This is a genomic window from Rhodococcus gannanensis (genome assembly GCF_042681175.1).
Taxonomy (GTDB): Bacteria; Actinomycetota; Actinomycetes; order Mycobacteriales; family Mycobacteriaceae; genus Rhodococcus_G; species Rhodococcus_G gannanensis.
Genome location: NZ_JBHUFB010000020.1, coordinates 827345 through 885015, shown reverse-complemented (window position 1 = coordinate 885015; position 57671 = coordinate 827345). Strand labels below are relative to the sequence as shown.

At 70.5% G+C, this 57671-nt stretch carries 30 protein-coding genes (1 of these 30 cut by a window edge); 14 read left to right on the top strand and 16 right to left on the bottom strand.

Features of this window, described 5'->3' with window-relative positions; all coding sequences use genetic code 11:
• Positions 1-2922 carry the 5' portion of a (Fe-S)-binding protein gene (locus ACFSJG_RS24790; protein WP_378487876.1) on the bottom strand. 324 nt of this gene lie to the left of the window's left edge, so the window shows 2922 of its 3246 coding nt (coding positions 1-2922); it begins with the start codon at positions 2920-2922; its stop codon lies off the left edge, out of view.
• 333 nt (positions 2923-3255) lie between these two features.
• On the opposite strand from ACFSJG_RS24790, the gene ACFSJG_RS24785 reads away from it, so the two are divergent.
• On the top strand, positions 3256-3933 hold the full coding sequence (locus ACFSJG_RS24785; RefSeq protein ID WP_378487875.1) for a DUF8020 domain-containing protein: 678 nt from the start codon (positions 3256-3258) through the stop codon (positions 3931-3933).
• A gap of 448 nt (positions 3934-4381) precedes the next feature.
• Here the strand turns inward: ACFSJG_RS24785 and ACFSJG_RS24780 are convergent, their stop codons facing one another.
• The 3 genes from ACFSJG_RS24780 to ACFSJG_RS24770 form a co-directional block, all read right to left on the bottom strand.
• Positions 4382-5680 carry a S1 family peptidase gene (locus ACFSJG_RS24780; protein WP_378487874.1) on the bottom strand — a complete coding sequence of 433 codons (1299 nt, stop codon included), beginning with the start codon at positions 5678-5680 and terminating at the stop codon, positions 4382-4384.
• 244 nt (positions 5681-5924) lie between these two features.
• Entirely contained in the window at positions 5925-7268 is a 1344-nt protein-coding gene (locus tag ACFSJG_RS24775) for a S1 family peptidase (RefSeq protein ID WP_378487873.1), read from the bottom strand.
• A 67-nt stretch (positions 7269-7335) separates the two neighbouring features.
• Positions 7336-9039, bottom strand: coding sequence for a hypothetical protein (locus tag ACFSJG_RS24770; protein ID WP_378487872.1), 1704 nt, complete (start codon positions 9037-9039; stop codon positions 7336-7338).
• A 210-nt stretch (positions 9040-9249) separates the two neighbouring features.
• Here ACFSJG_RS24770 and ACFSJG_RS24765 point away from each other — a divergent pair, with 210 nt between their 5' ends.
• On the top strand, positions 9250-10278 hold the full coding sequence (locus ACFSJG_RS24765) for a Dyp-type peroxidase (RefSeq protein WP_378487871.1): 1029 nt from the start codon (positions 9250-9252) through the stop codon (positions 10276-10278).
• Complete coding sequence (locus tag ACFSJG_RS24760) at positions 10275-11078, top strand: family 1 encapsulin nanocompartment shell protein (protein WP_378487870.1); 804 nt, start codon at positions 10275-10277, stop codon at positions 11076-11078. The genes ACFSJG_RS24765 and ACFSJG_RS24760 overlap by 4 nt, the downstream gene beginning before the upstream one ends.
• 16 nt (positions 11079-11094) lie before the next feature.
• On the opposite strand, the gene ACFSJG_RS24755 is transcribed toward ACFSJG_RS24760, so the two are convergent.
• A complete protein-coding gene (locus ACFSJG_RS24755) occupies positions 11095-13557 on the bottom strand; it encodes a LuxR C-terminal-related transcriptional regulator (RefSeq protein WP_378487869.1) in 2463 nt (820 codons plus the stop codon).
• A 32-nt stretch (positions 13558-13589) separates the two neighbouring features.
• Entirely contained in the window at positions 13590-15386 is a 1797-nt protein-coding gene (locus ACFSJG_RS24750) for an Hsp70 family protein (protein ID WP_378487868.1), read from the bottom strand.
• A gap of 377 nt (positions 15387-15763) precedes the next feature.
• Here ACFSJG_RS24750 and ACFSJG_RS24745 point away from each other — a divergent pair, with 377 nt between their 5' ends.
• The 3 genes from ACFSJG_RS24745 (at position 15764) to ACFSJG_RS24735 (ending at position 21440) form a co-directional block, all read left to right on the top strand.
• Positions 15764-18070 carry an IniB N-terminal domain-containing protein gene (locus tag ACFSJG_RS24745; RefSeq protein ID WP_378487867.1) on the top strand — a complete coding sequence of 769 codons (2307 nt, stop codon included), beginning with the start codon at positions 15764-15766 and terminating at the stop codon, positions 18068-18070.
• Positions 18071-18153: 83 nt separating this feature from the next.
• Positions 18154-19983, top strand: coding sequence for a dynamin family protein (locus ACFSJG_RS24740; protein WP_378487866.1), 1830 nt, complete (start codon positions 18154-18156; stop codon positions 19981-19983).
• Positions 19980-21440, top strand: coding sequence for a dynamin family protein (locus ACFSJG_RS24735; protein WP_378487865.1), 1461 nt, complete (start codon positions 19980-19982; stop codon positions 21438-21440). Before ACFSJG_RS24740 ends, ACFSJG_RS24735 begins: the two co-directional genes overlap by 4 nt.
• Before the next feature lie 42 nt (positions 21441-21482).
• Here ACFSJG_RS24735 and ACFSJG_RS24730 read toward each other — a convergent pair whose 3' ends face one another.
• The gene (locus ACFSJG_RS24730) at positions 21483-22031 is read right to left on the bottom strand and encodes a TetR/AcrR family transcriptional regulator (protein ID WP_378487864.1); all 549 of its coding nucleotides are present in this window, start codon (positions 22029-22031) and stop codon (positions 21483-21485) included.
• 217 nt (positions 22032-22248) lie between these two features.
• On the opposite strand from ACFSJG_RS24730, the gene ACFSJG_RS24725 reads away from it, so the two are divergent.
• Positions 22249-23463 carry a cytochrome P450 gene (locus ACFSJG_RS24725; protein WP_378487863.1) on the top strand — a complete coding sequence of 405 codons (1215 nt, stop codon included), beginning with the start codon at positions 22249-22251 and terminating at the stop codon, positions 23461-23463.
• Between the two features lie 51 nt (positions 23464-23514).
• Here the strand turns inward: ACFSJG_RS24725 and ACFSJG_RS24720 are convergent, their stop codons facing one another.
• Positions 23515-24687, bottom strand: a complete 1173-nt coding sequence (locus ACFSJG_RS24720; protein ID WP_378487862.1) for an isochorismate synthase — start codon at positions 24685-24687, stop codon at positions 23515-23517.
• Positions 24688-24937: 250 nt separating this feature from the next.
• On the opposite strand from ACFSJG_RS24720, the gene ACFSJG_RS24715 reads away from it, so the two are divergent.
• Complete coding sequence (locus ACFSJG_RS24715) at positions 24938-25717, top strand: siderophore-interacting protein (RefSeq protein ID WP_378487861.1); 780 nt, start codon at positions 24938-24940, stop codon at positions 25715-25717.
• 33 nt (positions 25718-25750) lie between these two features.
• Here ACFSJG_RS24715 and entS read toward each other — a convergent pair whose 3' ends face one another.
• The 8 genes from entS to ACFSJG_RS24675 form a co-directional block, all read right to left on the bottom strand.
• A complete protein-coding gene (gene entS, locus ACFSJG_RS24710) occupies positions 25751-27001 on the bottom strand; it encodes an enterobactin transporter EntS (RefSeq protein WP_378487860.1) in 1251 nt (416 codons plus the stop codon).
• Positions 26998-27252 (bottom strand): phosphopantetheine-binding protein, encoded by a 255-nt coding sequence (locus tag ACFSJG_RS24705; RefSeq protein WP_378487859.1) that lies wholly within the window; start codon positions 27250-27252, stop codon positions 26998-27000. The genes entS and ACFSJG_RS24705 overlap by 4 nt, the downstream gene beginning before the upstream one ends.
• Positions 27249-31787 (bottom strand): amino acid adenylation domain-containing protein, encoded by a 4539-nt coding sequence (locus tag ACFSJG_RS24700; RefSeq protein ID WP_378487858.1) that lies wholly within the window; start codon positions 31785-31787, stop codon positions 27249-27251. The genes ACFSJG_RS24705 and ACFSJG_RS24700 overlap by 4 nt, the downstream gene beginning before the upstream one ends.
• Positions 31784-39574 (bottom strand): amino acid adenylation domain-containing protein, encoded by a 7791-nt coding sequence (locus tag ACFSJG_RS24695; RefSeq protein WP_378487857.1) that lies wholly within the window; start codon positions 39572-39574, stop codon positions 31784-31786. Before ACFSJG_RS24695 ends, ACFSJG_RS24700 begins: the two co-directional genes overlap by 4 nt.
• A gap of 80 nt (positions 39575-39654) precedes the next feature.
• Complete coding sequence (locus ACFSJG_RS24690) at positions 39655-40689, bottom strand: ABC transporter substrate-binding protein (RefSeq protein WP_378487856.1); 1035 nt, start codon at positions 40687-40689, stop codon at positions 39655-39657.
• 68 nt (positions 40690-40757) lie between these two features.
• Positions 40758-48539 carry an amino acid adenylation domain-containing protein gene (locus ACFSJG_RS24685; RefSeq protein WP_378487855.1) on the bottom strand — a complete coding sequence of 2594 codons (7782 nt, stop codon included), beginning with the start codon at positions 48537-48539 and terminating at the stop codon, positions 40758-40760.
• Between the two features lie 117 nt (positions 48540-48656).
• On the bottom strand, positions 48657-48869 hold the full coding sequence (locus ACFSJG_RS24680) for an MbtH family protein (RefSeq protein ID WP_378487854.1): 213 nt from the start codon (positions 48867-48869) through the stop codon (positions 48657-48659).
• Positions 48866-50173, bottom strand: coding sequence for a lysine N(6)-hydroxylase/L-ornithine N(5)-oxygenase family protein (locus ACFSJG_RS24675; RefSeq protein WP_378487853.1), 1308 nt, complete (start codon positions 50171-50173; stop codon positions 48866-48868). The genes ACFSJG_RS24680 and ACFSJG_RS24675 overlap by 4 nt, the downstream gene beginning before the upstream one ends.
• Positions 50174-50904: 731 nt before the next feature.
• Between ACFSJG_RS24675 and dnaK the strand changes: the two genes are divergently transcribed.
• The 6 genes from dnaK to ACFSJG_RS24645 all read left to right on the top strand — a co-directional run.
• Entirely contained in the window at positions 50905-52743 is a 1839-nt protein-coding gene (gene dnaK / locus ACFSJG_RS24670) for a molecular chaperone DnaK (RefSeq protein ID WP_378487852.1), read from the top strand.
• Complete coding sequence (gene grpE, locus ACFSJG_RS24665) at positions 52740-53303, top strand: nucleotide exchange factor GrpE (RefSeq protein ID WP_378487851.1); 564 nt, start codon at positions 52740-52742, stop codon at positions 53301-53303. Before dnaK ends, grpE begins: the two co-directional genes overlap by 4 nt.
• 34 nt (positions 53304-53337) lie before the next feature.
• Entirely contained in the window at positions 53338-54525 is a 1188-nt protein-coding gene (dnaJ, locus tag ACFSJG_RS24660) for a molecular chaperone DnaJ (protein ID WP_378487850.1), read from the top strand.
• Between the two features lie 44 nt (positions 54526-54569).
• Complete coding sequence (locus ACFSJG_RS24655) at positions 54570-54968, top strand: heat shock protein transcriptional repressor HspR (RefSeq protein ID WP_378487849.1); 399 nt, start codon at positions 54570-54572, stop codon at positions 54966-54968.
• A gap of 204 nt (positions 54969-55172) precedes the next feature.
• Positions 55173-56336: a globin domain-containing protein gene (locus tag ACFSJG_RS24650; protein WP_378487848.1), complete on the top strand. Its 1164-nt coding sequence runs from the start codon at positions 55173-55175 to the stop codon at positions 56334-56336.
• A gap of 182 nt (positions 56337-56518) precedes the next feature.
• Positions 56519-57671 (top strand): ABC transporter substrate-binding protein (locus ACFSJG_RS24645; protein WP_378487847.1); only part of this gene is annotated, 1153 nt, incomplete at its 3' end.

Here is a 57671-nt window from a genome sequence, read left to right as displayed (position 1 = left end):
GGCGGGAGCCTCGGCAGCCGGCGCGGCAGCGGTCGGAGCCGCGGACTTCTTCGCGCCGGGAGCCTTGAGGCCGCCCTTCATCGCCAGTCCGCCGGGCTTGGCCTTCGGCGGCTCGGGTGCCGCCGCGGGTGCCTCGGCGGCCGGTGCCTCCGCAGCTGCGGGAGCGGTCGGAGCGGCGGGCTTCTTGGCGCCGGGGGCCTTGAGGCCGCCCTTCATCGCCAGTCCGCCCGGCTTCGCCGTCGGGGCAGCAGGCTCGGCGGGAGCCTCGGCTGCCGGAGCGGCCGGCTTCGCGCCGCCCGGTGCCTTCGGTCCGCCGGGAGCCTTGAGGCCACCCTTCATCTGCAGTCCGCCGGGCTTCGCTGCGGGTGCCGCCGGAGCCTCGGCCTCGGCAGCCGGAGCCGCACCGCCGGGTGCCTTCGGTCCGCCAGGTGTCTTGAGGCCGCCCTTCATCTGCAGTCCGCCGGCCTTGGCCGCGGGAGCTGCGCCACCCGGTGCCTTCGGTCCGCCGGGGGCCTTGGGTCCGCCGGGAGCCTTGAGGCCGCCCTTCATCTGCAGACCGCCCGCCTTCGGCGCGACCGTGGCCGCGGCCTGCGCGACCTCTTCGACCCGCTCGGCTTCCTCGACCTCGGCGACCTCTTCGGTGACGACGTCGGCCTCGACCTTGGTGCGCGGTGTCTGGACGACAACGAGGTTCTCGGTCAGCTTCGCCGGCTCGAGGCGAGTGATCGACTCGAGCATCATCTGCGCGACGTCGACGACCTCGACGCCCTCGCCCTGGCCCGACTCCTGGCGCGCGGTGACGCCGTCGGTGAGCATGACGCGGCAGAACGGGCAGCCGGTCGCGATCTTCTTCGGATCGGTCGAGAGGGCCTCGTCGACACGGTCGATGTTGATGCGCTTGCCGAGCTGCTCCTCCATCCACATGCGGGCACCACCGGCGCCACAGCACATGGACCGCTCGCCGTGACGCGGCATTTCCTTGAGGGTGGAGCCGGTCGCGGCCATCAGTTCACGCGGCGCGTCGTACACCTTGTTGTGGCGACCCAGGAAGCACGGGTCGTGGTAGGTGACGTCCTCCTGCACGGAGGCGACGGGGATCAGCTTCTTCGCGCGCACGAGGCGGTTGAGCAGCTGGGTGTGGTGGATGACCTCGTAGCGGCCACCGACCTCCGGGTACTCGTTGCCGAGGGCGTTGAAGCAGTGCGCACAGGTGACGACGATCTTGCGCTTCGACTCGTCGATGCCGTCGAAGACGTTGTTCAGCACCTCGATGTTCTGCATCGCGAGCTGCTGGAACAGGAACTCGTTGCCCGCGCGGCGTGCGGAGTCGCCGGTGCACGTCTCCTCGGCGCCCAGGACCATGAACTTCGTGCCCGCGGTCGCGAGCAGCTCGGCGACGGCCTTGGTGGTCTTCTTGGCGCGGTCCTCGTAGGCACCGGCGCAGCCGACCCAGAACAGGTATTCGTAGTCGTCGAACGTCTCCGCGTCCTTGCCGAAGACCGGGATCTCGAAGTCCATCTCGGAGATCCAGTTGAGGCGGTCCTTGGCGTTCTGACCCCAGGGGTTGCCCTTGTTCTCCAGGTTCTTGAACAGACCGGCGAGCTCCGTCGGGAACTCCGACTCGATGAGCACCTGGTAGCGGCGCATGTCGATGATGTGGTCGACGTGCTCGATGTCGACGGGGCACTGCTCGACGCAGGCACCACAGTTGGTGCAGGACCACAGCGTCTCGAGGTCGATGACCGGGGCCTGCTCGCCCGCGGCGACCAGCTCGGCGGTCTCGCCGACCAGCTTGCGCTCGGCCTCGAGGCGCGCGGCCTCGGGGATCTTCGCGAGCGCGGCCTCGTTCACGTTGCCGTCGGCGTCGACGAGGCCGACCTCGTCGCCGCCCATGTCCTTGCTGCCACCGGCCAGCAGGTAGGGAGCCTTGGCGTAGCCGTGGTCGCGCAGCGACATGATGAGCAGCTTCGGCGACAGCGGCTTGCCGGTGTTCCAGGCGGGGCACTGGGACTGGCAACGACCGCACTCGGTGCAGGTCGTGAAGTCCAGCCAGCCCTTCCAGGAGAAGTCCTCGATCCGGCCGGCGCCGAGGGTGTCGGTGTCCGGGTCGACGTTGTCCATGGTGAGGGCCTTGCCCTTGGACATCATCGGCTTCGCGGCACCGAGGGCGACGCCGCCGTCGGCCTCACGCTTGAAGTAGATGTTCGGGAACGCGGAGAAGCGGTGCCACGCGACGCCCCAGGTGATGTTGCGGCCGACGACGAACAGCCAGACCATGCCGGACATCAGCTTGACGAAGGCGAAGATCGAGACCAGCGTGACGTTCGCCGGGATCACGTTGGCGATCAGGCCGGTGACCGGGTCGGTCCAGCTGGAGTGGCCGTGCAGCGACAGCACGCCGGCCTTCACCAGCACCATGCCGATGCCCTCGGTGAGCACGACCCATTCGACGAAGTAGGCGGGGCCGAACTTCGATCCGCTGAAGCGCGAGAGGCGCTCGGGGAGGCGCGGGTGGTTGAGCTGGCGGATCACCATCAGCGTGACGATGCCGACGACCGTGCCGACGCCGAGGATCTCGTCGCCGAGGTGGAACCACCACGTCTCGCCGATGATCGGCCACGACCAGGTCGGGTCGAAGGTCTGGCCGTACGCCATGAACCAGAACTGCGCGCCGACGAGGAAGCCGATCATCACGAGCCAGTGCGCCCAGCCCACGGTGCGGAACTTCTGCATCCGGGTGTGCGCAATGAACTCGATGATCATCTGCTTGAAGCGTGGGAAGAACGGGCGCCACCGGTCGGGCGCGGGCTGACCGATCGTCACTGTCTTGCCCATGCTGCAGGCCCCGCTGAGGAACGAGGCCCAGCACACGAGGCTGAGCAGTACGCCGATCGTGCCCAACGTGATCGTCAGGGCATTCATGTCTCGGCCTTTCCTTCTCCGTCGGCTACGGCAGCTGTGTGGTCACCGTAAGTTACCCGCCGGTAGCTATTGATTCAACTCATGTCGACGCTGCGTGGGTCGGGTTTTCGGCCCGATGTACGCAGATGTTCGCACTCACGGTAAAGGCACGTGTAGCGGGCGTTAAGCGCAGGTGAGCCTAACTTAGACAACTGACCAGTAACTTTGCTAGGTTCTGAGGGTCTCCTAACTTAGGCTGCGTAGTCGTTGTTTCGAGCGGGAATCACGTTTAGTGTTCCCATGTTGCTGTGTCTTTTCTCGCGCATGCGAGGCCATCCGGAGGGGATCGAGCGTATGAAGATGACGAAGCTGACTGTCGGGTCGCTGCTCGCGATCGCCGCGCTGGGAGTCGGGGCTGGAACCTCGCACGCGAATCCCGCGCCCGAGACGATCGACTGGAGCTCGAACATCGACGGCAACTCCGTCGTCACCACCATCGACGCGGGCGCCTTCAAGGTGTCCGGCGACGGCCACAGCATCGAGTTGCAGGACGGTAACGGCAACGCCGTCGTCAGCCTCCCGCTCGCCTTCCAGCTCAACACCCTCCAGTTCCCCGTCGAGCAGGAGATCAGCGCCGACGGCAAGACCGTCACCCTGACGCCCGTCTTCGACCTCGGCAAAGCCGAGCCCGTCAGCGGTGACGTCACCGCCCAGCCGATCAACGGCGCCGGCCTCGCGGTCAAGGACATTGCGTCCCCCGACGAGAACCTCAAGGCGCAGCAGACCTTCAGCTCGCAGCTCGCGATCGCCACGGCCTCGGGCGGACTCATCGGCACCGTCGTCGGTGCCGTCCTCGGCGGCCTCGGTTTCCTCGGTGGTCCGGCCGGCCTCGTGTCGGTCCCTGCCGGTGCGGGAATCGGTGGCGTCATCGGCACCATCGTCGTCGGCGGACCCACGCTGATCGCGGCGGGCATCGGCCTCGGCCAGACCCTGCTCGCCGAGCCCGGAACCACGGTTTACGCCGCCAAGTAGCCCGTCCCGACACAGACAACCGAGCTGCCCGTCACCTCGCGGAGGTGACGGGCAGCTCGCGTCTCGGTGGCGTTCCCGCATTGCAGACGAGGCCGGAACGCGGGTGCGCTCCGGCCTCGTCGCGGTGGTGCTCAGGACAGTCCGGCACCGCCCACGTTCGTCGCGATCGTGAAGATGTAACCCAGGATGTCCATGAGGACGGGGAGCAGCGCTTCCATTGCACTTCCTTGTCTCTGTGCCGACGCCGACGCGGGCGGCCGGCGAACTGCCGGCTGCGTTCCAGCCGGTTCGTCCAGGTTGTTGTTGGTACGAAAGAGATTTGGCAGCAACAACTTCGGCGCATTCTACCGTCACGGACCGCTGCGTGGTGTCGTCACCTGCGGCGGGACCGGAAACGACGGTGCGCGGGTCTCCCGGTGGGAGACCCGCGCACAGAGGTGCAACGTCTCTAGCTGGTGCGAACCTTCAGGCCCGGATTGGCGGCGAGGATCGAGTTGATCGGCGACGCGAACAGCTGCGGGCTCTCTCCGACGATCGTCGTCACGACCGCTGCGACCTCGCAGAACTGCATGTCGGCGACGTTCGACGCGCTGGAGATGCCGAGGGCGCGGTCGCCGGTGACGATGGTGCCGCCGCTGTCGCCCTGGAGGGCGCAGATGTTGGCGGAGAAGCCGCCACGCAGAACCCGCGGCCCGACGGCGACGGACTGGTTGACCGCGTTGATGGTGCCGCAGGTGAACCCGGTGGTCAGTCCCGACTTGCAGACCGGCGCACCGACGACGGGATCCGCGGTGCCGGTGATCCGGAGCGGAGACTTGCCGGGGACACGGACCAGGTTGTTCTGGAACCGGTAGGCCACCGCATCGTCGATGTCGATGATCGAGAAGTCCAGGCCGTCGAGGCTGGACTTGGCGAAGGTGCCGATGTGCGGACCGAACACGCCGTTGGACGGCATCTGGAACACGTCGGTGACGCCGGGTGCGCCGTGGTTGGGGTCGCAGTGGCCGGCCGAGATGTTCACCGTGGAACCCGAGCCGTCGGTGCCGTTGAAGCCGAGCGAGCAGCGGAACGCGCCTTCGGCGTTCTCGGCTGCGTAGGAATCGCCACCGAACATGGCGTCGGCGGGGGCGCCGCCGTTGTCGACGACCGGGGGCGCCACGGATCCGAGTGCGGGCTGCAGTGCCACGACCGCACCCTGCAGGAAGTCAGGCACCTGGAATCCGCCGAGCTCGACGGTGTCGGAGACGCGGAGCACGAGGTGGTTGTTGACGACGTCGACCGCGGCACCGCCGACGAGCCCGGACAGCGGCTGCGGGAGCGCGGCGATCCAGTCCTCCGCCTTCGCGAGCTGGTGCTCGAGGGTCCGCTCGCTGCGCGGCAGATCCTTGACGGTGTAGCCGGCGTCGCGAGCGGCCTCACGGGCGGCATCGGCGTCCTGGCCCGGGGCCACGCCGACCAATGGCTTTCCGGACTGGTCGAGCCAGGCGCCGGCGAAGACGTCCGGGAACCGGTCGCGCATGTCGCGGGCGAACGCCACCAGCTTCTGTCCCGCCTCGGCCTTGGCGAGGTACTCGTCCGCGGTGAGACCGAGGTCGCGCTGCACCGCGGCGACGAGGTCTTCCGGCAGTGCGCTCGCCGGGCTGTCGGCCGGTGCAGTCGCGGGCTCGGCATGGGCGAATGCGGGAGCGAGCAGGAGCAGGGCGGCCGAACCGATCATCGCGGCGCGGCGCGCGCGAGTGCTGCGCATGGGGACCTTCCCGTTCGGGGACCAGCGGGCGGTGGGAGTCGCAGGACATGCGAAGACCACCGGGCGCCGCGGGTCCGGGTCGAGTTCACATGACTATATGGCCTGACGCGGCGAGAAGACACCGACTCCCGCATTCGACCAGGGCAGCGTCGGGATATTGCCGGGGATGTCCCGTTCGGTCGGTGCGCCAGACGACGACGGCCGCACCGGTGTGCCCGGTGCGGCCGTCGTCAGGACCGTGCGATCAGGCGGGTGCGGCCTGGGTGCGAACCCGGAGATCGTGACCGAGCGTGGCGTTCGCGCGGTCGACGATGCTCTCGACGGGGATGCCGATGCTGGCGGTGCCGCCGTCCAGGGCGAGGACCATGTTCGCCTCGTTGCAGTTCGGGGCGCCGCTCGCGTTGGACCCGGAGGAGATGCCGAGTGCGCGCGTGCCGGTGAGGATCGCGCCGCCACTGTCGCCGCTGAGCGTGCAGGTGGACCCGGCGAAGCCGCGCACGAGGCGGGTGGTGCCGTTCGCCATGTCCAGGGGCACGTCGACGGCGTCGGCGAGCACGACCCCGCAGGTGAAGGCGGAGGTCTGACCGGACTTGCAGATCGGGGCCCCCACGACCGGGCGTGCGGTGCCCGTGACGGTGACGGTGGTGCCGTTCGCGCCGCGGACGGTCGGCTGGTCGAGGCCGGCGTCGACGCCCGCCTTGTTCAGCCGGATCACCGAGTAGTCCAGGCCGCCCGCGTCCTCACCCATCTCGGAGTGCTCGAAGGCGCCGATCTGGGTGCTGCGACCGATGTCGACGGGGTTGGGCAGGTAGACGGGGGAGTCGCTGGGGACACCTGCCCCGTCCTGGGCGGGGTCGCAGTGACCGGCACTGAGGTTGTACGCGTCGCCGTCGGCGCCGACCGCGTTGAAGCCGAACGAGCACAGGCCGATCGTCTCGGCGGGAGTCTCGGGGCTCAGCGGCGTCGCAGTGGTGACGTAGGTGTCGCCGCCCTGGGGCCTCGGGTCGACGGGACCGCCGCCTCCGGGGGAGACGATCACCTTGAGCTGCGCGAGCAGCGTCGGGAGATTCAGTGCGCGGCCGACCGGGCTGTTGACGACGTCGATGACGACCTGGTTGTTCAGGACGTCGATCGAGGTCGAGTTGACCTGAGACGACACGTCCTTGGGAAGTGCGCCGATCCACTGGTTGAGCTGGCCGCGAGCCGTCTCGAGCTGTCGCTCGGACACCGCGGCCATGTGGGTGCCGTAACCGGCCGCCGAAACGCGCTGGGCCGCCTCGGTGGTGGTGACGGCGACGATCGGTCGTCCGTCGGTGGCGATCCACGAACCCGCGAAGGTCTCGGGCTCGGACTCACGCAGTTCGTCGGCGTAGGAGCCGAGGCGCTGCGCGAGTTCGGCACGCTCCAGATACTGCTGCGGGGTCATCTTCAGATCGCGTGCAATCGCTTCCACGAGCTCGGCGGGGAGCTGCGTCACCTGCTTCTCGGTCACCAGGGGTTCACGCGGTGCGGCCTGCGCGAGTGCGCCGGCCGTGAGGAAGGTGGCAGAGGCCAGGATGGCGGCGCGAAGCGCCAGCGGCAGACGCATGAAAACCCTTCTGGAGGCATTCGAACGGATGACGACGCCCCACCATAGGGGAAAGTTCGATGTGGCGTCAGTAACTCCTGGTGGCAGTATTCCTTGTCAGGAATTCCGTGCTTGTTGCGCCCCAACCGGCGGGTACCTCGCCGGCCTCGGACGGTTCCGGCTCCGACTGCGCCGGCGGCTCCGGCTGGGGCGCGGACTCGACCGGCGTCTCCAACTCGGGCTCGGTGGTCGCGGTCGCGGTTTCCGTGTCGGCGGGACGCTCGGTCGTCGTCTCCTCCGGTGTGGTCTCCGGCGGTGTGGTCTCTTCCGGTGTGGTCTCTTCCGGTGTGGTCTCGGTCGGCGTGGTCGTCTCGCCCCCCGGGTCCTGTTCGTGAGTGGTCTCGTGGGGCTGCGTGGTCACCGTCGTGGTGGCCACGGCAGGCGGACGGGTCGCCACGACGGGTGGCGGCGCGACCGCGGTGGTCGCGGGCGGGCGGCCGGTGGTGGTGGGTCGCGGTGGCGCCGAGTCGGCCGGCCGGGAGGGCGTGGGAGCGGCGGCGGTACCAGGTGCGGGCGCCGTGGCCGCCGGTGGCGCGGGGGTGGCAGTGGTGCTGTCCGGGGGCGAAGTGTCGGTGTCGTGGTCGCCGCGGGTCGCCGCGGCGGCGCCTGCGATCGTCACGACGAGCAGGAAGAGGGCGATTCCGGCGGCGACGAGAGCGCGGCGACTGGGGGTCGAGGCGTCACGCGGAGGTGCGGCGGGTACCGCGGTGGCCGGGCCGCCTGCCGCGGCCGAGACCGGGTTCCCGAACATCGACTCCGTGAACGCCAGGGGCCGGCGCGGCGGCTCGATCACCGGAAGCCGGTCCGTCAGGGTGCCGTCCAGGCCGACGACCACGACGGGGGTGGCTGCGGCAGCCGTACCTCCGACGGTGCCTGCGGCGAGGATCGCGGCGCCGTGGACCGCGGTTCGCGCCGGATCCGGAGCCACGACAACGGGCGCGGGCAGCGTCGCTGCGGCCCGTTCCGCCAGTGCCGGGATCGCGGCACCGCCGCCGGTGAGCAGGATCCCGCGCAGGGTCACCTGCTCGTCGACGTCGGCGAGCAGTGTCTCCTTGGCCAGCGTCACGGCACTGTCGAGAAAGTCCCCTGCGCCCGCGGGTTCGGTGGCGTCCTCACCGGTGACGGCAGGGGCGCCGCGGTCGTCACCGGAGAACGAGGAGAAAGTGGAGGACAGGAGGCGCGGTTCGTCACCGTCCGCGTCGACCAACGACACGGTCAGGCCGGTCGCACCGAAGTCGCACACCGCGACGGTGCCCTCGCCTGCCGCCGGGTGCGTGGCCTCGAGCCACGCGGCCGACGCGACCGCATCGGGCACCAGTCGCACCGCCGACAGACCGCCGCGGTCGAGTGCGCCGCGCAGCGCAGCGACCCGGTCGTCGTTCCAGCGGGCGGGGTGGACCGTGACGAGTTCGGGGGTGTCGGGGAACCCGGGGAACTGCCGAGCGGCGGTGGCGATCAGGCTTGAGGTGGCCGTCGCGACGAGGTCCTCGGCGAGGTAGGTGGTGCCGTCCGCGTCGGTGATGCCGTCGGGGTCGCCGACGGCGCCGAGGAACCCGCTGATCACGCCCGGTTCGTTGCGCGGTGCCCCGAGCCGGGCCCCGGTCGCGGAGATCTGCAGGGTTGCGGGCCGGATGAGTACGGGCCGGTCGGTCAGCGGCGCGTCGGACGACTGCAGGATCGCGATCGCGTCGGTGTCGCCGACGCCCAGTCCGATCCCGTGACCGACCGTCATTCCGCACACCCCTGTCTGTGTTCTTCGTTGCTGTCGCGGCGGTCGACGAGCGCACGTCGTCGCGTTCCGGCGCCGACGGGCCACACTAATCGGCCGCCCGGACGGGTGCGTGTCGAGATCGCCGGAGGCGGTCCGGCGAGTGGGTGTCGGTCGTCGCGCCTGGGTAGGCTCGTCCCGTACGCCTGCGCCGTCCGACACGTCTGGAGTGCCATGAGTAGACCTGCAGCCCAAGAGCTCCTGGAGCCGCTCACCGTCTCGGCGCTGTTCCTCGTGGTCACGGCGGGTCCCGAACAGGCCGATGCCACGACCGTGGCGGAGGTCGCGGCGGATGTCGGAAGCCTCGTCCGGGCCGTGGGTTTCCGGGAGCTCGCCGCGTCCCTGAGCTGTGTGGTCGGTGTCGGCTCGGACTTCTGGGATCGGCTCGGCAAGTCGACCAGGCCCGCCGACCTGCATCCGTTCGTCCCGCTGGACGGGCCGGTTCACAGTGCGCCCGCGACACCCGGCGATGTGCTGTTCCACATCAAGGCATCGCGCGCTGACCTGTGTTTCGAACTGGGACGGCAGATCCGTGTCGCCCTCGGCGACGCCGGGACGGTGGTCGACGCGGTGACGGGCTTCCGCTACTTCGACGCCCGCGACCTGCTGGGTTTCGTCGACGGAACGGAGAACCCCACCGGGACGGGCGCACAGGACGCCGCGGTGATCGGCGACGAGGACCCGGAGTTCGCCGGCGGCAGCTACGTGATCGTGCAGAAGTACCTGCACGACATGGATTCCTGGGGTGCCTTGAAGACGGAGGACCAGGAGCGTGTGGTCGGCCGGACGAAGCTCGAGAACGTGGAGCTGGAGTCACTGCCGTCGAATTCGCACGTCGCGCTGAACACGCTCGTCGACGAGAACGGCGAGGAACGCGAAATTCTGCGCGGCAACATGGCTTTCGGTGACATCGAGGTAGGCGAGTTCGGCACCTACTTCATCGGGTACGCGAAGACGCCGGACGTCACGGAGGAGATGCTGCGGCACATGTTCCTCGGCGACCCGCCCGGCAACCACGACCGCATCCTCGACTTCTCGACGGCGGTGACCGGCACCCTGTTCTTCGTGCCGAGCGTCGACGTCCTCGAGTCCCTCGCCGATCCCGGACCGGACACCGACGAAGCCGTGCCCGAGTCCGAGGACCTGACATCGCAGTACGGAACGTCACTGAACATCGGCAACCTCAAAGGAGTAGCTCAATGACCCAGTCCAGCAATCTGCACCGTCAGCTCGCGCCGGTCACGGACGCGGCATGGGAGCAGATCGGAGAGGAGGCGACGCGTACCTTCAAGCGGCATGTCGCGGGCCGCCGCGTCGTCGATGTCGACGGACCGCACGGCTATGCCTACTCGGCGCACAACGTGGGGCGCGTGAAGCCGATCACGTCGTCCGACAGCAGGATTCGCGCGCAGCTCCGTGAGGTCCACCCGCTGGTGGAACTGCGCTTCCCGTTCACGCTGAGCCGCGCCGAGATCGACGACGTCGCTCGCGGATCGCTCGACTCGGACTGGCAGCCGGTGAAGGACGCCGCCAAGGCGATCGCGTTCGCGGAGGACCGTGCGGTGTTCGCCGGTTACCAGGAGGCGGGGATCCTCGGGCTCGGACCGTCGTCGAGCAACCCCGTGCTGCAGCTGCCGGAGGATCCGCTGGCCGTGCCCGACGCGGTGGTGTCGGCGCTGTCGGCGCTGCGGCTCGCCGGTGTCGAGGGACCGTACGCGCTGGTCCTCGACGCGGACGCGTACACCGCGGTCAGCGAGACCCGCGACGAGGGGCATCCGGTGTTCGACCACCTGAAGAACCTGGTCAGCGAGATCGTGTGGGCGCCTGCGGTGCGCGGCGGCTTCGTGCTGTCGACCCGCGGCGGCGACAACCAGCTGACCCTCGGCGTCGACCTGTCGATCGGCTACGACAGCCACACCGCCACCGAGGTCACGCTGTTCCTCGAAGAGACGCTGACCTTCTCGGCGCTGACGTCGGAGGCGTCGGTGGTGCTCGCACGCTGAGCGCCGCAGGCGTCTTTCAGGCGCCCGGACTCATCGCGCGCAGCATCGACAGCATCTCCGCCCGGGACTGCGCGCCGAGCCGGCGGCGGATCCGGGCGACGTGGTGCTCGACGGTCTTCGCCGAGATGAACAGCCGCGATCCGATGTCGCGGTAGGTCAGACCGGTCACCAGCAGTCGCGCCACGTCGGATTCGCGTTCGGTCAGCGTGGCGCCGACCGTGGGGGTGGGGGCGCCGTCACGGTCGGTGGGGGTGGGACGCAGTGCGCGCGCCACCTGGAGCAGTGCGGTGGCGGTCGCGGTGTCCCCGACGCGCAGCGCTGCCTCGCTCGCCAGCCGTGCGCCGTCCCACGGCAGTCCGATCGCGCCGAGGCCCGTGGCGGCCTGCTGCACTTCTGCGGCATCGGTGTCGCCCTGCAGTACCCGGAGCCAGGCGCGTCCCGCTCGGGCGAGACCGGCGGCGTACGAGCTGCTCTCGGCGGCGACGCCGAGAGCGTGGGCGTGGGGGACGAGGTCGGCGGGCGACTCGGTGGCGATCGCGACCTGCACCCCGTACCAGTGCAACGGCGTGCCCCACAGGATTGGCTCCCCGAGCCGCGCGAGCAGCTCGCGGGCCTGGTCGACCAGGTGCGCGACGCGGTGGGTCGCGTCCAGACGCGCTGCGCCGAGCCACAGTTCACCGAGCGGCAGTAGGCTGAGCAGGTCCACCGAGTGTTCTGCGACGACGGAACCGGCCGCGTCCCATGCCTGGTGCAGCGCGCCGATCTCACCGCCGCGCCGCGCCACACCCACCCGCAGCGCCGCGGCGAACAGCGCGTCCCGGGGACGTGCCGCGACGGAGGGCAGCGCGTCGACGGTACGGGTCGCCGCGTCGAGGTCGCCGTGCAGCATCGACACCCATGCCCCCAGGAGGCGATGCCTGTTGTGCGCGACTCCGGAGTCCGGGTCGGTGTCGGTCGCCTTCGCCAGGACGGTGGCGGCGCGGTCCAGCTCCCCGCAGTGCATCGCGGTCAGCGCCGCGACGGCGGCTCCGGTGTCGGGGAGCAGCCGAGGGCGCGCGGCGGTGGCGGACAGGGAGACCGCGCGGGTCATCGAGTTGAGCGCCACCGCGGTTTGACCGTCGACGGATTGGCGCAACCCCTGTGCGAGAAGCGCTTCGGCGGCCGTCGTCGACGTCGGAGGCGCGTCCGTCCCACCTGCCGCCGCCGCGTCCGCGGCGTCGGCGCGGCCCGCCGCGAGGAGGATCGACTCGGCGATCGGCCGGTCGCTGCCGAGCCGGTCCGGTCCCAGCCACTCGTACAGGTCCGCACTGCGGACCAGCATTCCCTGGTGCGCCGCGATGCTGGCGGCGATGCGCACGGCGGCGGCAAGTTCGGGACCGGGTGTGGTCGACGCACGTTCCAACAGGGTGTCGGCAATCCGGGCGGCGGTTGCCAGGTCTCCGGCGAGGCCGGCAGCTTCGGCACGCCGCAGGGCGAGGGCGTCGGCGTCGGCGCCCGCCCACACCGCTTCCTCGTACAGTGCGGTCGCCAGTTGCGGGGCCGCGAGAGCAGCTTGGGCGCAGAGGTATTCGGCCAGGTCGGTGTCGGTTACCCCGACTGCCGCGAACGCGCGGGCGGAGGTGACGTCGAGCGTGCCGAGTTCGAGCTTCACGCGCAGCGTGTCGAGGTGCAGCCCCGCCACCCGCTGCGTCCCGACAGCGAAACGCAGCGGTTCGCATGCCGACGCGACCAGGTCGTCCCCGGGTAGCAGCAACCCGCTGCCCCGGACCCGGTCCACCAGATCGCGGCCCTCGTCCTCGCCCAGGGTGAGGACACGGGAGAGTTCGCCCGCGTCGAGTCCGCTCCCCACCATCGCGATCGACAACGCGCACAGCATGTTCGGGTCCATCGCCGCAATTACCTCGGCGTGGCAGGCCGCGACCGACGACGCGACGGCGCGATCCGCAACCGCAGGCGACGGGATGTCCTTGAGTCCGGTCAAGGCGGCGTCGACGCAGCGGGGCACGCCTGCCGAGAGCCGGTGGACGAGTGCGACAAGCCCGGGCGGAAGCGATGCTCCCAGAATCGTTTCCGCGCGCCGAGCGACCTCCCGTGACGTCAGGTTCGTCAACGTCAGAGTGCCGTCGAGTGCGGAGGCCAGTGCCAGCAGACCCGGGTTGCCGGGACGCGGTTCCGTGGCGACCACGACGGTCGTGTCGGAGCGCCTCGCGAGTTCGGTGAGGGCGTCGAGCGCCGACGCCGACAACAGCTGCGCGTCGTCCACCACGACGGCTGCGCCAGGAGCCGTGACCGCGGTCGGGTCGGAGGTGACCGCGCCCGGAATACGTTCGCGCACCAGCGCCAACAGTGCCGACTTACCGGATCCCGACGCGCCGCGGATCAGCACGTGAGGGTGACCGGACCGGACGCCGTCGAGCAGGGCCCGCGCCGCGGGCGAGGATGCCACGGCGGGCGCCGGGCGCGCGAGCTGTGTGGGCATGACGGTCTCCCTCCCGATGTCGGTGGACGGATTCACTGGCCGAGGATTCCGCCGACGACGCCGCCTACGCCGCCGACGACACCGCCGAGGCCCTGGCCGACCCCGCCGACCACGCCGCCGAGACCCTGGCCCACGCCGCCGACGACATTGCCGAGGCCCTCGCCGGCGCCCGCGGCGGCGTCGCCGACGCCCTGGCCGACGCCGGTTCCGCCGCCCCCGGGAGCGGGGGCAGGCGCGGGGGCGGTGTAGACGGGTGCCTCCGGGGCGGGTCCGGGGGCGACCGTCGCCGCCTGGGTCGGAGCCGACCCGGCCTGGGCTGCTGCCGGATCGGCGGGTGTCGCGCCCGTGGTTCCGGCGACCGCAGCCGCTTTCGTCGTCGCGGACGACCCCGACCGTGTCCCGGCGGGAACGTTCGCCGCGCCGGTCGGGGTACCGGCACTGCCGGTGGTGGCCGCGTCGCCGGGGGCGCCCGCCGTGGTCGGCGCCGCCGTCCCCGGACCGGCAACTCCCGCCGTGGCAGGGGAGGTCGTGGTCGCAGCGCCGGACTTCGATCCGGACGCGGGCCCGAAGGCGCCGGTTCCGAGTGACAGGCCACCCGCCGCGAGCACCGCGATCGCCGCGGCTGCGGCGGAGATCAGGGCCGCCTTCTTCGGCGTTGTCAGGCCGGCGCCTCGGCGTCCGTTGCCGGTGGTCGCGGCGATGCCCGTGGTGGTGGCGTCGGGTGCGGCCGGTGCGCCGATCGTGGCACCGAGTGCGGTGAGCGCGGCCGTGTCGGTGTCCGCCGTCGCCGTCGCGACGGCCGAGGCAGCCGACAGCGCGGCGCCCGCCGCGGCAGTGGACGCCGGATCGACGTCCGCGAACACCGGAAGCCGCAGCTGGGACGAAAGCAGTTCGGCGACAAGGGGAACGGCGGAGCTTCCGCCGACGAGGAGAACGGACCCGATGTCGGACAGCTCCAGTCCGGCGCTGCGAACCGCCTCGTGCACCAGGTTCACCGAATCGGCCAGCGGTTCCCGGATCAGGTCCTCGAGTTCCTCCCGCACCAGCCGGACGTCGCTGCGGACTCCGGGCAGGTCCACACCCACCACCGTTGCGGTGTCCGCGGACAGCGCCTCCTTCGCGATCCGGCAGAGCGTGCGCAGCTCCGTCAACGCGGCTGCCGTCTCGGGCTCGAACGGATCGATCCCCCTCGCGTCGTCCGGCAGGGCACCCAGAACGTGCTGCAGGACCATGTGATCGAACGCGGAACCCGAGTACTCCTCCGACCGCAGCGGCGTGCCGAGGACCTCCGGACTCTCGGCCGGGCGGACCACGGTCACGTCCAGCGAGCCTGCCCCGAGGTCGTAGACGACGACAGGGGAGTCGTCCGCCGACGGGTGCGCGTGCCGCATCCACGAGGCGGCGGCCTGCGGTTCGGTGAGGAGAACGGCGTCCGCGAGTCCGGCGCGTTCGAGCGCGGCGGACAGCACATCCGACTGGTAGCCCGTCCACGTCGCCGGATGGGCAACCGCCACCGCGTCCGCGGGCGGTGCCTCGTCGACCAGGCACCGCACCGTTGCGGCCACCAGGTCCGCACCGGTGTGCGAGCTGCCGTCGTCGGCGATCAGTGCGACCGGGTCACCGACCCGGTGTGCGAAACCCGAGACCACGACGGCCGGTGCCTCGCCCTCGTGCAGCAGCGACACACTCGACCCGTCCAGGGCGAGGGCCGTTCGCACCGTGTGTGTCTGCACGCCGGGCGCCGTGCCGGCCGCGCTCGCGGTCGGATCGGCGGCGAGCGCCGCGGTCGACTGCATCGAGCCGACGGTCAGTCCGAGCCCTGTCGCCATCCTGCTTCTCCCGTCTCCGGGGCGTCGACCTCCTGTGCGCGACGTGCGTGTCAGGGGTCCACACCCGTGTCAGTGCGGTGGGCGTCAGCCCGGTGTCCCCGGGGCCGCAGAGGGGCCCCGTCGGGCGGCCCCAGGGACCGCGCCATTGCCACAAGTGTCGTGCCCGACAGCGATTCCGTTACCGGTTGCGCGCCCATAACCGCAGTTGAGGGGCATTTCCCCCATATCCCCTGGATCCCCTATGTCCCCGGCCCCCGGGTCGGCGTTCCAGATGGGGGAGTCGACCCCGTTGGGCGGGAGGGCAGCGCTGCCTAGTTTCGGAAGGGTCCTTTTCCTGTGGAGCAACGCCGCACCACACGACACGTCAGGAGTCCGAGATGGCCACCAACGCGCTGCTCGATTTCATCCTCAGCCTGCTGCGCGACGACGAGGCGCGGGCCGCGTACTGCGCCAGCCCCGACACCGTCCTCGCGGCCGCCGGACTCGGCGACGTCACGCACGCCGACATCGCCGCAGTCGCCCCGCTCGTTGCCGAATCCGGCCTGTTCGCGGGTGCGGGCACCGCCCTCACCGGAATCCTCGGCGCGGGTGCGGGTGCAGGCGGCTCCCTCGGTGGGGCCCTCGGCGGTGGGCTGGGCGGTGGGCTCGGTGCCGGGTTGGGCGGTGGCATCGGGTTGGGCGCGGGAGCGGGCCTCGGGCTCGGTGCGGCGGCAGGCGGAAGCGTCGGCGGCGGCATCGAGGGTGGGCTCGATCTCGGTGCCGAACTCGCCGCGGCGCTGGGCGCCGCCCTGCAGATCGGTGGGCAGATCGGGGCGGAACTCGGCGCCGCGCTGGGCGCCGCTCTGAACGTCGGCGGCGGACTCGACCTCGGTGGCGCGCTGGATCTCGGTGGCGCGCTGGACCTCGACGCCGCCCTCGATCTCGGCACCACCGTCGCGGCGACGCTCGGCGGTGCCCTCGGCGTCGGTGGTGACCTCACGGCCGACCTCGGAGCTGCACTCGGGGCCGCGCTCGGCGCCGTCACCAGCGTCGATCTCGGAGGCATCGTCGGCGTCGGTGGCGGACTCGACCTCGGTGCGATTCTCGGTGCCGCGTTCGGTGTCGGCGGCGACCTCGGTGCCACGCTCGGAACGTCCCTCGGTGGCGTCCTCGGCGGTGCGGTCGACATCGCAGGCGGGATCGGTGGCGACCTCGCCGCCGCGCTCGGCGGCGGACTCGACCTCGCAGGCGGCCTCGGTGCGGCGCTCGGTGGCGCGCTCGGCGTCGGCGGCGACCTGTCGGCGGCGCTCGGCGGTGCACTCGACGCCGCGCTCGGCGTCGGGGGTGGACTGGGCGGTGCCCTCGACCTCGCCGGCGGTCTCGGCGGTGACCTCACGGCTGCGCTGAGCACCGCACTCGGTGGCGCGCTCGGAGCGGGCGGCACCGTCGGAGCCGACCTGGGTGGTGCCCTCGGCGGGGTCCTCGACACCCTGGTGAGCGCAGGCGGAGCCCTGGATCTGGGCGGCGAACTCGGTGGTGCACTCGGGCTCGGCGGCGGCCTCGCCACTGCACTCGGTGGCGCCCTCGGCGTCGGCGGTGACCTCACCGCGGAGCTCGGAACGGCGCTCGACGCCGCGCTGGGTGCGGGCGGTCTCCTCGACCTGGCAGGCGGCGTCGGTGGCGGCGTCGACCTCGGAGCGGTCCTTGGCACCGCGCTCGGTGCCGGTGGGTCGGTCGGATCGGACCTCGGTGCCGCGCTCGGAGGGGTCCTCGGCGGAGCGCTCGGGGCAGGCGGCGAGCTCGGCGGCACCGTGGACTCCGCACTGTCCGGCGGACTGGATCTCGGCGGCGCCCTCGGCGCGGCGCTCGGCGGCTCCCTCGGACTCGACACCGCCCTGACCACCGATCTCGGCGCTGCGCTCGGCGGCGCACTCGGCGCAGGCGGACTCACCGAACTCGACCTGTCCGGGCTGCTCGGTGCAGGCGTAGAGGCCGACTCGTCACTCGACGCCGTGCTCGGCGGCGGAGTCGAGGGTGCGCTCGGCGGCGGCATCGGCGGTGCCCTCGGCGCCGGACTCGACGCGGGTGGCCTGCTGGGATCCGCAGGCGAGGCAGCCGGCAGCGTCGGTGGGCTCGTCGACGCGGGCGCCGGACTCACCGGTGGCCTCGGTGCGGCGCTCGGCGGTGCTGTCGACGCAGGCGGGGGCGCCGCGGCCGACCTGAACGCCGCGCTCACAGGCGCCGCGAGCGGCGGCATCGACACGGCGGCCACGCTGGGGAGCGACCTGACGGCCGGACTCGGGGCGGGTGTCGGCGGGGCGCTCGACGCCGGAACCGACCTCGGCGGCACCCTCGCGGGAACCGTCGGTGCCGCTGCGGATGCGGGCGCCGGACTCGGTGGCGCGGTGACCGACGCGGGTGCCGCGATCGGCTCCGGACTGGACGCGACCGCAGGTCTCGGTACCCAGTTCGACGCGGGGCTGGGCGGTGACCTGACCGCCGGACTCCAGGGTGTCGCGACGGGTGTCGGCAACGCGTGGAGCTCGCTGGACGCATCGAGCACCTTCGGCACGGAAACCCACGCCGACCTCGGCGAGGGCGCGGCCGGGTCCGGTGGACTCTTCTCCACAGGCGACGGTCTGTTCGCCCAGGAACCGGCCGTCGCCGACACCGATCTCGGCGAGACCGCGATGCACGTCGAGTAGCGAGCGCTGTAACGAATCCGGCCCCGCACGCGGTGACACACGTGCGGGGCCGGTCCTCGCGGAGGGAAGTGTGGGTCGGGTTCATGGACAACGCATCCGGTACGGCCACGCCGATCGGCGGGGCACGATCGACGACACTGACCGGTCTCGTCGACGACGTCGCAGCGGTCGCGGCCGGTGCCGGCCGCACCGATCTGGTCGCTCGTCTGGACGGTGCCCGCACCAGGCTCGTCGACCCCAGGATGCGCATCGTCGTCGTCGGCCCGCTCAAGCAGGGCAAGAGCCAGCTGGTGAACTCGCTGCTGAACCTGAACGTCTGCTCGGTGGGAGACGACGAGACCACCGCGGTCGTGACGGTTGTGCAGAACGCGGACCCCGCCGCTGCGGAACTCGTTCTCGTCGAGCCCGGGTTGGACCCGGTGCGTGTTCCCCTACCGCTCACCGAACTCGCGGCGCTCACCCCGACGACTCCCGCGGCCGGTGGCCGCGAGGTGCTGCGGGTCGAGATCGGAGTTCCCAGCGCGCTGCTGGCGGAAGGTGTGGTCCTCGTGGACACCCCCGGCGTCGGAGGTCACGGGAACCCGCATGCCGCAGCCACTCTCGGCCTCGTCACCTCGGCTGACGCGGTGCTCGTGCTCTCTGACGCGAGCCAGGAGTTCACCGAGCCGGAGATCGCGTTCCTCCACCAGGTCGTCGGCCTGTGCCCCGCGGTGGCCTGCCTGATCAGCAAGACCGACCTGTACCCGCACTGGCGGGAGATCGTCGCCGCCGACCGCGAGCACCTGACGCGGGAGGGACTGCAACTGCCGCTGATTCCCTTGTCCTCCGCCCTGCGGACACACGCCCTGCGACTGGGCGATGCCGAGCTCGACGCCGAGTCCGGGTTCGCCGGGCTCTACGACTTCCTCCGCGAACAGGTGCGCACCCGCACCGTGGAGGCGATCCACCAGGCCGTCTCGCTCGACATCCGTTCCGTCGCAGAACATCTGTCGCTGTCGCTCGGCAGCGAGCTGGCGGCCCTGCGGGACCCGGCGAAGGGCGCCGCCGCGGTCGCCGAACTGCAGAAGGCGAAGGCGGTGGCCGAGGAGTTGCAGAAGAAGTCGTCGAAGTGGCAGCAGATACTCGGCGACGGCATCGCCGATCTCGCCGCCGACATCGACCACGACCTGCGGGACCGGCTGCGGCGGGTCACCCGGGAGGCCGAGGAGGTCGTGGACGAGGGCGACCCGGGCAAGGACTGGCAGCAACACGGGGAGTGGCTCGAACAGCAGGTGGCGATGGCCATCGGCGACAACTTCGTGTGGGCGCACGACCGCTCCGTGTGGCTGGCCGAAGTGGTCGCGGGCACCTTCTCCGAATCGGGCGCCGTGGCACTGCCACACCTGGACGCGGCGGACCTGGACGGCCTGCTCGACCCGGTGGCGTCGCTCGCCGACCTGGAATCGGGGCGCATCGGCATCACCCAGAAGGTGCTGGTGGGAATGCGCGGGTCGTACGGCGGTGTGCTGATGTTCGGCCTGATCACGACGATGATGGGTATGGCCCTGGTCAATCCGATCTCTGTCGGTGCCGGTCTCCTGCTCGGCACCAAGGCCTACCGCGAGGACCGGGAGTCGCGAATCCTCAAGCGCCGCAGCGAGGCCAAGGTCGCGATCCGTCGTTTCGTCGACGACGTCAGCTTCCAGGCGGGCAAGGAGTCGAAGGACCGACTGCGGCTGATCCAGCGTCTGCTGCGGGACCACTTCACCGAGGTCGCGGAGCAGACGCTGCGTTCGCTCGCCGAGTCGCTGCGTGCCGCCCAGGAGGCGGCGCAGCTCGCCGCGTCCGAGCGCACCCGGCGTGCCGCCGAGATCGAGGAGCTGATGCGGGTTCTCGCGTCCGCACGGTCCGCGGTGACCGGGGCGGCGTCGTGACCGGTGCTGCGCTCGATTCCGCACGGGAGTTGATCGGTGCGGCGCGCGAGGCGGCCGGTGGCCGGGCGCGGGCCGGACTCGAGGACTGCGCGCGGCGCCTCGAGGAACCGCTGCGTATCGCGCTCGCCGGATCGCTCAAGGCGGGGAAGTCGACGCTCCTCAATTCCATTGTCGGCCAGGACATCGCGCCGACCGATTCGACCGAGTGCACCCGCGTCGTCACCTGGTACCGCAGCGGCGCCACCCCGAGCGTCACCGCCCGGTACGCCGGGGACCGCACCGCGAACGTGCCCGTTCACCGGATCGGTGGTGCGCTCACCTTCGATCTCGGCCGCTTGACCGCCGCCGACGTGGATCGGCTGGAGGTGCAGTGGCCGGCTCGCGCCCTGCGGCACACCACGATCATCGACACTCCCGGCACGTCGTCGCTGTCCCGGGATGTCTCGGCCCGGACACTGAGCATGCTGGCCCCCGAGGACGGGACGTCGGGTGCGGACGCCGTGGTCTATCTGCTGCGCACGCTCGGCGCGTCCGACGTGGACTTCCTCGGGCGGATCGGCGTACACGTCGGTGGGGAGTCAGGTCCGCTGGGAGTCGTCGGGGTGGTGTCCCGCGCCGACGAGGTGGGCGCGGGCCGCATCGACGCGATGTCGTCCGCACGGGAGGTGGCCGACCGCTTCGCCACCGAACTCGAACGCACAGGACTCTGTCAGGCTGTGGTGCCCGTCGCCGGCCTCCTCGCACTCGGCGCCCGCACCCTGCGGCAGGCCGAGTTCGAGGCGTTCCGCGCTCTCGCCGAGGTTCCGTCGGACGACCTTCAGGTGGCGATGCTGTCGGCGGACCGGTTCGCACGGCCCGAGAGCCCGCTGCCCGTCGACGTCGAACTGCGGGTGCAGCTGGCGCATCGATTCGGACTCTTCGGGATCCGGCTGGCCGTCACGCTCGTCAAACTCGGGACGCAGGATTCGCCGACGCTGGCGGCGGAGCTCGTCGAACGCAGCGGACTCGACGAACTGCAGCAGGTGATCGACGTCCAGTTCGGGCAACGCGCCGACCAGCTCAAGGCCCATTCGGCGTTGCTCGCGCTCGAACGGCTCCTCGCACACGAGCCGGGCGCCGATGCCGGGCGGGTCCTGAACTCCGTCAAGCAGGCGCTGTCGGACGGTCACGGGTTCCAGGAGATCCGGCTGCTCGGGCGGTTGCGATCGACACCCGTGACGCTGGACGACGACGACACCCGACTGTTGCAGCGCATCGTCGGCGGGCAGGGCGTCGCCGCCACCCAACGGCTCGGTCTCGACCCCGACGCCGGCGCCTCACAGCAGCGTGACCTCGCACTCGGCGCGGTGCGGTACTGGCGTGCGCGCGCGGAACATCCCCTCGTCGACGGGTTCACCGCCCGGGCGTGCGCCGTCGCGGCCCGCAGTGCGGAGGGCGTGCTCGCGGACCTGTCCTGAACGTCCTGTCCGGAACGTCGTTCACGGGGGCGGGCACTGGTCTCAGGAGAACGCCGGTGCGACGAAGCGTCGCACCGTCTCCCGTTCCGTCTCGGCGTCGGGCAGTGGCCACGTCAGCAGGGTCAGCACGACCCGGACGATCCAGCGCGACCCGGCCTCGTCGCCGCCGAGCCCGGTGAGCGTCGCGGACAGCGCACCGAGTTGTGTGGAGGACGCGAGGTAGTCGTCGACGGTGCGGGATCGGGAGCCGGTGAACCAGGTGCCCAGCGCCGGATTCGACCGGACCGCACCCACCGAGACCAGGATCGCCTCGACCACTCGGTCCGCGCCGTCCAACCCGTCGACGGCAGCGCTGACCCGGTCGGCGACCTCGGTGGCGGCGCGGGCGATCACCCCGTCGAGAATCGCCTGCCTGCCACCGAGGTACCGGTACAGCGTCGCGCGCGAGCAGCCGGCCCTGTCGACGACGGCGTCGACGGTGACGGCGTCGAATCCGCGCTCGGCGAGCACTGCCGCGGCTGCGGTGAGGATGCGGTCGGTGGCCGCCTCGCGGCGCGGTGTGCCGGTGAGCCAGTCGGTGCGGCCGGTCATCCAACCCCCTGGAATTCGTTCGGAAGGTACGTCTCATTCTGAGACAGAAATGCGCCGAGCGTCTACCCCGAATCGGCACTCGACCAGCGACGACGCCGTCGTGGTGAGACGGCGGCGCACCCCCTGCGAACTGGGGAATCTCACTTTCCCGCGCCCCCTTGACGCTCCCGAACAGGTCCTGCGACGGTGAGCCGGACCCACGGCGACCACGACAGGAGTGAACGTGAACGAGGTGCCGGCGCTGGACCTGTTCGATCCCGACGTCCTGGACGATCCGTATCCGCTCTACGCATGGCTGCGCGAGCACGCACCGGTGTGTCGCGTGCCGGGAACGGATCGGTATCTGGTGTCCACCGCGGAGCTGGTTGCGGAGGCGTGTGCGCGCACCGACGACTTTTCGTCCCACCTCACCGCCGCACTGGTGCAGGGGACGGACGGGCCGGCGGCCTTCGACATGACCGGCGGTGGACAGGCGGTGCAGGTACTGGCGACCGCCGACGACCCCGACCATGCCGCGCACCGTCGGCTGGTGCTCCCGACGTTGGTGGCCAAGCGGATTCGGGCCCTCGAGCCCCAGGTCGGCGCTCTTGCCGAGCGGCTGTGGGAGGACGGGCTGGACGGGCGGAGGATCGACTGGGCGGCGGCCGTCGCGGACCGGTTGCCGATGGCCATGGTGGCGCGGCTGATCGGCCTCCCCGACGGCGACGTGCCGCAGCTGCTGGCGTGGTCGTACGACAGCACCGAGATGCTCGGCGGCGTGGTGACAGAGTCGGAGCTGTCGGCTCTGTCGGTGTCGGCCGCCCTGCTCGCCGGCCACCTGTACGCCGCTTTCGAACGGGCGCAACGTGATCCGCGCGACGACCTGCTGGGGGACCTGGCTCGGGCCTGCGCAGGGGGTGCGGTGGGTGTCACCGAGGCGGTGCTGATCCTGGTGCAGCTCGTCGGTGCCGGGGGAGAGTCCACGGCGAGCCTGATCGGTTCGGCGGCACGGGTGCTCGCGGAGCGGCGCGATCTGCAGTCGCTCCTGCGCGCGGACCCGACGATGGTGGCGCCCTTCATCGACGAGATGCTGCGCTTCGAGTCGCCGTTCCGCGGGCATCACCGGCACGTCACCCGGCAGACGTCGCTCGGTGGCGTCCCGCTCGGGGCGGGAAGCCACCTGACGCTGCTGTGGGGAGCGGCGAACCGTGACCCGGCGGTGTTCGAGGCGCCGGACGAGGTGCGGTTGCACCGCCCCAACCTCAAGGCGAACGTGGCGTTCGGGCGGGGAGCGCACTTCTGCGTCGGCGCCGCGCTGGCCCGGATGGAGGCGCAGGTCGCACTGAGACTGCTGCTCGAGCGCACCGAGTCCGTGGGTCTGGTGGATGCCGAGTGGGCGCCCAGCCTCCTGGTACGCAGACACTCCCGTCTCACGTTGTCGACACGGGGCTGACACCGGACCGAGCCCGAGACGGGCGGGCGGTTCGACCGCCGGTCGGTCCGGTCAGACGTCGGTCGACACTCCCAGTGCGCGAAGGACGGTCCCGAGCTTCGTGACCGTCTCCGCCAGTTCCGCGTCCGGATCGGATTCGGCGATGATTCCGCCGCCGCCGTATGCCGTGATCCGTCGCCGGTCGGCCGAGATCTCGGCGCAGCGGATGGTCACCATCCACTCCCCGTCGCCGCCCGCGTCGCACCAGCCGACGGCCCCGCCGTAGAAGCCTCGTTCGCCCTCCAGCTCCTCGATCGTGGAGTAGGCGACGTCGGTCGGCGTACCGCACACCGCCGGTGTCGGATGCAACGCCAACGCCATCTCCAACGACGGTGTGGACGGATCGGCCAGCACACCGCTGATCGGCGTCCCCAGGTGCCACAACTGCGGCGTGTTCGTCAACGTCGGCTGATCCGGAATGTCCAAGGTCTTGCAGAACGGGGCCAGCGTCTCCCGCAGTGCGTCCACCACGAAGGCATGCTCTCGCAGATCCTTCGACGACTGCGTCAGGGTGCGTCCGCTCGAGCGATCCTGCTCCGGGTCGGTGAACCGTGGTGCCGATCCTGCCAGTGGGTGACACGACACGACGTCACCGCTCTTGCGGATCAACACCTCCGGTGACGACCCCACCAGGGTGCGCCCCGAGTACTCGGCGCCTGCGGAGCTCAGGTCGACGCAGTATCCGTTCCCCGTGGGCGTTCCCGCCACCAAGGCGGCGAATGCCGCCATCGGATGTGTCTCGTGCTCGGAGGAGAGCTCCACCGTGCGCGCCAGCACGACCTTCTGCAGCGGCGACGAGGCGTCGGCCAGTACGGCGACGCCTGCCGCAACCCGATCGAGATGGGAAGCGTCGTGGAGGTTTCCGACTGTGAAAGCAGGGAGCGCGGGTGCGTGAGTCACCGCTGCCGACCCGTCGTGGTGTCGCATCGTCACAGGCTCGAAGAGCGCGGCAGGTCGATCGCGGCGGAACGGCAGCGCGCCGACGACGGCCGAGACCGAGCCCGACCGAAGCTGTTCGAGTGCCGCACGTGGGTCGTCGAACCCGGCCCGGACTCCGCTGGCCGAGATCGACCGATCCGGGCGTGACAGTTCGAACACGCCCGATTCCCGGGTCGGCTCCCCTCGGCGTCCGGATCGTGTCGTGGTCGTGCCGATGCCCCTGTCCACCACAACTGTTCGAGTCATACGCCGGATCCTCCCCGATCGACCGTGTGTCCTCTCCAGAGTAGGTGGGCAGGACGGCGAACGGGGGTGCTACGTCCCGATGTTGACATGTGTTGTTGTGTAACGTGATCCGAGAGGAAAACGAAGAAGTTTCGCCGAACGACACCATACGGAACAGGAAGTCATGACACGCCCCAATGATGTGGAAAGCATTGACGTCGAAGATGATCTGCCCCCGGGAACGCTCCCGAGTGTCATCGAGGTCGCCCGGGTGACCGATGTGACGCCGCTGATGCGGCGAGTGACGTTCGCCGGCGCGGGAGTGGCCACCTATGCGCACGACCCGTCCCGCGTCCCGAACGTCAAGCTCGTGTTCCCCGACCCGGACGGCAATCTCGTTCTCCCGGTCGGGTCCGCATCCGGACGTCTCAGCTGGCCTGATCCGACTGTGCGCCAACGAGTCCGTACGTACACGGTTCGCCGTCTCGACCCCGAGAAGGCGGAGATGGACATCGACTTCGTCCGCCACGGCGACGAGGGTCTCGCCAGCGCCTGGGCCGAACGCGCGCAGCCTGGTTCCGCGATCGGGGCAGCCGGAGGCGGCGGCATCACCGCAAAGGAGTCCGACTGGTACCTCGTCGTCGGTGACGAGACCGCGCTCCCGGCCATCGGCCGGATGCTCGAACGCCTGCACCCGGACGCCCGAGGCGTGGCGCTCGTCGAGATCGACAACCCTGCGGAGGAACAGGATCTCGTTCGCCCCGTGGGCGTCGAGGTCCGGTGGCTGCACCGCAACGGTGCCCCCGCCGGGAGCACCGAACTCCTGATCGATGCCGCGAAGTCCGTGGAGCTGCCGACCGACGGTTCCGTGTTCGCGTGGGTGTCCGCGGAATCGCGGGTGGTGCTCGAACTGCGACGGTACCTGCGTGTGGAAGCCGGGCTGAACCGCAAGGTCACCCTCGTCATCGGCTACTGGCGGTTGAACGCCACCGAGACCGAGTACGGCCACACCGCAGACCACGACAGGGACTTCGACGAACACTACGAGTGAGTGGAGTTCGTGCCGCGCGTCCATCGGGCCGGGCTACTCGACGTAGCTCGGCTCGGGCGTCTCGTCCAGGGCACGCAACGACTTCAGAGTGACCGCGAGGAACGCCACGCACACCAGGCCGGTGACGCCGTACGCGGCGAGGGCAGTCTGCACCGGGACGAGAGCGGCGACCGCGCCGGCGACGAGTGCGCCGAGTGCCGCGCCGGCCGTCACCTGCGCGGACCACACTCCGGCGACGCGTCCGCGGAACTCGTCGGGGGTGTGTCGTTGCACGGTGGAGTAGCGGAGGATCTCGGTGATCGCGTCCCCGAACCCGTGTGCCGCCAGGAACACCAGCGACAGCACCAGGATGGACGTCGCGCCCGCGCCGGCCAGGCCTGCCGCCGAGACGAACATCGCGACGAAGATCGCGACGCCGACGCGCCGTGCGCCGGCCGTCCACCCACTCGTCAACGATCCGAGCACCGCGCCGATCGCCGGCGCCGTGTACAGCAGGCCCGTCGACGCCGGACCGACGTTCAGCACCTCCGTCGCGTACTCGGGAATGAGCACCGCCCATCCGGCGAGGAGCATCGTCACGAATCCCGCGGCGAGGACACCGCCGATGACCCGGTTGCCGAACGCGAACCGCGCACCCGACCGGAGCGACTCCATCGCCGACTCCTGTGTGGCGTCCGCGGGTGGCAGCGACGGCAGCCGGGTGATGCAGAACGTGGTCACCGCGGTCAGCGCCGCCGCGGACGCATACGTGACCCCCACGTTGGTGGCCGCGATCACCACACCGCCCACCGCAGGTCCGACCATCGACCCGAGGTCCGCCGTCAACGCCATCAGCGCGCCGGCCGCGGGAATCTTGTCGCGCGGGATCAGCGACGGCGTCACCGCCATCAGCGCGGTTGCCGAGATGCCGCCGCACAGGCCGTCGATCGCCGCGGCGACGTAGATGATCCACAACTGTGGAGCGGGCAGGAAGGCGTTGAGCGCCAGCACCGCGAACATGACTCCTGCCGTGCCGCGCGACACCGCGATGACGAGGCGGCGATCGGCGCGGTCGGCGAGTACGCCACCGGCGAACGTCCCGGAGAACGTGCTGACACCGAGCACCGCAGCGACGAGAGCGACGTGCATGGTGGAGTCGGTCAGCGTGAACGTCTGTAGCGGTACCGTCACCGCCAGCATGCCGAGGCCGAGGATCGAGACCACACGGGCGACGAACAGATATCGGAACTCGCGGCTGGTTCTGAGTGGTGAGACGTCGACGACGAATTTCTCGCGCAGGATCACGACGGTGACTCCGTGACCGAATCGCCGTCGAGTATCTCGATCCAGCGGGCCAGGACGGGTGCGCTCGCGAGGGAGACGAAGTCGACGTCGCAGCCGTCGGCCCGCCACTGATCGACGAGCATCATCAGGCGCACGGAGTCGAGGCCGAGATCGCTGAGGTCGACGTCCTCCTCGAGTTCGCCGATGCCGAGTTCCAGGATGTTCGCGAGATCCGTTCGGACGCGATCCGCGGGGACGATGCAGGTGGTCACTGGTGTCCTTCCTCGATGGGGTGGGTGATTCGGTGCAGGACGTCGACGAAGGTGCGTGCGACGGTGGCCGTGTCGCAGTGGTCGGCGAGGAGGGCGGGGATTCCCGTCCACTCGCACACCAACTCCGGTCCGGTCTGGGTGTCCTCGACGAGAGCGTCGAACTGCAACGCGTGGCCGGCGGACGTGGCGCGGTCGATGGTCCCGCCGAGAGAGCCGGCTTCGGGGGCACCCGCCCACGGCTCGCCCACTGCCTCGCCGATCGTCGTCCGGCCCAGGTAGTTGAACAGGATCTGGGGCACCGGCACGGGTGTGTCCGCGCCGCCGAACTGCCGGAGGGCGCCGTGGCCGACACCCCCGGTGGGTGTGGCTCGCATCGCCGTCGCGACGGCGGTGGTCGCGGCGGCCATCTCGCCTGCGGACCAGTGTCCCGCCGCGGCGTCGAGCGTGCCCGAGACGTCCAGTGCCACCGGCGCGATCGCGGTGAACCAGCCGACGGTTCGCGACAGGTCCGTCGTCGTGTCGAACAGTGCCTCTTCGCGGCCGTGGCGTTCGATGTCCACTCGCAACGGCGCGGTGTGCCCGGCGAGGCGGGCTACCGTGATCGTCACGGCCGTCGCCAGCACGTGGTCGACTCCGACGCCCAGGCGGCTCGCGGCGGCGAGGACCGTGGCCGTCGTCGTGGTGTCCAGTCGCTCGTCCGCGTGGACACCGTCGGCGAGAGTCGTGCCGGGGCCGCCGGGTTCGGCGACCGTCACCCGGGGCTCGGTTGCCGCCGCCGCGTCGACCTCGTCCCAGTACTCCGATTGCGTGCGTACGGTTTTCGGAACCCGAGCGAGCGCACGCGCCCATTCCCGGAACGGTGTGCCGGGCGCCGCGAGCGGCCGACGCTCCCACGCCGAGCGCAGGTCGGGCACGAGGATGTGCCACGACACCGCGTCGATCGCGAGGTGGTGGACGACGACGAGGAGGCGGTTGCGTCCGCCGCCGCCGCGATCGAACAACACGACCTTGATCAGCCGGCCGGTCACGGGGTCGAGGGAGTCGAACGCTCGCCGCCGTTCCCGGTCCAGCACCTCGGTGAATCCGGCGTCGTCCGGGCACACGACGTAGTCGACGACGTCCGCGGCGTCGACCGCGCCGGCAGCACGGACGGTCCACCTCGGCTCGTCGGTGAGTGTCGAGCGAAGGGTCGCATGCGTGTCCAGGACGGTCTGCACGGCCGCCCGGGCATCGACATCGGCGGCGTCGTCCGGGGCGATCAACAGGCGGGCCTGACAGAAGCGGGCGAAGTTGCCGCCGCGAGCGAGGGTCCGCGCCACGACCGGGGTGATCGGAACCTCGCCCGTCTCGTCGCCGGACACCGTCGGCAGGATGTCGGACCGCGACCGCACCCTGTCCGCCACCGCCGCAATGCTTCTACCGTCGAACACGTCCCGCGCCGTCACGTGCACACCGGCTGTCCGCGCCTGCCCGACGAGCGCGATGGACACGATGCTGTCGCCGCCGAGCGTGAAGAAGTCGTCGTCGACACCGATCTCGGGGAGACCGAGAACATCGGCGAACACGTGTGCGAGAACGGATTCGAGCTCGTCGCGCGGCGCGGTCCGGGTCGTGAGTGTGGAGAAGTCCGGGGCCGGCAGGGCGGCGCGGTCCACCTTGCCGTTCGCGGTGCGCGGAAGGTCCACCAGCGGTACGACCGCCGCGGGGACCATGTGATCGGGCAGGGTGGCCGCGAGGGCGGCGAGGTCGGGGGCGGCGCCGACGACGTAGCCCACGAGGCGGCGGACGCCACGGACGTCGACGTGAACGCCTGCGGCGGACTGTTCCACACCTCGGCACCGGCGCAGGGCGGCCTCGACCTCGCCGAGTTCGACGCGGTGCCCGCGGATCTTCACCTGATCGTCGGAACGACCCAGGTACCGCAGGGTCCCGTCGCGCCCGGCTGTCACGACGTCACCCGTGCGGTACATGCGCTCACCCGAGCCGCCGGGATCGGCGACGAACCGGGCGGAGGTTGTCGCTGGTGCTCCGACGTAGCCGCGCGCGAGACCTGCACCGCACACGTAGAGTTCACCGGCCGTGCCCGCGGGCACCGGCCGCAGCCACGCGTCGAGGACCCGAACACCGGAGCCGCGCACCGGGAATCCCAGTGCCGGTTCGGCACTCGCGTCGACGGAGGCCGCGAGCGAGTCCACGGTGGACTCGGTGGGTCCGTACAGGTTGACGGCGTGCACACCCGAGTCCCGGAGCCGCGACCACAGTGCTCCGGTGACGGCTTCGCCGCCGAAGCCGACGGTGGCCGGGGTGTGGTCGCCGGACTGCGCACCGAACAACCCCGAGTCGACGGCGCGGTCGAGCATCGACGGCGTCAGCTCGATGAAGTCGATCCGGTTCTCGGCGACGGTCCGGGCGATGAGCTCGGGGTCGCGCATCGTGTCCTCGTCGAGGATGTGCACCGTGTGTCCGGCGAACATCCACAGCATCGGCTGCCACGAGGCGTCGAACCCGAGTGACCACGCGTGCCCGACTCCGACGCGCTCGCGTCCGGCCCGCTGCGTCGCCACGCTGTAGAGGTCGGCGCGGTGGCTCCCGAACAGGGTGCACAGTCCGCGATGTGTGACGGTGACGCCCTTGGGTCTTCCGGTGGTGCCGGAGGTGAAGATGACGTACACCGACGATTCGGGGTGCACGGTGCCTCGGCGATCCGCGTCGGTCAGCGGCGACGGATCGCAGGACTCGATCGCTCGCCGGGTGTCCGCGTCGGACAGGTCGACGAGGAGGGCGCCGGACCCGGCCACTGCATCCGCGATCACCGCGGCGGTTCCCGCCGTGCAGAGGATCACCGGCGGTCCGGTGTCCTCGATCATTCCTGCCAGCCGTTCGGCCGGGTACGCGGGGTCGAGTGGCACGTAGACGCCGCCGGACCGGAGCACCGCCCACAGGGCGACGACGGCGTCGATCGATCGTGCCGTGACCACCGCGACGGCGACCTCCGGCCCGACGCCGGCTCCGATCAGCCGGCGCGCCAACCGGTTCGATGCCCGATCGAGTTCCGCGAAGGTCATGGACGCGCTCCCGCACGCCACCGCGACGGCGTCGGGACAGAGCGCCACGCCGGCCGCGGCGGCGTCGATCATCGTCGCGGGTGTGCCGGGCGCAGGGGATCGGGGAGCGTGCGGTGTGGGCCGGACACCGACCGATGCCACGGCGTCGCCCCGATCACCCACGAGGGCGTCGACGATCGCGACGAGGCTCGCGCCCAGGTCGGTGACGTCCTCGGCGGAGAAGAGGGACGGCTGGTACTCGATCGCGAGCTCCAGTTCTCCGTCGAATTGGGCTACGAGGGCGAGGGGATAGTTCGTCGCGTCGCGTCCGCCGACCACGCCGACGTCGAGTCCGATCCGACGGTGCGTGTCGGCCATCGCTGCGCCGTCGACCGGGTAGCTCTCGAAGACGACGACGGTGTCGAAGAGCTCGCCGACCCCGACACGTCGGGCGATGTCGGCGAGTCCGACGTGCTGGTGCTCCATGACGGTCAGCTGGTCTCGGTGCACACGTTGCAGCAGTGCGGTCGTGGACTCGGCGGGCGACAGCCGAACCCGGACGGGCACGGTGTTGATGAACAGGCCGATCATCGACTCGATGCCGGGCACGTCGGGCACACGTCCGGACACCACGGACCCGAACGTGACGTCGGTGCGTCCGGTGACCGAGCCGAGCAGCAGCGCCCATGCGCTCTGGACGACGGTGTTCGCGGTGATCCCGGCCGACCGGGTGAGCTCCCGGAGTCGGTGCCCGATCGTGTCGGGCACGTTCGGCCGGTACACGTCCGGCATGTCCGGGGTGCGGGATGCGCCGTCCGGCCCGACCAGCGTGCCCTCGGAGACGTCGCCGAGGTACTCGGCCCAGCACTCCAGTCCGGTTGTCGTGTCCTGTCGTCCGAGCCATGCCAGGTAGTTCTCGAACGGCTGCGCGGCAGGTAGCACCGAGGGGTCGCCGCCCGCCCCGTAGACCTGGAACAGCTCCCGCATCAGCAGTGGTGTCGACCACCCGTCGAGGAGCAGGTGATGCGAGGTGAACACCAACTCGTAGCGTGATTCGTCGATCCGGATCAGGATGAAACGCAGCAGCGGCGCGGCGCCGACGTCGAAGCCGCGGGCCTTGTCGTCGGCTCGGATCCGCTGCATCGCGTCGGCATGGGCGTCGTCGGGGCGCAGGTCCACGTCCGTCCACGGCACCGTCGCCTCGCGCAGCACCACGCCGATGGGTTCACCGGTCCTGCGGGTGCGGAAGCAGGTGCGCAGGTTGGTGTGCCGGTCCACCAGCGCCTGGGCGCTGCGGCGAAGCGTGGCCGCGTCGAGCGGGCGGTGGGCGGTGATGCCGAGCACCATCTGCACCACGTACACGTCCGTGCCGTCGTCGGAGTCGGCCAGCTGCGCGTGGAAGAGGATGCCCTGCTGCAGCGGTGTGAGCGGGACGACGTTCTCGATGAGCTTGCGCCGCCGCGTGGGAGGGGTGGTGGTCGTCGTACTCACAGGATGTCGAGCTCCGCTTCGAGGTCTGCCAGCTCGTCGTCGTCGAGGCCGGCGAAGGTCATGTCGGATGCCGTGTAGCCACCGGCGTCGGGATCGGCGGCGTGACGGGCCAGCCCGGCCAGAGCGTCCGCCCAGCTGTCCGTGAGGCGCCGCAACGTCGACTCGTCGACGCTCGCCGCGGCCGCGGAGAACTCGCAGTGCAGCCGGGGTCCGTCCGTGCTGTCGACGGTCACCGCGTTGACCTCGATCAGGTGATCGAGGGGCATGGCGGGATCCACCGATCCGCTGAACGGGCCCTCTTCGGGCGCGCCGGACCAGGCGCCGCCGGGGGCCTCTCCTGCGGTGGCACGGCCGAGGTAGTTGAACACCACCTCGGGTGTGCTGTGCCCGGGGAGGGCATCGCGGAGGTACCGCGCCAGGCCGAACCCGATTCGCTCCTCGGGGACGGCGTGCAGCCCCGCTCTGGTGCGTTCGACGGCGATCCCCGCGGACGGGCCACCGGCGAGGGCGTCGGCGAGGTCCACGTCACCCATGTCGAGTGCCACGGGGAACATCGACGTGAACCAGCCGACGGTGCGTGAGAGGTCCGCACCGGCGACGAGATGCTCACTGCGACCGTGTCCTTCGAGATCGAGGCGCAACGTGGTGGACCCCGTGGTGGCAGCGGTCGCCAGGTTCAGCGCCGTCAACAGGACGTCGTCGACGCGTGAACGGAACAGCGCGGGCAGGTCGACGAGGATCGCCTCGGTGACGGCGGGGTCGGTGAGGACGGTGCGGGTGCGGCACGAGCCGACGGTGTCGACGGACGGATCGAGGGCACGCGACCCGATGGCGCGGCCGGCGGGTGCCTCGGACACGCGACGCCACTGCGCCAGCTGTGCGGTCGTGGTGTCCGACTCGGCGAGCTCACGCAGGGACAGCGCCCAGTCTCGGAACGAGGTGACCGGCTGCGGCAGCGTCGGTTCGCGACCCGCGGCCACGTCCTCCCATGCGGATTTCAGGTCGGGGACGAGGATGCGCCACGAGACGCCGTCGACCACGAGGTGATGCGCCGCGATCAGCACCCGCCCCGACTCGGCGGGCCCGGCGTCGAAGAACACCACGCGCAGGGGTCTGCCCGGATGCACGGCGGCGTACGCGTTCTCGGTGGCCTGGGCCATCGCGGCCGCCGGATCGGCTGCCGTCGTCAGGTCCACCCGGGTGACGTGGTCGGCGGCGTCGCCGGTGTCGGGTACGTGCCACCGGTTGTCGTCGACCGTCAGCACGGACCTCAGCATCGGGTGCGTGTCGATCAGGCACTGCACCGCGGCGGTCAGCGTCGCGACCGTCATTCCGTCGGGTGCCGTGAGCAGTCGAGCCTGCACGTACCGGGCGGTGAGTGGTCCGCGGGCGAGGGCGTCGAGGACGATAGGGGTGAGTGGGACGTCGCCGACGGGTTCGTGGCGTCGCCGGGTGACCGCCGCCGACGCCGAGTCGGCGACGAGGGCGAGCGCGGCGGGGGTGCGGCATTCGAACACCTGCCTCGCGGTGACGACGAGTCCCTCCGAGCGGAGGCGGGACACCACCTGGATGGAGACGATGCTGTCGCCGCCGAGCGCGAAGAAGTCGTCGTCGGCACCGACCTGCGACACACCGAGGGTCCGCGCGAACACCGCGCACACCAGCGCCTCCCGTTCAGTACGCGGCTCCGTGGGCGACGCGGACGCGAACACGGGCTCGGGTAGGGCGCGGCGGTCGATCTTGCCGTTCGCGGTGAGTGCGAACGAGTCGACGACCTCGATGTGCACGGGCACCATGTGTTCCGGCAACCGGGCCGTCAGCTGCGCGCGCACCGCCGCGGCGTCCACCGAGCCACGGACGTACCCCACCAGACGGGGCACGGAACCCTCGGCCTCACCGGCCACCACAGCCGCGACCGCGTCCTCCACGCCGTCGCAGGCGGCCAGCGCCGCCTCGACCTCGCCGAGTTCGATGCGATGTCCGCGCACCTTGATCTGGTCGTCGGCGCGACCGAGGAACTCCAGCGCACCGTCCGGGCGACACCGCACGAGGTCTCCGGTGCGGTAGAGGCGGACACCGCCGCCGGTGGGATCGGCGACGAACCGTGCCGCCGTCAGGCCCGGAGCCCCGACGTACCCTCGCGCCAGACCGGTTCCCGTGACGTACAACTCGCCGGGGACGCCGGTGGGGACGGGGCGCAGCCAGTCGTCGAGGATGGTGACGGTTCGGCCGGGCAGCGGGTGCCCGATGTTCACGTCGGTGCCCGCCGTGATCACCGCGAAGGTGGTGTCGACGGTGCTCTCGGTTGGGCCGTAGAAGTTCCGGGCGACCGTCCCGGTGTCGGCGAGCCGGTTCCACAGCCCGCCCCGGGTGGCGTCACCACCGACTGTCAACGACCGCGGGCGGTTGGAGGGATCCGTCACGAGCCCTTCGTCGAGGAGGGCGGCCATCATCGCCGGCACGGTGTCGACGTGGTCGATCCGGTGCTCGCGGACGTAGCGGACGGTGGCCGCGGCGTCCCGCGCGACGTCGTCGTCCGGGAGGTGCAAGGTGTGACCGTCGAACATCCACGTCATCAGCGCCAGCGACGAGTCGAAGGACATCGAGTACGTCGACAGCACCCGACCCGTCGGCCGCGCGTCGGCGAGGATCGTCTCCCGGTAGGCGGTCAGCAGCGACGCCGCGGCCCGGTGCGTGACGACGACGCCCTTCGGTCGCCCCGTGGAACCGGACGTGAAGATGGTGTACAGGCCGGAATCCGGCTGGATGGCGGGCAGATCGGTGTCCCATGCCGGGTCGCAGGTGGCGTCGACCAGCACGGCCTCCACGCCCGGGAGTGACTGCAGCACGTGGGAGCACGCCGACGACGTGACGATCTGCCGGATCTCCGCGTCCTCGACCATCCCTGCCAGACGATCCGCCGGGTACGACGGGTCGAGCGGCACGAACATCCCGCCCGCTCGTACCACGGCCCAGAATGCGACGACCGCCTCGACCGAACGGGGAAGCGCCACACCGACACCGACCTCCGGACCCGCGCCGCGAGCACGCAGGACGCGGGCCAGGGCGGCGGACTCGGCGTCGAGTTCGGCGAACGTGAGGGAGCGGTCGTGTCCGACGAGCGCGGTCGCGTCCGCGTGGCGTGCGACCGTGTCGGAGAGGACCCGAGCGAGTGATCCGCCGGCCGCGGCGTCCACCGCACCACCGTCGAGGCGCGCCGGCTCTCCGTCCACGAGCACGGTCAGCCGGGACAGCGGTGTCGTGGAATCGGTTGTGACCTGCTCCACCACCGCCGCGAGACGGCGGGTCAGTGCCTGGACGGTGCCCTCGTCGAACAGGTCGGTGGCGTAGTCGACCGAGAAGGTGACCGTGCCGTCGGCGGTGTTCTCCACCAGGGCGACGGCGAGGTCGAATTTCGCCGTGCCGACGCCGAATTCGACGCGCCGACCGGACGGACCGAGGACGTCCGCGTGCTCGGTGCCGTCGGTGCGCTGGTAGTCGACGAGCACCTGGAACAGAGGATGCCGTCCGAGGGCACGGGGCGGATTCAGGGCATCGACGAGCGCGTCGAACGGCAGGTCCTGATGGGACATCGCAGCGAGGTCGGTGTCGCGGACCCGCGCGAGGACGTCACCGAACGTCGGGTTGCCCGTGAGGTCGGTCCGCAGCACGACCGTGTTGACGAACATGCCCACGACGCCGTCCAGCGCGGGGTCGACACGTCCGGACACCGGTGTGCCGACGGGGATGTCGGTGCCGGACCCCATCGCCGACAGGAGGACGGCGACAGCGGCGTGCGCGAACATGAACGGCGTCACGCGATGTGCACGGGCGGTGCGGTGCAGCGCCGCCGACAGGCTGCGATCGAGGGTGATCGACACCGTTCCGCCGGCGTACTCGGTGGTGGGTGGCCGCGGCCGATCCGTGGGTAGTGGAATCTCGTCCGGCAGATCGGCGAGCGTCGCGACCCAGTGGTCGCGCTGGCGGGCCAGGGCACCGGCCTCGTCGGTCAGCAGGTCACGCTGCCACCGCGCGTAGTCGCGGTACGTCACCTCGGGGACGGGTAGCGGCGACGGGGAATCGATGTCGACGCACCGATGGCGATAGGCGGCGGCGAGGTCGCGGAGCAGGATCCGTCCCGACCAGTCGTCGGTGGCGATGTGGTGCAGTGCCAGCACGAACACCGTGTCGCCGCCGGGCAGTCGCAGCAGTGTCGCCCGAATCGGGGGCTCGGACGCCAGGTCGAAAGGGTGGCCGGCCGCCGCGCGGACGGCGTCCGGCAGGGTGTCCTCGGTGACGGACTCGACGTGCAGTGGGACGTCCGGGGACAGCAACCGGGGCCGCGGGGCGCCGTCGACCTCGTCGACGACGGTGTGCAGGGCGTCGTGGCGGGATGTGACGTCACGCAACGCGGCCGCGAGTGCGCGGTCGTCGACGGGATCGGACGTGCGCAGCGCGAACGGCACGTTGTACACCGCGCCGGGTTGAAGATGGGAGAGGAACCACAGTCGCAGCTGGCTGAACGACAGGGGCACGTCGGCATCGGAGGGCGCGGTGCGGATCGGTGGCAGGACCACGGAATCGGTCGTCGCCGCACGTGCCAACTCCGCGACGGTCGGGTGGTCGAACACGGTGCGGACCGGCATGGTCACGCCGAGATCGGTGGCGATGCGACCGACGAGCCGGGTCGCGGACAGTGAGTGGCCGCCGAGGTCGAAGAAGTCGGCGTCGACGCCGAGGGCGACGGCGGAGTCGACACCGAGGATCTCCGCGAACAGCGAGCAGAGCGTGCGTTCGACGTCGTTGCCCGGTGCTCGTCCGCCGTGCGACGCGAAGTTCGGCTCCGGCAGTGCGGCGCGGTCGATCTTGCCGTTCGCGGTGAGCGGGAACGCAGCGAGGGGGACCACGAGCGAGGGGACCATGTACGGCGGCACCGTGTCCCTCAGGTGTCGGAGCAGTTCTGCCGGCCCGGCCTCGGCCACCACGTACGCGACGAGCCGAGCGGTGCCTGCCGCGTCGGCGCGGGCCACGACGACCGCCGCGTCGACGCCCTGGCACGCCTCGAGCGCCGACTCCACCTCGCCCGGTTCGACGCGGTAGCCGCGGATCTTGAGCTGGTGGTCGGTGCGGCCGAGATACTGCAGCGGACCCGCCTGCGAATCGGAGGTCCGGTGGGACGTGGCGACGTCGCCCGTGCGGTACATGCGGGTGCCGGACGGTCCGTACGGGTCGGCCACGAACCGGGTGGCGGTGAGTCCGGGTCGGCCGTGATATCCGCGGGCGACCCCGAGCCCGCCGATGTACAGCTCGCCGGGTGCGCCGGGCGCGGACGGGGTGAGGTGCGAGTCGAGCACCCGTACGGACGTGTTCGCGATCGGCGCGCCGATACGTACGGGTGCACCGGACGTGATCCGGGCCGTCGTCGACCAGACCGTGGTCTCGGTGGGGCCGTACATGTTCGTCACCGACGCCGCCCGGGAGGCGAGGGCGTCGGCAAGCCGGTCGGGAACCGCCTCACCACCGACGAGAACGTCCACCCCCTTGGGGAATCCGCTCTCGTCGTGCGCCAGCACCGCGTCCCACCACGACGGCGTCGCCTGCACCAGGTTCACCCGATGCTCGGCCGCGAGCGCGTGTACGAGAGCCGGATCGCGCACCTCGTCGTCGGTCGCGATCGTTACGAAGGCACCCCGGGAGAGGGGGGCGAGCAGTTCGAGGACCGCGATGTCGAACGAGACGGTGGTGACGGCGAGAACCCGGCGCTCGGCGTCGATGCGCAGGCGTCCGCACATGTCGTCGACGAAGTTGGCGAGCGCGTCGGCGGGGACGACGACACCTTTGGGGCGTCCCGTGGTGCCGGAGGTGTAGATGACGTAGGCGGCCTCCGCTCCGTCGCGTGCGGGCAGGTTCCCCGACGGGCACGCGGCGGCATCGTGGTCCGCAGTGGCGAGGTCGACGGTGGTGAGGGAGGACTCGACGACCGATCCGCCCGCGGTGACGATCACCGACGCGCCGGAATCGGCCAGCACGTAGTCGATCCGGTCTCGGGGATGTGCCGGATCGAGGGGAAGGTACGCGGCACCGCAGCGCATCGCGGCGAACAGCGCCACCACCATGTCGGCGGATCGGGGGACCGCCACCGCGACGACGTCGCCGAGGCGGACACCCGCGGCCTGCAGGCGGTGCGCGAGGACACCGACGCGGTGGTCGAACTCACCGTAGGTGACCGCGATGCCTCCGCAGACCAGCGCGGGCCGGTCGGGGTGGGCACGTGCGACCTCCGACATCGCGGCGTCGAGGTCGATTCGGGTGCCCGGGAGCAGGTGGTCGGGATTACGCACGGCCGCAGCGTGTTCGGCCGGTGTGAGCAGGTGGAACTCCCTGACGGCGGCGGTGCCGCCCGGGTGTGCGATGGCGCTGCCCGGCTGTGCGGCGGCGGAGCCGTCGCCGCAGAGGGCGGACAGGGCCGATGAGAGTCGCTGTGCCAGAACAGCCGCCGTGCCCCTGTCGACGAGAGCCGGGTCGAACGCCAACTGCACCGTCGTCGCGCCGTCGACGGTGCCGGCGAACAGTGTCACCGGGAAGTTCGTCCGGTCGGTGCCCGCGGTGCCGGTGAGGGTGAGACCCGAGCGTGCCATCAGCGCGTCGAGTGCCGACCGGTCGGACGGGTAGCTCTCGAAGATGACCAGTGAGTCGAAGAGTTCGGTGTTGCCGCCGTGGGCCGAGGTCTCCGCCAGTGGCAGGTACTGGTGGTCCATCACCCGCGCGGACGACCGCTGTGCCCGGGTGAGCAACGTGGACACGTCGTCGCCGACCTCGAGGGTGACGCGGACCGGGACGGTGTTGATGAACAGGCCGACCATCGACTCGACGCCGTCCAGTTCCGGGTCACGTCCCGAGACGGTGGAACCGAACACGACGTCGTGACGTCCCAGGGTGCGGGCGAGGACCAGCGCCCACGCGCAGTGCAGGACGGTGCTGCTGGTGACGCCGTGCGCCCGCGCCACGGACGCCAGGCCGTGCCGGGCGAGGTCGGGCACGGACACGGCGATGCGTTCGTCACCGCGCGCGATCAGGGTGGACCCGGGTTCGGTGAGCAGTGTCGGTTCCGCCCCGGTGAGAACGTCGCGCCAGGCCCGGTCCGCTGCGGTGCGATCCAGTCCGGCGAGCCGGGTCAGGTGATCGGTGAACGGGCGCACCGGAGGCAGTGGGTCACCGGCATACAGTGCGAACAGTTCCCGAACCAGGATGGGCGTCGACCAGCCGTCGACGACGGCGTGGTGGAACACCAGCGCGATCCGCCACCGGTCGGGCCGCAGCTGCGCGACGACGAACCGCACCAGTGGCGGGGTCGCGACGTCGAAGTGGCTCGACTCGATGGCACGGATCTCTTCGGTCCAGGCCCGCTCGCGGTCGCTCTCGTCGGCGGAGGACAGGTCCACCTCCCGCCACGACGGGGTGACACCGCCGACGACCAGTCCGGCGTAGCGACCGTCCTTGCGGCGGCGGAAGCAGGTCCGCAGGGCGGAGTGACGGTCCACGAGAGCGTCCGCCGCAGTGCGCAGGCGGTCGGTGTCGAGCGGGCCGTCGATGTCGAGGACCGAGTACACGAGGTACAGGTCGGGCGTCTCCGGGTGCGACGTGGACCCGTCGCCCGTGGGCCCGGACGTGGCCCCGAAGATCAGGCTCTCCTGGAGCGGTGAGAGCGGAACGATGTCTTGCAGCGCCGACTTTCGGGACGCCGGCTGCTGTGTCACCGGCTTCTGGGACGCCGACTGGCGGGACATGGTCACCTTTCGGATCTACGGCTCGTGGCGGCGGCGCGGCCGGACTCCGCGGACGAGGGGCGCGGAGTCCGACCGGCAACTCACTGCTTGGCTGCGGGAAACGAGGTCAGGCCCTCGTCGATGGAATCGAGTGCGAGGAGAGCGGTTTCGAAGGTCGCGGCGTTGCCGTGCTTGACCTTGACGACGTTGCCCGCCTGTACGGCGGGGAGGGCCTGCCACGCCGGTGACGCGATCAGCGCAGCCAGCTCCGGGGATTCCGTGCCGTCGGGACCGACGCCGTAGACGATGACGTCGACGGTGCCGAGGTTGGTGGCGAGGTTCTCGACCGACACGATCTCGCCGTGCTCGTCCTCGGGAACGACGGGGGTGCCGGGGAACTGCAGCCCGAGGTCGTCGAACAGGTTGGTGGTGTAGGACGACGCGTACTCACGGAAGTAGTAGCCGGGATCGGTGCCGCAGCGGTCGCAGACGCCACCGAAGGTCTTCGTGCCGAGGGTGTCGGCGTACTTCGCCGAGAGTTCCTGGGCGCGCGCCTCGTACTGGTCGCGGAACTCGCCGTAGTTGTCGGAGACGTTCGCGAAGTCGGCGTACTGCTCGCCGAGGGTGCGCCACTGGGACGGGGCGGTGGGGCCGAGGAAGACGACCGGTGCGATCGCCTGGAGCTGGTCCATGTTGACCATCTCCTTGGCGCGGGCCGGGACGCCCATGATGATCAGGTCCGGCTTCACCTCGGCGAGCTTCTCGTAGTCGAGGGTCGAGACGTCACCGTCGACGGCGAGCTTCGGCAGCGCCTCGTAGGTGGCGAGATCCTCGGGGTTCATGTTGTCGATCTCGCGGGTCCATTCGCAGACGCCGGACAGGTTGGCGTCGGCCTGGATCAGCGGCAGCACGGCGTAGCCGCAGGCGACGATGCTCTGCGGGTCGGTGGGGATCTCCACCGTGTCCTCGCCGACCGTGACGGTGCGCGTCTCCGAGCTGGCGGCGGCGGTGCTGTCCGAACCCGAGTCGGAATCCGAATCGGAGCTACACGACGCGGTCAGCGCGGTGACGCCCGCGAGGGCCAGCGCGGAGAGCGCCCTGGCGGCCGACCGGCGGGAGCGCAGAAGTGTTGTCATGGGATCGTTCTTTCCTGTTCGTGACGCGGCGCGTCGGTGTAGGTCTGGACGGGCTGGGCAGGGAGTCGTCAGAAATCCATCTCGAACTCGTCGATCTCGTCCTGGTCCAGGTCGAGGGCGGTCAGTTCCGCCGGTGTGAGGCCGACGCTCTCGGTGCCGATCTCGCGACCGTGTGCGACGAGAACGCCGAGCGCGTCGACCCAGTGGTGGGCCAGCGTCTCCGCGGTGTCGGAGGGAATCAGGTCGGGGACGTATCCGAAGTTGGCCTGCAGGACGACGCGCTCCGCGGAATCCTCTGCCACCACTCCGATTTCCAGGGCGTGGCTGACCGGCATGTCCGGGTCGACCGAACCGCCCAGGGTGCGTCCCTCCGGGGCCGACGACCACGGCGCCCCGGACGTCTCGCCGAGCGTCATGCGTCCGAGATAGTTGAAGCCGATGTCGACGTGCGGCGCCGCGGCCAGCTTCGGCGAAGTGCGAGGGTCCAGGTGGCGCAGGATCCCGTAGCCGATTCCGCTGTCGGGCAGTCGCAGTCGTGCATCCTTGACCGCCTTCACGACCCGGGTCAGGGTGGGACCGCCCGCCGTCAGGTCCTGCGGGTTCACTCCGGACAGGTCCACGCCGACGGGGAACAGCGACGTGAACCAGCCGACCGTGGACGAGAGGTCCGCTCCGGGGACGGCGGCCTCTTCGCGGCCATGGCCCTCCATGTCGACCCGCACCACGCCTGTCGCGCCTGCGGTACGGGTGACCGCCACCGCCAACGCCGCCAACAGGATGTCGCCGACGGTGGCACCGAATGCGTCCGGCGTGGAGGTCAGCACGGCCGCGGACACCTCCGCGTCCGCCGACACCTGCACCGACCGAGCCGAGGCGATCGTGTGGTGCCGGGACGGTTCCCGAGATGCCAACCGCACCGGTGGAGTCGAGTCGGCCGCACCGGACGCGGCGAGCCACCTGTCGAGTTCGTCCGCCCGGCGGTCGGCGGCCTCGTGCAGTCCGACGGACCAGGCGCGGAACGACGTTCCGGACGGAGCGGTGGTGGGGTTCTCACCGGCCGCCACGGCCTCGTACGTCCGGGCCAGGTCCGCGACGAGGATGCGCCACGAGACGCCGTCGACCACGAGGTGGTGCACGGCGATCAGCACCCGAGCGGCGACGTCCCCGCCGCCGTCCACGACGGCGACCCGAATCATGCTCCCCGACACCGGATCCAACCCGTCGTAGGCCGTGCGGTGACACTCGTCGAGCGTGGTGTCGAGCTCGGACCCGTCGACGGCGACGGCTGTCAGGACGTCGTCCGCCGACACCGACCCCACGGGCGGCACCGACAGTCCGCTGTGGTCGTCCGCCAGCCGGGCCCGGAGCATCGGATGGCGATCCAGCAGCACCTGCCAGGTGCGTCGGAAGAGTGCGAGATCGAGGTTCTCGGGTGCCACCAACAGACGCGACTGCGCGAAGCGGGTGAACGACCCCCCTCGGTCGATGAGATCGCGCATGATCGGCGACAACGGGACCTCGCCGGTGCCGTCGTCGTCCGCGCCCGCAACCTCGGTGACGACCTCCGCCTTCGTCGCGAGTGCGGCGACCGTGCGGAGTTCGAAGATGTCACGGGCGGTGAACCGGACGCCCTCCCGGCGTGCCGCGGCGACCGCCTGGATCGAGACGATGCTGTCGCCGCCGAGGGCGAAGAAGTCGTCGTCCGGACCGGCGTCCACCCCTCCGAGGACGCGTGAGAACACCTCGCACAGAACCCGTTCGACATCACCAGCCGGGGCACGGCGGTCGGCTGCGGCCGGACGCGGCGGCGTGGGCAGCGCCTTCCTGTCGACCTTGCCGTTCGCGGTCACCGGAAGTACGTCGAGCGCAACGAGGACCGACGGCACCATGTAGTCGGGCAGTTCGCGGCGCAGCGCGTCCAGGACCGAGGTGTGGTCCGGCGACGGCCCATGGGACACGATCCATCCCACGAGCAACGAGCGTGCGCCGTCGTCGTCGCTGTGCCGCACGTCGACCGCGCACGCCGCGACTCCGGGGCACCGACCGAGCGCGGCCTCGACCTCGCCGAGCTCGACGCGGAAGCCTCGGACCTTGACCTGCCCGTCGGCGCGGCCCAGGTACTCGAGCGTTCCGTCCGGGTTCCAGCGGACCACGTCGCCGGTGCGGTAGAGACGGGTGCCGCCGTCGTGCGCGACGAAGCGGGTCGCCGTCAGGTCCGGGCGGCCGGCATACCCGCGAACCACCCCGGGACCGGTCACGTACAACTCGCCCGGGACTCCGATCGGCACCGCCGACAGCTGCGGGTCGAGAACCTCGAACCGGGTGCCCGGCAGTGGCCGCCCGAGATGAGGACGGGGTCCCGCCACGGTCGCGACGGACGCGTCGACGGTGCATTCGCTCGGCCCGTACATGTTGAACGCGGCCGCGGGGGACATGGCCAGACGCGTCCACAGTTCCGGACCGACGGCCTCGCCACCGACGGCCAGCACGGTCGGGGTGTGGGCTCCGGTGAGCAGCCCGTCATCGAGAAGTGCCGTCATCAGGAGAGGTACCACGTCCACGACGTCCACCCGGCGCTCCCGAACGTGTGCGACGAGCGCCGCCGAATCCGCGACCATGCCGTCGGCGACCAGATCGAGTGTGTGCCCGCCGATCATGGACACCAGCTGCTCGACCGACGAATCGAAAGCCAGCGAGTAGGCGCACAGCACCCGCCGCCGGCCTCCCGCCTCCGGGGCGGGCAGCACCGTGCGGCGCTGCGCGGCGAGCAGTGCGGCCAGGCTGCGATGTGTTGCGACAACACCTTTCGGTCTTCCGGTCGAGCCGGACGTGTAGATCACGTAGGCGGCGGAGTCGGGGTGAGGATCCTCACCGTCGTCCGTGGGCGCCGCGGCGGCGGCCGTTGTCACGTCGAGTACCGGAACGGGCCAGGCGTCGCCGGGAACAGGATCGGTGAGCAACACCGTCGCTCGGCTGTCGACCAGCAGTTCCTCGGCCCGGGCGCGAGGGTGGGACGGCTCGATCACCAGATACGCGGCGCCCGCCAGCCAGACTCCGACGGCGGACACCACCAGGTCGCTGCGGCGGGGAAGCCGCACGGCGACGACGTCCTCTCCGCGAACCCCGACGGTGCGCAGCATCCCTGCCACAGCGGACGCCCGCTCCCACAGCTGCGCGAACGTGACGTCGCCGTCGACGGCAGAGACCGCCACGGCGTCGGGCGTGCGGCGCGCGCGCTCGCGCAGCTCGGCGAGCGGTGTCGGCGGGGTCTCGCCCAGCGGTGCGCCCAGCGACGACGCCGCGACCACCGAGTGATCCTGTGCGCTCACCACCGGAATCCGGCGCAGTGGTGTGTCCGGTTCCCGGACCACGCGGTCGAGCACCGAACGCAGTCGACACGCGAGCCGCTCCGCGGTCGCGGCGTCGTACAGCTCCGTGGCGTACTCGACGCGAATCGTCAGGCCCCCGTCGGCGGTGCCGGCAGTTGCGCTTCGGTCGTCGGTGCCGGCCTCGTCGACGATGTCGAAGGTCAGGTCGAACTGGGCCGCACCCGTGTCCACCACCGCCAGCTCCGGTGCGACACCCGCGAACGCGGTGACGGCGGACCTGGACCGGTACTGCAGGAAGACCTGGAAGAGCGGGTGTCGCGCAGCGTGCCGAATCGGCTGCAGCGCCAACGCGACCCGATCGAACGGTGCGTCCTGGTGCGCGAACGCGTCCAGGTCGACGTCGCGGACCCGCTGCACCAGCTCCGCGAACGTGGGGTCACCGGACAGGTCGGTCCGCAGGGTCAGGGTGTTGACGAAGAAGCCGACGAGCTCGTCCAGTTCGGACGCCGGCCTGCCGGCGGTGGGGGTTCCCACCACCACGTCGTCGCCTGCACCGCTGCGGCCGAGCGTGAGGGCGAGGGCGGCGTGCAGATACATGAACATCGACACCGACTGCCGCGCTGCCGCCTCGCGGGCGCGGACAGCGGTCTCGGCCCCCACCCGCACCTCGACGACCCGCCCGACGCCCGACGCGGTCGTCGGGCGAGGGCGGTCCGTGCGCAGCCCGGACTCCTCGCGGATCCCGTCCAGGGTCCGGGTCCAGAACGCCAGCTGCCGAGACAGTTCGCTGTTCGTGTCGTCGGCGGAGCCGAGGCGCTCCCGCTGCCAGACGGCATAGTCGGCGTAGTCGGGTCTGGTGGGCGCCGCGAACGAGCGTTCCTCGCCGCGGAGCCGGCGCTCGTACGCGCCTGCCCAGTCGCGCAGCAGGATCGGTGTCGACAGCTCGTCGCTCGCGATGTGGTGCACGAGCAGCAGCACGGTCGTGCGCCCCGGAGCGGTCACGAGCACGTGTACTCGGATCGGTCGCTCCCGAGCGAGGTCGAACCGGTGGCCGGCGAGCTCTCGCAGTCGTGTGTCCTCGTCCGCGTCCGTGGGCAGCGACTCGAGGAACAGGGGGATGGATCCCACGTCGAGCACCTGCTGCCGCGCGGTGCCGTCGATCGTCGGGAACACCGTCCGCAGGGTCGTGTGCCGTTCGACGACCTCGCCGAGTGCGGCCCGCAGGGCCGCGAGGTCGACGTCCGCGTTCAGCCGCAGGACGACGGGGATGTTGAACGTGGAACTCGGACCGGCCAGCTCGAACTGGAACCACAACCGCTGCTGCGCATACGACAGGGGAGCATCGCCGGACCGAGGGCGGGCCGCCACCGCGAGCAGGGAAGCGCTCGCGGTGACGACACGTCGGTTCGCGCCGCTCGGCTCGACGTGCGGAGCGAGACGCGCGGCCGTCGGATTGTCGAACACCGCCCGCAGCGACCCGTCCCACCCGAGGGCGGCGCGCAGTCGCGCGACGACCCGGGACGCCAGCAGTGAGTGCCCGCCGTGCGCGAAGAAGTCGTCGTCAACGCCGATCCCTGGGTCGCCGAGCGCATCACGGAACTCCTGGAGCACGGTGGCTTCGGTGGCTGTTCGTGGTGGCCGCGACGTCGTCGGACCGACCGCCGGTTCGACGAGTGCGGATCGGTCGACCTTCCCGTTGGACGTCAGCGGGATCCGATCGATCACCGTGATCGTCGACGGGATCATGTACTCGGGAATCCGCTGCGCCAGCACGTCGCGGACCGCCCGGGGGTCGAACTGCTCGCCCGCGTCCTCGCCGATGGTGACATAGCCGAGCAGGCGGGCGCCGGCGCCGCCGCGGACGGTCGCCACCGCGGACTCGACACCGGGGGCCGCGGCAAGCGCCGCCTCGACCTCGCCCAGATCGATGCGGTAGCCGCGGACCTTGACCTGCCCGTCGGCACGGCCGCAGTGGACGATCAGACCGTCCCGGGTTCGCCGTGCCCGGTCGCCGGTGCGGTACATGCGACTCGTCGGCCGGAACGGGTCCGCGACGAACCGCGCCGCAGTGCGGCCCGGATCGCCGAGATAGCCCTGCGCCACACCGGGGCCGCTCAGGTACAGCTCTCCTTCGATTCCGTCCGGGACGGGACGCAGTCCGGGGCCGAGAACGTACGCGGACGTTCCGTCGACCGGGACCCCGATGCACGGGAGCGGGGAGTCGGCGACATCGGCGGCGACCGCGTCGACGGTGCACTCGGTGGGGCCGTAGAAGTTGAACGCGAGGGCGCCGCCGTCGGCGCCGCGCTCGCGGAGCCGTGTCCACAGGGCGGGCGTGACGGCGTCGCCACCGAACCCCAACGCAGGGAGTGCGCCGGCGGGGATCAGACCCATGTCGAGCGTCTGCTCCAGTTGCGCGGGTGACAACTCGACGAAGTCCCACCGTTGCGAGACGGCCTGCGCGGCGAGGAGTTCGGTGTCTCGACAGGTGTCCTCGTCGGCGAGGTGGAGGCAGTGGCCGTCGAGCAGCCACAGTTGCGGGTGCCACGACGCGTCGAACGCGAACGACCATGCGTGTCCCACCCGGAGGCGGTCGCGTCCGGTCAGCTCGCGCACACGTGAGAACACGGTGCGGCGGTGGCTGTCGAAGAGCGCGACGAGCCCGCGGTGGCTCACCTCGACGCCCTTGGGGCGGCCCGTCGAACCCGAGGTGAAGATGACGTAGGCGCTCGACCGTGGGTCACGTGGCGTGGTCGGCGGTCCTGCCGGGTGAGCCAGGGCTTCGGTGACGGGGTGCACCGCCCCGGAGACCGTGGGAACGTCTGCGACAGCCCCGGCGGTTGCGGGGTCGACGAGGACGAGGGTGGGGGCGCAGTCCTCCAGGATCGACTCGAGGCGTCGGCGCGGGTGGGTGGCGTCAACGGGCACCAGCACGGCGCCCGCGGCGAGCACTCCGAACATCGCGGCCAGCGTGTCCGCCGTTCGGGGCAGGGCCAGCGCGACCCGGTCCCCGGCGACGACTCCGTGGTCCGCCAGGTATCCGGCGACCCGAGCGACCCGGTCGGTCAGTTCCGCGAACGTGTACACACCGGACGAGTCCACGAGTGCCGGTGCGTCCGGAGTGCGGGACGCCTGCTCGAACAGCAAGGTCACGACGGTCCGCCGGTCGGTGAGGTCGTCGGTGTGGAGCGGACCGAGCGCACGGACCGTCTCGACAGGACCGAGCACGTCGAGAGCCCCGAGGGGAGCGTCGAGGTCGGCGACGAAGCGGCGCACGAGATCGACGAGCCGCGAGGCATGCTCCGTGACCTCGCCGGGGGAGTAGGTGTCGGCGTCGCCGTCGACCCACATCTCCCACTCGGCGCTGCCGTCGAGCGGCCGGACCGTCACCATGAAGTCCTGCAGCGGACCACGCGCCACCGAGTGCACCGTCGCCCGCACCTCACCGAACGCGAGTACGTCACCGAACGGCTTGACGTTCACCGACGGGCCCAGCACGCCCCGCGAACCGCCGGGCAGACGAAGATCTCGTGCGAGATCCTCACCGCGATAACGGGTTCGGGTCCGGAACGCCGCTGCCGACGCACGCACCTGAGTCGCGAACTCGCCGGTCGGCAGCGCCGGCGTCGGCCGCAGTCGCAGGGGAAGCACGTTCACGGCCGTCGTCGGGACGTTCATCGCCGCCGTGCCGAGCCGATTCATCACGGGGAAGGCCAGTGTCAGATCCCGATACCCGGTGGTGGCGAACAGGTACGTCGCCACCACCGCTGCCACCACGTCGGGCCAGGTCACGGACACCGCCTTCGCGGCGGACTTCGCCGCTGCCACCGTGTCGGCGGGGACGACGACGCGCGTCGAGTGCACGCGCGACGCGATTCCCCCGCGCCCGGGTGCCAGCGACACGGCCTCGGGTGCGTCCCGCAGGCAGTCCGCCCAGAACTCCCGGTCGGCGTCCATGTCCGGGGAGGTGCGATACCGCTGCTCCTCGTCGACGACGTCCGCGACGCTGCCCAACGGCGGCAGCCGACGGTCCGACCCCACGACCAGCTCGGTGTAGTGCTGCGAGATCCGCTTGGTGACGATGCCGAAGCCGAATGCGTCCAGCACGATGTGGTGAGCCCGCACGTAGAGCACGGTCCACTCGGTGTCCAGGACGAGAATTGCAGTGCCCGCGGCAGGTTCGGTCCGCAGGTCCACGACCGCCGACGTGGCGTCGTCCATCCACCCGAGTGCGGCCTGCCACGGGTCCGTCGTGGCGGACAGGTCCACCACGACGGGACGCTCCGTCGCGTGCCCGAACGTCTGCTCCGCGTCGCCGTCGGCGGTGTCCGTGAATCGCGCGCCCAGTACCTCTGTCTCGCCGAACGCCCGGAACACCGCCTCGGCCAGCAGTTCCCGGTTGATCACGCCGCGCAGCTCGATGCACTCGGCGGTGTTGAACCGTGGATTCGCCGGTGCGAGTTGCTGTGCGAACCAGATCCCGGACTGGGCCCTGGTGAGGGGTGCCCTGTCACGTGGCATGAGGACTCCTGAGATGGTCGATCCTGCCCTGGAACGGACCGCTCGCTCGGTTCGAGCGAACGAATGCGCCATTCCGGGCGGTGATGAGAACGCGCCCTCGCGGGCGGCGGTGGTTCGCTAGCTCGCCTGGGCCTCGCGCAGGCTGCGCGGACGCATGTCGGTCCAGTGCTGCTCCACGTACGCGACGCAGGCAGCGCGAGTGTCGGCGCCGAACACCTGGTTCCAGCCGTCCGGGACCGCCGCGAACGTCGGCCACAACGAGTGCTGGTCCTCGTCGTTGACGAGTACGACGAAGGTACCGTCCTCGTCGTCGAAAGGGTTGGTGCTCATGACTGTAGGACGCTCCCTGTCAGTTCGGTGCGACGGTGGCCGGCCGGTGTGCGGGTCAGCAGGGACTCGAGGATCTCACCGGCGCGGACGGCGACGTTCGACAGCAGTGACGACGTGACGCCGTGGGTGGCTTCCGTGCCACCCTGGAGGTAGATGCCTGCGGAGACGGCGGGATCGGTCACCAGTCGGTAGTCGCGGGTCACGGGTGGCCTTGCACCGTCGGAGGGGGCGAGGGCGCCCAACAGTGGTCGCAAGGGTGCGGCGGCGAAACCTGTTGCGAGGACCAGTGCGTCGCACTCCAGGGTGGTGAGGTGATCGTCGATGCGATCGCGCACCGTCACCGTCACGCCCTGCGGTGTGTCGACCACCGAGTCGATCTCCGATGCCCGACGCATGAACAGCCGGCGGACTCCCCGAACCCGTTCGCAGTACTCGGTTTCGTAGAGTTCGTTGATCAGGTCGATGTCGACGACCGAGTAGTTCGTGTTGCGGTGCAGATCCAGCAGACGAGCGCGTTCCTGGTCCGGTGCACGGTGCAACTCGTCCACGGTTCCGGGGTCGAAGATGCGATTCGCGTACGGCGAGTTGTCCGCCGGGCTGTATCCGTATCGCGAGAACACGCTGTGTACCTCGGAGTCGGGATACCTCGAGTGCAGGTACTGCACGACCTCCGCGGCGCTCTGGCCGGCTCCGAGGACGACGAACCGGCCGTGGGCCTGCGGCGGCATCGACTCGAGGTGACGGAGGAACCCGTGATTGTGGAAGACGCGATCCGATCTCTCGGCCCAGCTCGGAATGCGTTCGCGAAGACCGGCTCCCACCACTATGTTTCGGGCCAGCAGTGTGGTGCCGTCATCGCAGCGCACGCGGAGGAGGTTCCCCCCGTCGACTGCGGTGACGTCGACGACCTCGGTGGCGTACCGGACGTCCGCTGCCACTCGCTCCGCCGCCCAGGTCAGGTAGTGGTTGAACTCGTGTCGAGTCGGGAAGAACGTCTGGTGGTTGACGAAGTCGACGAGGCGGCCGTGTTCGAAGAGATAGTTGAAGAAGCTGTACGAACTCGTCGGGTTGCGAAATGTCGCAAGGTCTTTCGGAAACGCCACCTGCATCCGTGCGCCGTCGAGGAGCATTCCCGGATGCCAGTGGAAGTGGTGCTGCCGCTCGACGAACACGGCGTCGAGCGAGGGCGCGTTCTCCTCGATCGCAATGGCGAGTGCGAGGTTCGCCGGGCCGAAGCCGACTCCGACCAGGTCGTGGACGTGTCCGAGATCGTCACCGTCCACCCCGTCGTTCGTCGCTTTCATCGAAATCACCCCCATTCGTTGTCAGGCATGCGTGACGCGTGGACGCACGATCTCGGTGGCGAGAACTGCGCGCACGAACGCTGTCGACCGCGATGCAAGGGTGACCTTAGATGATCTTGAGACGCGTTGGGGGTGCGTCGATTCCGCGCCGGTCGCCTCGGGAGTTGGTTGAGGATACAACTTTTCGGACGTTCGCTCGCGTCGTTCGGGGCGAACCGACAGGGCGTGGACCTGCGAGGATTCGGACTCGGGTGGGTGGTGGGCGAGGGGTCGACGTCGGCTGTGTGAGGGAGCTCCACCGGGCGATCCCGTGGGGTGCCCGTCCGCCGGTAGCCGTGTGCCCGGCACCGCGCAGCCCCGGGTGGCGTCTGTTGCCCGCTGTTCGCCGCGCCGTGTTCTCGGTGGACGTTCGGCACGTCGGTGGCCCCGAGGGGGGTGACTGGCGTGAAGCCTGTGGGAGGGAGGCCCGCGTCGACGCCTCGCGCGGGAGGGAGTGGCGTTCGTCACTGTCGGGGCGACGACCGGATGTGGGGAACAAAACCGGATCCCGGCCGGTTGAGCAGATCGACATCCTTGAGTGTGGTCGACTCAAGTTTGGTTTGACTCCTCGGCGGGGTCGGGTGCAAACTTGAGCGCGTGCCACTCACTTAGGGTGAGGAAGCGGAAGAAGACCCACGCCGAAACGGCCACAACCAGGCCCGGCGCGGGCGCAACACGTAGGAGGAAACACCATGGCTCGTGCGGTCGGTATCGACCTCGGGACCACCAACTCGGTCGTCGCAGTGCTCGAGGGCGGCGAGCCCGTAGTGGTCGCCAACTCCGAGGGCTCGCGCACCACCCCGTCGATCGTCGCCTTCGCCAAGAACGGTGAGGTGCTCGTCGGCCAGCCCGCGAAGAACCAGGCGGTCACCAACGTCGACCGCACCATCCGCTCGGTCAAGCGCCACATCGGCACCGACTGGACGGTCGCCATCGACGACAAGAAGTACACGTCGCAGGAGATCAGCGCCCGCACGCTGATGAAGCTGAAGCGGGACGCCGAGGCCTACCTCGGTGAGGAGATCACCGACGCCGTCATCACCGTCCCCGCCTACTTCGAGGACGCGCAGCGCCAGGCCACCAAGGAGGCCGGCCAGATCGCGGGCCTGAACGTCCTGCGCATCGTCAACGAGCCCACCGCGGCCGCGCTCGCCTACGGCCTCGACAAGGGCGAGAAGGAACAGACCATCCTGGTCTTCGACCTCGGTGGCGGCACCTTCGACGTGTCCCTGCTCGAGATCGGTGACGGCGTCGTCGAGGTCCGCGCGACCTCCGGTGACAACCACCTCGGTGGCGACGACTGGGACGAGCGCATCGTCAACTGGCTCGTCGACAAGTTCAAGGGGTCCTCGGGCATCGACCTGACCAAGGACAAGATGGCGATGCAGCGTCTGCGCGAGGCCGCGGAGAAGGCGAAGATCGAGCTGTCGTCCTCGCAGTCGACCTCGATCAACCTGCCGTACATCACCGTCGACGCGGACAAGAACCCGCTGTTCCTCGACGAGCAGCTGACCCGCGCCGAGTTCCAGAAGATCACCTCCGATCTGCTGGACCGCACCCGTGCGCCGTTCCAGTCCGTCATCAAGGACGCGGGCATCTCGGTCAGCGAGATCGACAGCGTCGTCCTCGTCGGCGGCTCCACCCGCATGCCTGCCGTCTCCGACCTGGTGCGCGAGCTGACCGGTGGCCGTGAGCCCAACAAGGGCGTGAACCCGGACGAGGTCGTCGCCGTCGGCGCCGCCCTGCAGGCCGGCGTCCTCAAGGGCGAGGTCAAGGACGTGCTGCTCCTCGACGTCACCCCGCTGTCCCTCGGCATCGAGACCAAGGGCGGCGTGATGACCAAGCTCATCGAGCGCAACACCACGATCCCCACCAAGCGGTCCGAGACCTTCACCACGGCCGACGACAACCAGCCGTCCGTGCAGATCCAGGTCTTCCAGGGTGAGCGCGAGATCGCGTCGCACAACAAGCTCCTGGGCTCCTTCGAGCTCGCGGGCATCCCGCCGGCCCCGCGCGGCGTGCCGCAGATCGAGGTCACCTTCGACATCGACGCCAACGGCATCGTGCACGTGACCGCGAAGGACAAGGGCACCGGCAAGGAGAACACGATCAAGATCCAGGACGGCTCCGGCCTGTCCAAGGAGGAGATCGACCGGATGGTCAAGGACGCCGAGGCGCACGCCGAGGAGGACAAGGCCCGCCGCGAGGAGGCCGAGGTCCGCAACCAGGCCGAGTCGCTGGTGCACCAGACCGAGAAGTTCATCAAGGACAACGAGGACAAGGTCCCGGCCGACGTCAAGGAGAAGGTCGAGGCTGCGATCGCCGAGGCCAACACCGCCCTCGCCGGCAGCGACATCGCCGCCGTGAAGTCCGCGGTCGAGAAGCTCGCGACCGAGTCCCAGTCGCTGGGCGAGGCGATCTACGCCGCGCAGGCCGCCGAGTCGGCCGGTGACGCCCCCGGCCAGGCGCAGGACGGCGACGTCGTCGACGCCGAGGTCGTGGACGAGCCCACCGACCAGGACAAGAAGTGACCGCGGAGAACCCCGACCGCGAACCGGCTGACGCGCCCGACGTGGACGCCGACACCACCCCGGCCGCCGACGCGGCGGCCGGGGCCGCGGCCGAGGTCACCGAGGTGGACGAGCTCGCCAAGGTCACCGAGGAGCGGGACCAGGCCGTCAAGGACCTGGGCTACGCCAAGGCCGACCACGCGAACGACCTGCGCAAGTTCAAGATCCGGCAGGCCGAGGCCGTGGACAACACGAAGATCGCGATCGTCGGCAAGTTCCTCGACGTCGCGGACGACCTCGACCGCGCCCGCGCGCACGGCGACCTCGAAACGGGACCGCTCAAGGCACTGTCCGACAAGCTCTCCGGAGTTCTCGAGGGCATCGGACTGGTCGCGTTCGGCGAGGAGGGCGACGCCTTCGCCCCCGATCTGCACGAAGCCGTGCAGATGGAGGGCGAGGGACACAACCCGGTGCTCGGTACGGTTCTCCGCAAGGGGTACAGGATCGGCGACCGCGTGCTCCGTCACGCAATGGTGACCGTCACCGACGGTGAGCCTGCCGCCGACGAGCCCGCACAGTAAGTACACAGAAAACAGTGAGAGGAGGAGACGCCCGGTGAGCCAACGGGAGTGGATCGAGAAGGACTTCTACAAGGACCTGGGCGTCTCCCCCGACGCTTCGCAGGACGAGATCAAGAAGGCGTACCGCAAGCTGTCGCGGGAGCTGCACCCGGACGCCAACCCGGGTGACACCGCGGCCGAGGAGCGCTACAAGGCGGTCACGGAGGCCAAGGGCGTCCTGACCGATCCCGCCAAGCGCAAGGAGTACGACGAGACCCGCGCGATGTTCACCTCCGGCGGCTTCGGTCGCGGCGGCTACGCGCCCTCCGGTGGATACACCACCACCGGAGGCGGCGGATTCGGCAGCTCCGAGTTCAACATCGGCGACCTGTTCGGTGGTGGCGCGGGCAACGACAGCGGTCTCGGCGACATCTTCGGCGGACTGTTCGGTGGCGGCCGGGGCGGCCGGACCGCGACCGCGTCGCGGCCGAAGCGCGGCGCCGACGTCGAAGCCGAGATCACGCTGCCGTTCCGCGACGCCACGACCGGCGCCACGGTGCCGCTGAGCCTGACCAGCCCTGCGGCCTGCACCACCTGCCACGGCAGCGGTGCGAAGCCGGGCACCAGCCCGCGCGTGTGCCCGCACTGCAACGGCTCCGGCATCGTCAGCCGCAACCAGGGTGCGTTCGGGTTCAGTGAGCCCTGCGACGACTGTCGCGGTACCGGGTCGATCATCGACGACCCCTGCACCGACTGCCACGGCACCGGCGTGCAGAACCGCACCCGCAACATCACCGTTCGCATCCCCTCGGGGGTCAGTGACGGGCAGAAGATCCGCCTCGCCGGACAGGGCGAAGCCGGTCTGCGCGGCGCACCGTCGGGCGACCTGTACGTCACCGTGCACGTCACCGCGGACAAGGTGTTCGGCCGCAACGGCGACGATCTCACCGTGATCGTCCCCGTCAGCTATGGCGAACTGGTTCTCGGCACGACGATTTCCGTACCGACCCTCGAAGGCCGGGTCGGGCTCAAGGTGCCCGCGGGCACCGCCGACGGCCGGATCCTGCGCGTCCGGGGCCGAGGCGTCCCGAAGCGGTCGGGCGGCGCGGGAGATCTGCTCGTCACCGTGAAGGTCGCGGTGCCGACCCATCTCGACGACAATGCCGCCCAGGCGCTGAGCGCCTACCTCGAGGCGGAGAAGGCAAGCGGATTCGATCCGCGCGCAGGCTGGGCCGGCGCATGACGGCCCACCCGAGCGCGGCGCCGGGACGGAAGCGGAGGTGAGTGATGACCGACCAGAAGAACAGCGACGGGCCGCTCGACCCCGACGCCCAGGTCTTCGTCATCTCGGTGGCCGCCGAACTCGCCGGGATGCACGCGCAGACCCTGCGTAACTACGACAGGCTCGGTCTCGTGATCCCGCACCGGACGACCGGCGGCGGCCGACGGTACTCGCCTCGCGACGTCGCGCTGCTCCGCGAGGTGCAGCGGCTGTCGCAGGACGAGGGCGTCAACCTCGCGGGGATCAAACGCATCATCGAGCTGACGAACCAGGTCGAGGCACTGCAGGCCCGGGTGACCGAGATGGCGGCCGAGATCTCCCGGCTCGCCGCCGGCTACCGTCGCGACCTCGTGCCCGCGCCGCGCAACTCGATCGTGGTCTGGAAGCCCAGGCACGAGCGCTGACCATCCGTTCGACCCTCGCGTCGACGCAGGTCCGAAGGACCCGGAAGGCGACGTGGGTCACATGATCACACTGGTCGCACAGCTTCACACCCGTACCTCTGGTCGCCTAGACTCGCTGAAACCCCCGCGGCGACCGCCGCGGGACACCCACGGCCCGCCGGGGACTGCGGCGGGCCGTTGCCTGTGCAGAACGGGGAAGCTGCAGTGGAATCGACGGCTGTTTCACACATCCGAACGACGTTCAAGGCTCTCGCGGCCGCGGACGACGGCGGCATCGGGGTGACGCGGTCCTTCTACTCGATCCTCTTCGCGAAGTACCCCGGCATGCGCGAGATATTCCCCGCTGTCATGGAGATGCAGGCGGACCGGCTCCTCGATGCCATCGCCTACATCGTCGAGAACCTCGACGACATGGACAAGGTTCAGTCCTTCCTCGTTCAGCTCGGCCGCGACCATCGCCGCTACGGCATCACCGAGGACCACTTCATCGCCGTCGGCGGCACCCTGATCGCCACCCTGGAGCGCTTCGCGGGCACCGAGCTGTGGACCGAGGAGGTCGACCTGGCGTGGCGCGAGGCCATCGCGCTCATCGCCGCGGTCATGCTCGGCGAGATCAACGCCTCCGACGCGCCGGGAGTGTGGACGGGCACCGTCGTCGAGCACAAGCAGGTGCTGCAGGACGTCGCGATCGTGCGGCTGCAACTCGATCAGCCGATGTCCTACGGCGCCGGGCAGTACGTCGGCGTCTCGGTGCCGTCCCGTCCCCGCATGTGGCGGTACCTCTCGCCCGCGATCCCGGCAAACGACGCGGGGCAGATCGAATTCCACATCCGCCGCGTCGCCGGCGGGTGGGTGAGTCCGGCGATGGTCCGCGGCGTCACCCCCGGTGAACGGTGGAACCTCAGCGCTCCGCTCGGCAGCCTCGGAGTCGACCGCACGACCGGTCGGGACCAGCTGATGATCGCGTCCGGGACCGGCATCGCGCCGCTTCGCGCGCAGATCATGGAGATGGCGATGCGGGGCAACAACCCTCGCGTGCACCTCTTCGTCGGTGGCACCTACCCGTGCGACCTGTACGACCTCGAGACCCTGTGGCAGCTGGCGCGGACCAACCCGTGGCTGACCGTGATCCCGGTGTCCGAGGAGACCGTCAACCCGTGGTGGCACACCGACCCCGCCCCGGTCACGCCGCCCGGCATGAGCGAGCGGCTGACCGGCAAGCTCGGCGAGGTGGTCGCCGAGTTCGGTGCGTGGGAGGACCGCGACATCCAGATCGTCGGCTCCCCGTCGACCGTGCAGACGATCAAGTACCGCCTCCAGGCCAAGGGCACCCCGATGGATAACGTCCGACACGACCCGCTCTTCTGAGCGGCGCGCGAGGAACACCTGACCGGCGAGTGATCGCCTGAACGTCGAATTGTCCAAACCCGTTGCAGTGCAGTGGGTTGCGTTTCCCCCTCAGTGGGACGAAATCTGGTGTGGCCTACGTCGCCATTCTTACGCTCCGATCCGAACGAACAGCTTGCTCGTGAGGAATCCAGGAGACCTGAATGAACAAGAGGCATTCCGTGCTCGTCGGGGCGCTCGCCGTGTCCACGCTCGCGCTCGCCGGGTGTTCCGGCGCGGCGTCCGAGGCCGGCGGATCCACCGACGGCCCGTACCGGGTGCTGGTGACCGGCGCGATCAGCGGTCAGGGTGCGCTGGCGGCGAATGCGCAGACCTCGATCCTCGCCGCGCAGGCCGGAGCCGACGCCGTGAGCGCGCGCGGCGGAATCGGTGGTCGCCAGGTCGAGTTGACCGTCGTCGACGACGGAGGTGACGCGACCAAGGCCGTGACGAACCTCCGTGAGGCGATCGCCTCCGGCAACAAGCCCGACCTGTACCTGAACTCCGGACTGTCGACCGTCTCGGCGGCCACTCTGCCCGTTCTCACCCAGAACCGGATCCTCTCGTTCAACGTCGGTCCCACAGCGGATTCCGCCGATCCGGAGACCTTCCCGCTCAACTTCGACCTCTCGCCGTCGCCCGCCGAGTACGCCACCTCGATCGCCGAGTACGCGAAGGAACGCGGGTACCGGAACGTGGGAGTCGTCCACGGCAGCAGCGCCTACGGCGAGGCGTTCAGCGAGGCGATGGAGACGTCGCTGGCGGACGGGGGAGTGAGCAGCGCGGGAAGCGAGGAGTACGACGTCGCGGCCCTCGACATGACCGCGCAGTTACAGGCGCTGCGCAACCGGGGCGCCGAAGCCCTCGTCGTCGACGCGTACGGCGCACCGCTCGGATACCTGCTCACCAGCCTCCAGCGTCTCGGCTGGAACATTCCGCTGATCGGCAACACCTCCGTCGCCGGAACCAGCCTGGTGGCGACTCCGGCGCCCGACGGCGTGCTCGGGACCCCGGCAGTCGAAAACCTTGTGTTGCAGGTGTTCCCGAGCACAGTCCACGATCCGGACGATGCACCAGTGAACGCGATGGTCGATGCGATGGCGGCAAAGGGAACGATCCCCTCGACGCTCATCCTCGCCGACAACTACGACCCGTTCGGTCTCGTCGCCGCTGCCGCCGACCAGGTCGGTGGTACCGGAGATCCCGCGAAGCTGGCGGAGGCTCTGGAGGACCAGTCCGTCCTCGACGCCGCACAGACCGCGTTCCTCCCCCGGTACCGCTACAGCGCGGAATCGCACTCGCCCAACCTCGATCAGG

Coding starts and splice junctions, on each gene's coding strand:
- ACFSJG_RS24785 (WP_378487875.1), top strand. CDS start 3,256: ATGAAGATGACGAAGCTGACTGTCGGGTCGCTGCTCGCGATCGCCGCG.
- ACFSJG_RS24780 (WP_378487874.1), bottom strand. CDS start 5,680: ATGCGCAGCACTCGCGCGCGCCGCGCCGCGATGATCGGTTCGGCCGCC.
- ACFSJG_RS24775 (WP_378487873.1), bottom strand. CDS start 7,268: ATGCGTCTGCCGCTGGCGCTTCGCGCCGCCATCCTGGCCTCTGCCACC.
- ACFSJG_RS24770 (WP_378487872.1), bottom strand. CDS start 9,039: ATGACGGTCGGTCACGGGATCGGACTGGGCGTCGGCGACACCGACGCG.
- ACFSJG_RS24765 (WP_378487871.1), top strand. CDS start 9,250: ATGAGTAGACCTGCAGCCCAAGAGCTCCTGGAGCCGCTCACCGTCTCG.
- ACFSJG_RS24760 (WP_378487870.1), top strand. CDS start 10,275: ATGACCCAGTCCAGCAATCTGCACCGTCAGCTCGCGCCGGTCACGGAC.
- ACFSJG_RS24755 (WP_378487869.1), bottom strand. CDS start 13,557: ATGCCCACACAGCTCGCGCGCCCGGCGCCCGCCGTGGCATCCTCGCCC.
- ACFSJG_RS24750 (WP_378487868.1), bottom strand. CDS start 15,386: ATGGCGACAGGGCTCGGACTGACCGTCGGCTCGATGCAGTCGACCGCG.
- ACFSJG_RS24745 (WP_378487867.1), top strand. CDS start 15,764: ATGGCCACCAACGCGCTGCTCGATTTCATCCTCAGCCTGCTGCGCGAC.
- ACFSJG_RS24740 (WP_378487866.1), top strand. CDS start 18,154: ATGGACAACGCATCCGGTACGGCCACGCCGATCGGCGGGGCACGATCG.
- ACFSJG_RS24730 (WP_378487864.1), bottom strand. CDS start 22,031: ATGACCGGCCGCACCGACTGGCTCACCGGCACACCGCGCCGCGAGGCG.
- ACFSJG_RS24720 (WP_378487862.1), bottom strand. CDS start 24,687: ATGACTCGAACAGTTGTGGTGGACAGGGGCATCGGCACGACCACGACA.
- ACFSJG_RS24695 (WP_378487857.1), bottom strand. CDS start 39,574: ATGTCCCGCCAGTCGGCGTCCCAGAAGCCGGTGACACAGCAGCCGGCG.
- ACFSJG_RS24690 (WP_378487856.1), bottom strand. CDS start 40,689: ATGACAACACTTCTGCGCTCCCGCCGGTCGGCCGCCAGGGCGCTCTCC.
- ACFSJG_RS24685 (WP_378487855.1), bottom strand. CDS start 48,539: ATGCCACGTGACAGGGCACCCCTCACCAGGGCCCAGTCCGGGATCTGG.
- ACFSJG_RS24680 (WP_378487854.1), bottom strand. CDS start 48,869: ATGAGCACCAACCCTTTCGACGACGAGGACGGTACCTTCGTCGTACTC.
- ACFSJG_RS24675 (WP_378487853.1), bottom strand. CDS start 50,173: ATGAAAGCGACGAACGACGGGGTGGACGGTGACGATCTCGGACACGTC.
- dnaK (WP_378487852.1), top strand. CDS start 50,905: ATGGCTCGTGCGGTCGGTATCGACCTCGGGACCACCAACTCGGTCGTC.
- ACFSJG_RS24655 (WP_378487849.1), top strand. CDS start 54,570: ATGACCGACCAGAAGAACAGCGACGGGCCGCTCGACCCCGACGCCCAG.